This window comes from Paenibacillus cineris, assembly GCF_018333335.1.
GTDB classification, from domain to species: Bacteria; Bacillota; Bacilli; order Paenibacillales; family Paenibacillaceae; genus Paenibacillus_AQ; species Paenibacillus_AQ favisporus.
On sequence record NZ_BORU01000004.1, the window covers coordinates 346,029 to 403,699 of the forward strand.

At 55.3% G+C, this 57,671-nt stretch carries 52 protein-coding genes (1 of these 52 only partly in view); 16 read left to right on the forward strand and 36 right to left on the reverse strand.

Annotation, left to right across the window (positions count from 1 at the left end):
* Nucleotides 1-96, forward strand: the 3' portion of a protein-coding gene (gene tpx / locus KI379_RS28315; protein ID WP_212985663.1) for a thiol peroxidase. Its footprint begins 426 nt before the window's first position; the window shows 96 of its 522 coding nt (coding positions 427-522); its start codon lies beyond the left edge, outside the window; the stop codon is at nucleotides 94-96.
* A gap of 296 nt (nucleotides 97-392) precedes the next feature.
* Here tpx and KI379_RS28320 read toward each other — a convergent pair whose 3' ends face one another.
* On the reverse strand, nucleotides 393-806 hold the full coding sequence (locus KI379_RS28320; RefSeq protein ID WP_212985664.1) for a MerR family transcriptional regulator: 414 nt from the start codon (nucleotides 804-806) through the stop codon (nucleotides 393-395).
* Nucleotides 807-1,245: 439 nt separating this feature from the next.
* Here KI379_RS28320 and KI379_RS28325 point away from each other — a divergent pair, with 439 nt between their 5' ends.
* The 4 genes from KI379_RS28325 to KI379_RS28340 all read left to right on the forward strand — a co-directional run bounded on the left by KI379_RS28325 (nucleotide 1,246) and on the right by KI379_RS28340 (nucleotide 4,830).
* Nucleotides 1,246-1,908 carry a hypothetical protein gene (locus KI379_RS28325; RefSeq protein ID WP_212985665.1) on the forward strand — a complete coding sequence of 221 codons (663 nt, stop codon included), beginning with the start codon at nucleotides 1,246-1,248 and terminating at the stop codon, nucleotides 1,906-1,908.
* Nucleotides 1,909-1,989: 81 nt separating this feature from the next.
* Nucleotides 1,990-2,421, forward strand: coding sequence for a hypothetical protein (locus tag KI379_RS28330; protein WP_212985666.1), 432 nt, complete (start codon nucleotides 1,990-1,992; stop codon nucleotides 2,419-2,421).
* 99 nt (nucleotides 2,422-2,520) lie between these two features.
* Nucleotides 2,521-3,684: a winged helix DNA-binding domain-containing protein gene (locus KI379_RS28335; protein WP_244879480.1), complete on the forward strand. Its 1,164-nt coding sequence runs from the start codon at nucleotides 2,521-2,523 to the stop codon at nucleotides 3,682-3,684.
* A gap of 291 nt (nucleotides 3,685-3,975) precedes the next feature.
* The gene (locus KI379_RS28340; RefSeq protein WP_212985781.1) at nucleotides 3,976-4,830 is read left to right on the forward strand and encodes a helix-turn-helix transcriptional regulator; all 855 of its coding nucleotides are present in this window, start codon (nucleotides 3,976-3,978) and stop codon (nucleotides 4,828-4,830) included.
* 39 nt (nucleotides 4,831-4,869) lie between these two features.
* On the opposite strand, the gene KI379_RS28345 is transcribed toward KI379_RS28340, so the two are convergent.
* Entirely contained in the window at nucleotides 4,870-5,247 is a 378-nt protein-coding gene (locus tag KI379_RS28345) for a winged helix-turn-helix transcriptional regulator (RefSeq protein ID WP_076172167.1), read from the reverse strand.
* Between the two features lie 262 nt (nucleotides 5,248-5,509).
* Here KI379_RS28345 and KI379_RS28350 point away from each other — a divergent pair, with 262 nt between their 5' ends.
* Nucleotides 5,510-6,049, forward strand: coding sequence for an NAD(P)H-dependent oxidoreductase (locus tag KI379_RS28350; protein WP_212970389.1), 540 nt, complete (start codon nucleotides 5,510-5,512; stop codon nucleotides 6,047-6,049).
* Between the two features lie 116 nt (nucleotides 6,050-6,165).
* Here KI379_RS28350 and KI379_RS28355 read toward each other — a convergent pair whose 3' ends face one another.
* Complete coding sequence (locus KI379_RS28355) at nucleotides 6,166-6,813, reverse strand: FusB/FusC family EF-G-binding protein (RefSeq protein WP_116233319.1); 648 nt, start codon at nucleotides 6,811-6,813, stop codon at nucleotides 6,166-6,168.
* A gap of 701 nt (nucleotides 6,814-7,514) precedes the next feature.
* Here KI379_RS28355 and KI379_RS28360 point away from each other — a divergent pair.
* On the forward strand, nucleotides 7,515-9,050 hold the full coding sequence (locus KI379_RS28360; RefSeq protein ID WP_212985667.1) for an ABC-F family ATP-binding cassette domain-containing protein: 1,536 nt from the start codon (nucleotides 7,515-7,517) through the stop codon (nucleotides 9,048-9,050).
* Nucleotides 9,051-9,181: 131 nt separating this feature from the next.
* Here the strand turns inward: KI379_RS28360 and KI379_RS28365 are convergent, their stop codons facing one another.
* The 11 genes from KI379_RS28365 to KI379_RS28415 form a co-directional block, all read right to left on the reverse strand.
* The gene (locus KI379_RS28365) at nucleotides 9,182-11,008 is read right to left on the reverse strand and encodes an APC family permease (protein ID WP_076172174.1); all 1,827 of its coding nucleotides are present in this window, start codon (nucleotides 11,006-11,008) and stop codon (nucleotides 9,182-9,184) included.
* Nucleotides 11,009-11,203: 195 nt separating this feature from the next.
* A complete protein-coding gene (locus tag KI379_RS28370; RefSeq protein ID WP_212985668.1) occupies nucleotides 11,204-12,622 on the reverse strand; it encodes a hypothetical protein in 1,419 nt (472 codons plus the stop codon).
* Nucleotides 12,623-12,698: 76 nt separating this feature from the next.
* The gene (locus KI379_RS28375; protein ID WP_212985669.1) at nucleotides 12,699-13,673 is read right to left on the reverse strand and encodes an aldo/keto reductase; all 975 of its coding nucleotides are present in this window, start codon (nucleotides 13,671-13,673) and stop codon (nucleotides 12,699-12,701) included.
* A gap of 99 nt (nucleotides 13,674-13,772) precedes the next feature.
* Nucleotides 13,773-14,642, reverse strand: coding sequence for a DMT family transporter (locus tag KI379_RS28380; protein WP_212985670.1), 870 nt, complete (start codon nucleotides 14,640-14,642; stop codon nucleotides 13,773-13,775).
* Nucleotides 14,643-14,859: 217 nt separating this feature from the next.
* Nucleotides 14,860-16,266, reverse strand: coding sequence for a YfcC family protein (locus KI379_RS28385; RefSeq protein ID WP_212985671.1), 1,407 nt, complete (start codon nucleotides 16,264-16,266; stop codon nucleotides 14,860-14,862).
* Between the two features lie 4 nt (nucleotides 16,267-16,270).
* Nucleotides 16,271-17,467, reverse strand: coding sequence for a M20 family metallopeptidase (locus tag KI379_RS28390; RefSeq protein ID WP_212985672.1), 1,197 nt, complete (start codon nucleotides 17,465-17,467; stop codon nucleotides 16,271-16,273).
* A gap of 221 nt (nucleotides 17,468-17,688) precedes the next feature.
* Entirely contained in the window at nucleotides 17,689-18,579 is an 891-nt protein-coding gene (locus tag KI379_RS28395) for a LysR family transcriptional regulator (RefSeq protein ID WP_212985673.1), read from the reverse strand.
* A gap of 487 nt (nucleotides 18,580-19,066) precedes the next feature.
* Nucleotides 19,067-20,662: a PTS sugar transporter gene (locus KI379_RS28400; RefSeq protein ID WP_212985674.1), complete on the reverse strand. Its 1,596-nt coding sequence runs from the start codon at nucleotides 20,660-20,662 to the stop codon at nucleotides 19,067-19,069.
* A 339-nt stretch (nucleotides 20,663-21,001) separates the two neighbouring features.
* Nucleotides 21,002-22,675: a class I adenylate-forming enzyme family protein gene (locus tag KI379_RS28405; RefSeq protein ID WP_244879481.1), complete on the reverse strand. Its 1,674-nt coding sequence runs from the start codon at nucleotides 22,673-22,675 to the stop codon at nucleotides 21,002-21,004.
* 79 nt (nucleotides 22,676-22,754) lie between these two features.
* On the reverse strand, nucleotides 22,755-23,996 hold the full coding sequence (gene fabF / locus KI379_RS28410; protein WP_212985675.1) for a beta-ketoacyl-ACP synthase II: 1,242 nt from the start codon (nucleotides 23,994-23,996) through the stop codon (nucleotides 22,755-22,757).
* 56 nt (nucleotides 23,997-24,052) lie between these two features.
* Nucleotides 24,053-24,514: an acyl-CoA thioesterase gene (locus KI379_RS28415; protein ID WP_212985676.1), complete on the reverse strand. Its 462-nt coding sequence runs from the start codon at nucleotides 24,512-24,514 to the stop codon at nucleotides 24,053-24,055.
* 265 nt (nucleotides 24,515-24,779) lie between these two features.
* On the opposite strand from KI379_RS28415, the gene KI379_RS28420 reads away from it, so the two are divergent.
* Entirely contained in the window at nucleotides 24,780-26,702 is a 1,923-nt protein-coding gene (locus KI379_RS28420; protein ID WP_212985677.1) for an S-layer homology domain-containing protein, read from the forward strand.
* 36 nt (nucleotides 26,703-26,738) lie between these two features.
* On the opposite strand, the gene KI379_RS28425 is transcribed toward KI379_RS28420, so the two are convergent.
* The 6 genes from KI379_RS28425 to KI379_RS28450 all read right to left on the reverse strand — a co-directional run bounded on the left by KI379_RS28425 (nucleotide 26,739) and on the right by KI379_RS28450 (nucleotide 30,764).
* A complete protein-coding gene (locus tag KI379_RS28425; RefSeq protein WP_212985678.1) occupies nucleotides 26,739-27,524 on the reverse strand; it encodes a GNAT family N-acetyltransferase in 786 nt (261 codons plus the stop codon).
* Between the two features lie 146 nt (nucleotides 27,525-27,670).
* Nucleotides 27,671-28,039: a hypothetical protein gene (locus KI379_RS28430; protein ID WP_076172201.1), complete on the reverse strand. Its 369-nt coding sequence runs from the start codon at nucleotides 28,037-28,039 to the stop codon at nucleotides 27,671-27,673.
* Between the two features lie 17 nt (nucleotides 28,040-28,056).
* Nucleotides 28,057-28,803 carry a class I SAM-dependent methyltransferase gene (locus tag KI379_RS28435; protein WP_212985679.1) on the reverse strand — a complete coding sequence of 249 codons (747 nt, stop codon included), beginning with the start codon at nucleotides 28,801-28,803 and terminating at the stop codon, nucleotides 28,057-28,059.
* Nucleotides 28,804-28,965: 162 nt separating this feature from the next.
* On the reverse strand, nucleotides 28,966-29,319 hold the full coding sequence (locus tag KI379_RS28440) for a hypothetical protein (protein WP_244867613.1): 354 nt from the start codon (nucleotides 29,317-29,319) through the stop codon (nucleotides 28,966-28,968).
* A gap of 194 nt (nucleotides 29,320-29,513) precedes the next feature.
* Nucleotides 29,514-30,095 (reverse strand): hypothetical protein, encoded by a 582-nt coding sequence (locus KI379_RS28445; RefSeq protein WP_076172206.1) that lies wholly within the window; start codon nucleotides 30,093-30,095, stop codon nucleotides 29,514-29,516.
* Between the two features lie 9 nt (nucleotides 30,096-30,104).
* Nucleotides 30,105-30,764: a cobalamin B12-binding domain-containing protein gene (locus KI379_RS28450; RefSeq protein WP_076172208.1), complete on the reverse strand. Its 660-nt coding sequence runs from the start codon at nucleotides 30,762-30,764 to the stop codon at nucleotides 30,105-30,107.
* 250 nt (nucleotides 30,765-31,014) lie between these two features.
* Here KI379_RS28450 and KI379_RS28455 point away from each other — a divergent pair, with 250 nt between their 5' ends.
* The 4 genes from KI379_RS28455 to KI379_RS28470 all read left to right on the forward strand — a co-directional run bounded on the left by KI379_RS28455 (nucleotide 31,015) and on the right by KI379_RS28470 (nucleotide 36,708).
* Entirely contained in the window at nucleotides 31,015-31,320 is a 306-nt protein-coding gene (locus KI379_RS28455) for an antibiotic biosynthesis monooxygenase family protein (RefSeq protein ID WP_076172210.1), read from the forward strand.
* Nucleotides 31,317-31,685, forward strand: coding sequence for a hypothetical protein (locus tag KI379_RS28460; RefSeq protein ID WP_076172212.1), 369 nt, complete (start codon nucleotides 31,317-31,319; stop codon nucleotides 31,683-31,685). The genes KI379_RS28455 and KI379_RS28460 overlap by 4 nt, the downstream gene beginning before the upstream one ends.
* 38 nt (nucleotides 31,686-31,723) lie before the next feature.
* On the forward strand, nucleotides 31,724-35,347 hold the full coding sequence (locus KI379_RS28465) for a CheR family methyltransferase (RefSeq protein WP_212985680.1): 3,624 nt from the start codon (nucleotides 31,724-31,726) through the stop codon (nucleotides 35,345-35,347).
* Between the two features lie 284 nt (nucleotides 35,348-35,631).
* On the forward strand, nucleotides 35,632-36,708 hold the full coding sequence (locus tag KI379_RS28470) for a DUF4037 domain-containing protein (RefSeq protein WP_212985681.1): 1,077 nt from the start codon (nucleotides 35,632-35,634) through the stop codon (nucleotides 36,706-36,708).
* Between the two features lie 260 nt (nucleotides 36,709-36,968).
* Here KI379_RS28470 and KI379_RS28475 read toward each other — a convergent pair whose 3' ends face one another.
* Together KI379_RS28475 and KI379_RS28480 are read right to left on the reverse strand one after the other, a co-directional pair.
* Nucleotides 36,969-38,030, reverse strand: a complete 1,062-nt coding sequence (locus tag KI379_RS28475) for an LLM class flavin-dependent oxidoreductase (RefSeq protein ID WP_076172216.1) — start codon at nucleotides 38,028-38,030, stop codon at nucleotides 36,969-36,971.
* Between the two features lie 156 nt (nucleotides 38,031-38,186).
* Nucleotides 38,187-38,774: an NAD(P)H-dependent oxidoreductase gene (locus KI379_RS28480; protein WP_212985783.1), complete on the reverse strand. Its 588-nt coding sequence runs from the start codon at nucleotides 38,772-38,774 to the stop codon at nucleotides 38,187-38,189.
* 124 nt (nucleotides 38,775-38,898) lie between these two features.
* On the opposite strand from KI379_RS28480, the gene KI379_RS28485 reads away from it, so the two are divergent.
* On the forward strand, nucleotides 38,899-39,336 hold the full coding sequence (locus KI379_RS28485; RefSeq protein WP_076172220.1) for a MarR family winged helix-turn-helix transcriptional regulator: 438 nt from the start codon (nucleotides 38,899-38,901) through the stop codon (nucleotides 39,334-39,336).
* Between the two features lie 133 nt (nucleotides 39,337-39,469).
* On the opposite strand, the gene KI379_RS28490 is transcribed toward KI379_RS28485, so the two are convergent.
* From KI379_RS28490 to KI379_RS28505, 4 genes are all read right to left on the reverse strand, one after another.
* Complete coding sequence (locus KI379_RS28490; protein WP_212985682.1) at nucleotides 39,470-40,486, reverse strand: SDR family oxidoreductase; 1,017 nt, start codon at nucleotides 40,484-40,486, stop codon at nucleotides 39,470-39,472.
* 87 nt (nucleotides 40,487-40,573) lie between these two features.
* A complete protein-coding gene (locus KI379_RS28495) occupies nucleotides 40,574-41,317 on the reverse strand; it encodes a hypothetical protein (RefSeq protein WP_212985683.1) in 744 nt (247 codons plus the stop codon).
* A 117-nt stretch (nucleotides 41,318-41,434) separates the two neighbouring features.
* A complete protein-coding gene (locus KI379_RS28500; RefSeq protein WP_244867614.1) occupies nucleotides 41,435-41,758 on the reverse strand; it encodes a DUF6944 family repetitive protein in 324 nt (107 codons plus the stop codon).
* A gap of 172 nt (nucleotides 41,759-41,930) precedes the next feature.
* Nucleotides 41,931-42,881, reverse strand: coding sequence for a bile acid:sodium symporter family protein (locus KI379_RS28505; RefSeq protein WP_089549556.1), 951 nt, complete (start codon nucleotides 42,879-42,881; stop codon nucleotides 41,931-41,933).
* 129 nt (nucleotides 42,882-43,010) lie between these two features.
* Here KI379_RS28505 and KI379_RS28510 point away from each other — a divergent pair, with 129 nt between their 5' ends.
* From KI379_RS28510 to KI379_RS28520, 3 genes are all read left to right on the forward strand, one after another.
* A complete protein-coding gene (locus tag KI379_RS28510; RefSeq protein WP_244879482.1) occupies nucleotides 43,011-43,562 on the forward strand; it encodes an RNA polymerase sigma factor in 552 nt (183 codons plus the stop codon).
* On the forward strand, nucleotides 43,559-44,269 hold the full coding sequence (locus tag KI379_RS28515) for a zf-HC2 domain-containing protein (RefSeq protein WP_212985684.1): 711 nt from the start codon (nucleotides 43,559-43,561) through the stop codon (nucleotides 44,267-44,269). The genes KI379_RS28510 and KI379_RS28515 overlap by 4 nt, the downstream gene beginning before the upstream one ends.
* Before the next feature lie 164 nt (nucleotides 44,270-44,433).
* A complete protein-coding gene (locus tag KI379_RS28520; RefSeq protein WP_212985685.1) occupies nucleotides 44,434-45,471 on the forward strand; it encodes a C40 family peptidase in 1,038 nt (345 codons plus the stop codon).
* Nucleotides 45,472-45,590: 119 nt separating this feature from the next.
* Here the strand turns inward: KI379_RS28520 and KI379_RS28525 are convergent, their stop codons facing one another.
* The 10 genes from KI379_RS28525 to KI379_RS28570 all read right to left on the reverse strand — a co-directional run bounded on the left by KI379_RS28525 (nucleotide 45,591) and on the right by KI379_RS28570 (nucleotide 57,627).
* Nucleotides 45,591-46,985, reverse strand: coding sequence for a sugar porter family MFS transporter (locus tag KI379_RS28525; protein ID WP_089549555.1), 1,395 nt, complete (start codon nucleotides 46,983-46,985; stop codon nucleotides 45,591-45,593).
* Between the two features lie 279 nt (nucleotides 46,986-47,264).
* Nucleotides 47,265-48,614, reverse strand: coding sequence for an AraC family transcriptional regulator (locus KI379_RS28530; RefSeq protein ID WP_212985686.1), 1,350 nt, complete (start codon nucleotides 48,612-48,614; stop codon nucleotides 47,265-47,267).
* Nucleotides 48,589-50,073: a sensor histidine kinase gene (locus tag KI379_RS28535; RefSeq protein WP_212985687.1), complete on the reverse strand. Its 1,485-nt coding sequence runs from the start codon at nucleotides 50,071-50,073 to the stop codon at nucleotides 48,589-48,591. Before KI379_RS28535 ends, KI379_RS28530 begins: the two co-directional genes overlap by 26 nt.
* The gene (locus tag KI379_RS28540) at nucleotides 50,070-51,059 is read right to left on the reverse strand and encodes a sugar-binding protein (protein ID WP_212985688.1); all 990 of its coding nucleotides are present in this window, start codon (nucleotides 51,057-51,059) and stop codon (nucleotides 50,070-50,072) included. Before KI379_RS28540 ends, KI379_RS28535 begins: the two co-directional genes overlap by 4 nt.
* 301 nt (nucleotides 51,060-51,360) lie before the next feature.
* The gene (gene pdxA, locus KI379_RS28545) at nucleotides 51,361-52,368 is read right to left on the reverse strand and encodes a 4-hydroxythreonine-4-phosphate dehydrogenase PdxA (protein ID WP_145140082.1); all 1,008 of its coding nucleotides are present in this window, start codon (nucleotides 52,366-52,368) and stop codon (nucleotides 51,361-51,363) included.
* A gap of 2 nt (nucleotides 52,369-52,370) precedes the next feature.
* Nucleotides 52,371-53,669: a four-carbon acid sugar kinase family protein gene (locus tag KI379_RS28550; protein ID WP_212985689.1), complete on the reverse strand. Its 1,299-nt coding sequence runs from the start codon at nucleotides 53,667-53,669 to the stop codon at nucleotides 52,371-52,373.
* 39 nt (nucleotides 53,670-53,708) lie between these two features.
* Nucleotides 53,709-54,671 carry a 2-keto-3-deoxygluconate permease gene (locus KI379_RS28555; RefSeq protein WP_076172238.1) on the reverse strand — a complete coding sequence of 321 codons (963 nt, stop codon included), beginning with the start codon at nucleotides 54,669-54,671 and terminating at the stop codon, nucleotides 53,709-53,711.
* Between the two features lie 177 nt (nucleotides 54,672-54,848).
* Entirely contained in the window at nucleotides 54,849-56,543 is a 1,695-nt protein-coding gene (locus KI379_RS28560; RefSeq protein ID WP_212985690.1) for a sigma-54-dependent transcriptional regulator, read from the reverse strand.
* 237 nt (nucleotides 56,544-56,780) lie between these two features.
* Nucleotides 56,781-57,272, reverse strand: coding sequence for a GNAT family N-acetyltransferase (locus KI379_RS28565; RefSeq protein ID WP_212985691.1), 492 nt, complete (start codon nucleotides 57,270-57,272; stop codon nucleotides 56,781-56,783).
* Complete coding sequence (locus tag KI379_RS28570; protein ID WP_076172242.1) at nucleotides 57,253-57,627, reverse strand: MerR family transcriptional regulator; 375 nt, start codon at nucleotides 57,625-57,627, stop codon at nucleotides 57,253-57,255. The genes KI379_RS28565 and KI379_RS28570 overlap by 20 nt, the downstream gene beginning before the upstream one ends.
* Nucleotides 57,628-57,671 lie beyond the last annotated feature (44 nt).

Sequence of the window (57,671 nt, forward strand, 5' to 3'; positions counted from 1 at the left end):
GCTGACAATACCGTTCAATACGTTGAGTATGTGGGCGAAATGACAGAGCACCCTAACTACGAAAATGCAGTTGCTGCCGTTAAAGCTCTCGTTTAATTACAACTTCCATAAACGTCTATCGACGTACCTTCAAAGAAGACAGACCGCCTTTAAAGGTAATTTTTCTTGCAATATCAGGAGCAACGGCTCTGAAGTTTATACTTTGATATTATAAAAAGAACAGCGGAGAAGCCCGGCTTCCCCGCTGTTCTTTTTACTAAATAAATCAAAGCCTGAACACGAATGCAGCCGGTACATTTTTATGTGCTTCATATCTATCGTTCATTCATCCATCTTATACATGCAAGCCGTTTATCCATATTGTAAATCGGCCCTTCCTTAAACCCTTTTGTTCATGAAGATTGGTTTGATTGCTCGGCTGAGTTGCTCACTGTTCCTTTCAACGTTCTCCGGCGTCTCATTTGTTCAATACGCTGTTCCAATTTCTGCTGTGCTACAGTGAGCGATTGAATTTGCTGTAAGATTTCTGCATGTTTTTCCTCATAGGCACCGAGCAATTCCTCACAGAAATCATCGTTGTCGTAAGGATCATAATTCTCATGGCAATTTAATATTCCATTAATTTCCCTCGTCGACAGACCGATGTCTAAATAAATCTGTATCGTTTTGATCCGTTTAACATCAGATTCGTCGAATTCACGATAATCATTATCCATACGTTTTGCTGTCAACAGATTTTTCTTTTCGTAATATCTGATCGATCGAGTGCTGGCACCGGTCGCTTTGGATAGCTGGCCTATTTTCAAGGTATCGCCCCTTTCATTCAAGCAGATTCCCAATGTCCGTACCCATCATCTGAATGTTGGGTCGCCGTATTTTTTTTGATTAGTGACAGCTTCTGCTCAAAGGATCCCTTTTTCCACTATTTTTCCATTATACTGCATCGTTGTCTACGCAGACAGCGCCTCACCCACTGCACTGCGATATACTACAAGTCTTTTTGTTCATTGCGTGATTTCAGGTATATCGGCAATATACCAGCTTTAAAGGAACGCTGGAATTGAACTCCACAGCTTTTGCATCGCTCCCCAATAACATGTTAATGTGGAGGCATCTGCCCCAAAAATCCCAATAACTGGATATCAATAAACTGTAGAATCGCATATCAGACACTTCATTCTGACAATTCTCCATGAAAAAGAGGTGATGATGATCGCTGTATTCGTGGATAAGGAAGCAATAGCCTTGTCGCATATTCTTTGGATCGGCGGCCCTCCGGATTGCGGTAAAACGACGGTCGCAGACTTGCTTGGCTCAATATACCAGTTACAGGTATACCACTTCGACCGGTATGAAATGGATCATATCCGTCGCGCGGATCCTGAGCGGCATCCCGCATTGTTCGCGTTAGGAACCAAACTCGCGGATTTGGATGAGAAGGCGTTTCTGGAATGGTTATGGCTGTCATGCACGCCAGCGGAAATGGCTGCCAGTGGAAAATCGGTTTGGTTGGAGCGGCTTCCCATGGTTATTGAAGATTTGCATGCCATATCCGCGGATCGTCCCATCATCGCAGAGGGGCCCGGCTTTTTTCCGGAAGCGCTCCTCCCTTTATTACCAGATCCCCAACGAGCCATATGGATGGTGCCGAGCGAACCCTTCCAAAGGGATTCCCATCATCGGCGTCTCAAGGGGCAGCGGCGTGCCGAAGTTCTGGATGACCCCGAGCTTGCCCAGCAGAACCACATCGAACGTGACCTGCTGTGGGCCGAGCTTTACAGACAGTCTGTAAAGGAACGGGGACTGCCCCTCATTGAAGTAGACGGCTCCAAAGGACCGGAAGAAGTCGCTGCCGAAGTCGAAGCCTATTTTAAAAAACTTCTCCCGCCTCCAAATCAGCAGCCGTGAATGGTTCCGCATGATACACGGGGGTGGCCCAGTAAAGGGCCCGATCCCTGTGTATATTTACCTTTTCGGGGAGGGTTCCGCATGATTCGGTTTTGTTATGTATTGTGGACAGGCCTTTCTGTCGTCTGGTGCGCTTTCAGCCTGTTTGCTTTCTGGCCGCAGTATGGTCCGGGGCAAGAGTTTCCCTTGTTCCAGGATATCGTCACAGTCATGCTGTTTCTCCCTACCGTTTCGATGTTGTGTTATTCGCTGCTCCTGCAAGCCGCCTCGAGGTTAATGGGAACTTGGTGGAAGCTGCCGACTGGGGTCCTGCCGCTTGTATGGTATGTTCTGGTGTACTGCCTATTGCTGTTCTATCTGAATCATAAAAGCATATCGGCCCGGCCGACGCTGATTCTGCTTCTCTCGGTACCCGGCCTGCTGCACTATTGGATTTCCACCATGCTCCGTATTTTGGCATCCGTCCCGAAAACCCACAGCGATCCACGGGACGAGGATCACAAATTCCTTTGACCGTACTCTCCAAACCCTGACATATTGTTGTCAGCGTTGATGGCTATACTGAGGATATAAGAACGTATAGACCATGAACCTTAAGGAGGCGCTGCCGTCGTGACCGAGCCGATGCCCAAGCCAACCGATACATCCCTTTTTACGAAAAATGTTCCCAAGGTGCTCAGCCGCCGGGCCTTGAACCGGGCCCTGCTCGAACGGCAGCTCCTGCTGCGCCGGGCAGAGATGCCGGTGCTTGACGCGCTGCGGCATCTGGCCGGCATGCAGGCCCAGGCTCCGACCCCGCCGTATTACGGCCTGTTTGCCCGGTTAGCCAGCTTCCGGCCCCAGGAGCTGTCCCGGCTGATCGAGACGCGCCAGGCTGTGCGCATCGCGATCATGCGGTCGACGATCCACCTCGTGACGGCCGAGGACGCTCTGGCGCTGCGCCCGGTCCTTCAGCCCGCGTTGGACCGCGGCCTGAAGGGAGGCTACGGCAAGGAGCTCGCCGGCCTGGATACCGGCGCGGTCGCCGCAGCCGGCCGGGCCCTCGTAGAGGAGGCCCCGCTGGCCTATGGCGAGCTCGGCGCCCGCCTGCAGGAGCGCTGGCCGGACCGCAGCCCGGCCGCGCTCGCCAACACGGTGCGCACGCTCGTGCCGCTCGTGCAGGTGCCCCCAAGGGGCCTGTGGGGCGCCAGCGGCCAGGCCCTGCACACCACCGCGGAAGCGTGGCTGGGCAGCCCGCCCGCAGAAGCTTCCAGCTCCGGACTCGAGGAGCTGGTCCTGCGTTACCTGGCCGCCTTCGGGCCGGCCTCGGTCAAGGACATCCAGGTCTGGTCCGGGCTGACCCGGCTGAGCGACGTCATCCGCCGGCTCGGGCCAAGTCTGCGGACCTTCCTGGATGAAAAGGGCGTCCTGCTGTACGACCTGGCGGACGCCCCCCTGCCGGCGGAGGATACACCCGCACCTCCGCGCCTCCTCGGCGAATTCGACAACATGCTTCTCTCCTTCGCCGACCGCTCCCGGATTATGGATGAACGCTACCGCCGCCGTATCTTTACGGTGAATGGCATCATCCGGGCAGCGGTGCTCGTCGACGGCTTCGTTTGCGGCATGTGGAGCCTGGAGCGGAACAAGCAATCTGCCGAGCTTGTGATCAAGCTGTTCGAGCCTATATCGGACGCCGATCAGGAGGCATTGGCCGACGAGGGCCGCCGCCTGCTGGATTTCGCCGCAGCGGATTGCCCGAACCGGGAAGTCCGCTTCAACCTTTCAGAGCTCTAACACCGAAGACTAGCGAGTGGTTGCTATGGTGTGTCTTTTTAAAACAAAGGGGAGCGCGACGGCCCTTAATGACCGAATTGATTCACCACGTGGACACCGCCCCGCAACTATCCCGTTCGCATCCGAGTATTCCCACGTCTCCCCTATTCCAGCCCGAATGGCCTGCCCATCCCGGGCTTTTTCGCATGTTAGCAAGAACGGTCAAAACGCACCCTCTCCCATCTGCTATGCTGATATCAAAGGAGGGGCACGCAGGTGTATTCAAATCGGATTCAACACAGCATCCGGTTCATGGAGGAACAGCTTCACGAGCCGCTGACACTTGAGCAGATCGCGGCGGAGGCCGGATTCTCGCCGTTCCATTTTCACCGTCTGTTTCGCAGGGAGACCGGGCTGAGCATCGCGGAATATTTGCGAAGCCGCCGACTGTGTCTCGCCTCGCGGATGCTCCTGTACTCGGAGGAGCCGATCATCGGCATTTCACTGCAGTGCCATTTTGAGAGCCAGGAGGCGTTTACCCGCGCCTTTAAAAAAATGTACGGCATGCCGCCAGGGCGATACCGGAAGATGTTCAGTCTTCATACCCAGGCCCATGCCGCTCAAGGAGGAGAAATGAACATGATTGAGGAATCGATGATAAAAGGCTGGATGCTGAGCGGCAGCCACCCGCATCAGTATGAAATCGGCCTGGACCGTCACAACGTCCATCAAGGGAACGCCTCGGGTTATGTGAAAGCCATCACCCCGGAAGGCCCGAATGTGTTCGCCACGATGATGCAGCAATTTAAAGCCGATCGGTACCTGAAACGCAGAATGCGCTTCTCCGGCTTCGTCCGGACAGAAGGGGTGACCGAGTTCTGCGGATTGTGGATGCGGGTCGATAATCAAGCCGAGGACGTGCTTCGGTTTGACAATATGAACAACCGCCGGATTGTGGGCGACACGCATTGGAACCATTACGCCATCGTGCTTGATGTCCCGGACAATGCCGCGACGATTTCGCTCGGCGTGCTGCTGATGGGACCGGGGCAGGTATGGGTGGACAGCTTCCGGTTTGATGAAGTCGACGAGAGCGTACCTACCACGAATTTGGAGGTCGTCTACGAGCTCCGGGACGAGCCGTCTAACCTGACATTTGAAGAGTGACATCCAATATACAGTAAGGGAGGGCCCTCAGGCCCTCCCTTACATATTTCCGTCCGCTTCGGAGGCGGTATCCTCCTTGGCGGCATTCGCCTTGAATTCCATATGCTCAAAACCCCAGCTGCACATATCGTGGAGCACGGATCTTAGCGACTCCCCATGTTCCGTCAAGGAGTATTCTACCTTGGGAGGAACCTCCTGATATACCCTCCGGTGAATCAATCCATCCTGCTCAAGCTCACGCAATTGGTTGGTCAGCATGCCCTGTGTAATATGGGGAAGTTGTCTGCGCAGCTCCCCGAACCGTTTCGTCCCCTGGTGCAGCAGTATAAACAAAATGAGCGGCTTCCACTTGCCTCCGATCGCCTGCAGCGTCGTTATGATTCCTCCCGTGTTTCCCGTCCCGTGGTCCTTACTCATCTCGCTAGCCCTCCCCTTTCCTACCGAAGCGGCAGTGCTGTCTTTGCTGCCATTGTACCAGAGTACACGGAATGGTGACAGTACTCTTTTAAATCGTACATAGTATGATTTTTCGTACTACTCGGCAATACGCTGTCCTGATCCAGAGTACGGTTTGCAAGACTTAGTCTGTTTAAAATGCGTACTTTTCAAAGCGGCGGTCTTGAACAATACTGGGGGTGCATCATTCATACCGCATACCACCCGAAAGGATGATTTTGAAATGAAAACCATGGTCATTGTATCCCACCCGGATCTGTCCAAGTCCAGAGCGAACCATGCGCTTCTCGAAGCTCTGCCGAAGCATACCGATATCCACGTCCGCGATCTGTATCAGGAATATCCGGATTGGCAGATCGATGCGGACCGTGAGAAGCAGCTGCTGCTTGCTTACGACCGGATTGTTCTCCAGTTCCCTTTTTATTGGTACAGCTCACCACCACTTCTCAAAAAATGGTTTGACGATGTACTGACTCCCGGCTGGGCTTACGGCCCCGGAGGCGAGCATTTAAAGGGCAAAGAATTCATCGTCGTCACTACCGCGGGCGGCACAGATAAGTCATTTCAGGCCGGAGGAGACAACTGGTTCACGATCAGCGAGCTGTTAAAACCGATCCACCTTACGATTGCCCACTGCCACGGCACCTTCCTCCCCCCGTTCGTGGTGTACAATGCCAACCGGGCCAGTCAGGAGCAATTGAAGGCAGAAGGCATCCGGTACGCCGAGTATATCCAGACGCCTTCGCCTGTACTGGTTCACTAAACCGTCTCCTGATAGCTCAAAGGGAAAATAAAAACGGGCAAGGCCTCTCGGCCTGCCCGCTGTATTTCTCCCGGAATCAACCCGGATTCTTCTGCATTTTACGCATGGTCAGCATGTTAGTTCAACACATCCTTCATAAACCGCTCCAGTTGAGACACATCGGTAATATTCTGGTTGCACTTGGCGCTGTCGATGCACATATAATTTCCGACCCGACCGAAATGGTCCAGTGCCGATCCTTTCGCTTTCGTCTGCGCGGTCACGAAGGCCACCTCTTCATGCTTGTTGCAGAGACAGCAGACCCCCTTCTTGTTCGTCGGGGTGAATCGGCCCTCAATGCCTGTCATTTTCCCGTCCAGGTTGTAGACGATGAACAGTTTATTCGTTGAAATGTCGGTCCAGCCAATATAGGTCAGGAAGCGGAAATCGAGCTCGGCCAGCGGTGGAAGCTTCAGCTTTTTAATTTTGGGATAAAGCTTCTTCAGCTGCTGTTCCGTTACCTGCGGAAAGGCCGTGACGTATTGCTCCAGCTCGCTCAAATAAGCCTGGAATTCTTCGGCACGGTTTAGCGTCGGAATCCGGTCGAAGAACCGCTTCTGCTCCTCCGTCGCAGCAGGGAACATCTCTATGACCCGGGTCCAAGTCGTGTGCCGGATCGCGGATATGACCTTCTGGTCGGCTGTGGTCTTGATGTTATATTCAAGGCGCCCCAGCAGGCGCTTGATCAAATTATACTCGTGGTTTTCCATAAATGGCGTTAGCATGTGTTTTCCTCCTCATTTCACCAAAAAACGGAGTACCTCAAATAAGGCACTCCGCCGGTATCGAAAAAAATACGATGCGAGAAGTTCCTTGTATTAGGTCAAAAGGGCATACGTATCCCGTGAACGAACTCACGAAATTTTTGCACTTTTGCCGGCTACAAGCAAACAACTGCCACTTATGGATTCCCCTTTCGAACTTCTGCACATACATCGACATTATAAATTCTCATGTCAGCCTTGTAAAGATATCTCCGGGTAAAGGATTCTTAACCGCCTGCGGCGGGTTGGAGAACTAAGCTTTCCCAGGGCAGGTGTCCGATTGACAACTGCAGGAAGCCTCGCTTATACTGTGTGGCGTAACGATAAACTTGAATGAGGTGGAAAGGTAATGGAAATTTTGTCTACTGTTCTTAGAAGAGAATTGGCTTGATACGGGAGAAGTCTGCCCTTTTTTAGCCATCTCGAGAACAGTCGATATGATTTCCACATCTTTTCCAGCTTTGGTATGTAAGCGGGTAGGGTGTGTTCACCTTACCCGCTTTCTGTATATTAAAGCGGGACTGTAAGATACCTAATCGCCAGGTACAGACCTCTAGGGCCGGAGTATCTTGCAGTATTTACAATCGAATCGTCACGTCATTTCGCTGTCCTCCTGATGGCTTCATTTGTTCGCAATCAATGAAACCTAAGGAGAGAGAACCATGAGCATATTAAATATCACGAATCTTACGCATATGTACGGAGATCAAATCACGTTTCGCCATATTGAGTTTCGCCTGCTGCCGGGCGAGCATGCCGGACTGGTGGGCATGAACGGCGCCGGCAAGTCGACACTGTTCCGCCTGCTGACCGGAAGCCTGCTGCCGGAGGAAGGGCGGATCGAGTGGTCGCCGCGCGCCCGGGTCGGCTTCCTGGAGCAGCACATCTCGCTGCAGGAAGGAATGACGGTCCTGCGGTATTTGGAGCGGGCCTTTCAGCACTTGTTTGACATGGAACGCGAAATGAATGAAATCGCGGCCCGATTCGGTGAGGCGGGAGACGGGCTTGACGCGATGCTCAGGCGCTACGGCGAGCTGCAGGATGGGCTGGAGCAGGCCGGCTTTTATGCCATTTCCGCCAAAATTGAGGACGTGGCCCGTGGGCTGGGTCTGGCCGAGATCGGCCTGGACACCGACGTTAGCCGCTTAAGCGGCGGCCAGAAGACGAAGCTGCTGCTTGCCAAGCTGCTGCTGGAGGAGCCCGATGTGCTGCTGCTCGACGAACCGACCAACTACCTGGACGCCGTGCATATCGAGTGGCTGACCGGCTACTTGAAAAAGTATCCGCACGCCTTTATCGTTGTGTCGCATGACGAGCATTTCCTGAACGAAATCACGAACGTGATTTTTCATCTGGCCCATCAGACCTTGAAACGCTACACGGGCAGCTATGCCGCGTTCCAGAAGCAGTATGCGCTCGGCCAGAAGCAGCAGCAGGCAGCCTATGAGCGGCAGACCCGGGAGATCGAACGGCTGGAATCCTTTATTAATATCAACCGGGTCCGCAAGGCGAAGCAGGCCAAGAGCCGCGAGAAAATGCTGAGCCGGATCGAGCGGGTCGAGAAGCCGGGTGACGGCCCGGCGCCCCGCTTTGAGTTCCGGGCGGAAGGAAACCTCAGCGGCTCGGTGCTAATCGAGGCCAGACGGCTTCAAGCGGGATACGCGGTGCCGCTGTTCCGGCCGCTTGACCTTACCGTCAAGGGCGGCGACAAAATCGCCATCATCGGGGAGAACGGCGCCGGCAAGTCCACGCTGCTGAAGACTCTGCTCGGCGGCATCAACGCACTGGGCGGCGCCGTAACCGTTCAGAACACGGTCCGGACCGCCTATTACCAGCAGGAAGACACCCCGTCTTCGGACACGCCGCTGCAGTATGTCTGGTCCTTGCGTCCGGATTTGACGGAGAAGGAGATCCGCCGCACGCTGGCCATGGCCGGCCTGAGCGCCGAGCATATCCGCAAGCCACTGCGGACGCTGAGCGGAGGAGAGCAGGCTAAGGCCCGGCTCGCCGAGCTGATGCTCACCCGGAGCAATCTGCTCGTGCTGGATGAGCCGACGAACCATCTGGACGTCCGCGCGAAGGAGTCTCTGCAGAGGGCACTGGCCGCCTACCCCGGCACCGTGCTGCTGGTGTCCCACGAACCCGCCTTCTATGAAGACTGGGTCACGGACATCTGGCGGGTGCAGGATTGGAAGTAAGACCAAGAGGCAAGGCGCTCAAGGCTCAATCACAGATGCAGTAAGGTTTCGCAACTATTGATCTTCAAGGAAGAAGCTGCCGCACCGGAAGAACCCGGTCGGCAGCTTCTTTTGTGTAACGGGTAAAGCAGCTATTTTTTCAAATGGTACGGCACCGTGGTGACGATGATATTTTTCCGGTAGAGCAAAAAGGCACGGATCAGCAGACTCGACTGGTTATGCAAAATGTTGTGCCAGCTCTTCTTAGGGATAAACTGCGGGATAAGCACCGTCACCCGGTAGTGCGACTCTGAAGCTTTGTACTCCACGGTATCTACGAATTTCGTCAGCGGCTGGATAATACTGCGGTAAGGCGACAACAGCGTCACCAGCCGAATGTCGGGCTGCCACTGCTTCCACTTCTCCTCCATCTTCCGCTCCGATTCCCGGTCATAGGCTACGTAGACAGCGATGATCTGGTCGGGTGACAACGACTTGGCGTAATTGATCGAGTTCTCCACCACATGGGTAATCCCGGCGACGGGTACGATCATCACATTGCCTTCGACGGGAAGGGCCGGCTCGCAGGTCGTAATCCGCAGCTGATCCCCGACGGCCTCGTAGTGCCTTTTGACCGCATGAAATATATAAACGATCAGCGGCAGGAAAATGAGCACAGGCCACACTTGGCCAAACTTGGTAATAAAAAATATCATCATGACCGTGAAGCTGATCAGCGCACCCACAAAGTTGATGATCAGCTTGCCCAGCCAGCCTTTCGGCTTTTCACGAATCCATTTGACCAGCATCCCCGTCTGGGCCAGCGTAAACGGAATAAATACCCCCACCGCATATAGCGGGATTAAATGCTCCGTGCGTCCCTTAAAAGCGATGATCAGAATGATTGATGCCGTGGCCAGAAACATAATGCCGTTGGAATACCCGAGACGGTCCCCGCGAACGGTAAACATTCGAGCGATGTATTTATCCTTGGCCAGGTTGACGGCGAGCAGCGGAAAGGCGGAATAGCCGGTATTAGCCGCAAGGACGAGAATAAGGGCGGTTGTCGCCTGGATAAAATAATACAGGAAGTTCCTCCCAAAGGTGGTGGAGGCGATTTGGGATACGACCGTTTCTTTTTCATTCGGTACGATCCCGTAATAGTAAGCGAGAAAGACGATGCCGGCGAACAGGATCGCCAGCAGCGTGCCCATCGCCATCAAGGTTTTGGAGGCATTGTTCGGCGCCGGGTCGCGAAAGTTCGGAATGGCATTGGAGATGGCCTCCACCCCGGTGAGTGCCGAGCTCCCTGAGGCAAAAGCCCGCAGCAGTAGAAACAGGGAGATCCCGGCCACCGGCGTGCCTATTGGCGCGTGCAGGGTTGGGGGCACCTGTCCGGTTGCGATTTTGTACAAGCCCACCCCGATTAAAATAAACAGCGCCAGCACGAACAGGTAAACCGGATACGCCAGAATGGAAGCCGATTCGGTAATCCCGCGCAGGTTCAGAATGGTAATCAGAACGACCAGCGCACAGGCGATGACCACATTATACGGGTGAAGGCCGGGAAACGCCGACGTAATAGCATCCGTCCCGGACGACACACTGACCGCCACCGTCAAAATATAATCGACCAACAGCGAGCCGCCGGCAATCAGTCCCGGATTGATCCCCAGGTTCTTCTTGGAAACGACATACGCTCCACCGCCGTGGGGATAAGCAAAGATGATCTGCCTATACGATAAAATGAGGGCCAGCAGCAAAATCAGAATGCCGATACCGATCGGGATCGTGTACCAGAAGGCTACCGCACTGACCGTTACCAGCACGAGCAAAATTTGCTCGGGACCATAGGCAACAGAGGACAGCGCATCGGAGGACAGGATGGCCAGCGCCTTGGTTTTATTCAGTTTTTGCTCACCCAATTGGCCGGACTTCAGCGGGCGGCCGATCAGAAATCTTTTGACGGCTGACAACATGAATAACACCTCGATCTCTGTCGATAGTATGGTTTCCTTAGGGTATCCCTTTCCCAGCCAAACGACTCCGGGTATATCTAGGAATCCCCTCCCCAAACATTTAAACCGCCGCAGGGCATGAAACAACAAAAAAGCCTTCCGTTTTAGGAAGGCCTTGTGTGAATGGATCGAGAGGCAGGAATTATCGAAGCCCGGCTACACCAAAAAGATCGCCACGGCCGTAGTCACCGCCAGCCCGATCAGCACGGGCTTCAAGTTCCGTCTCGCCAGCTCGAACGGGCTGACGCCGCAAATGGCCGCGGCGGGAATCAGCGCCCAGGGGATCAGCGTACCGCCGCCGACCCAGATCGCCGCCACCTGGCCGAGGGCCGTCAGCGTGGCTGCATCGGCATGCGTGGCGGCCGCGAACAGCTGGGCGATCGAGCCGGCGAGCGAAATGCCGGAGAAACCGGATCCGTCGAGTCCGGTGATGGCCCCGGTGATCGTCAGCGTGACGGCACCCACCGCTCCGTTCAGCGGCACCACATGCGCCAGTGCGGCGCCCAGATCGTTGACGATGCCGTTCGAGGATTCCGGCAGCACCTTGCCGAAGAGGTCGGTAAACGCCGCATCGCCGAGGTAGAAAAAGGCGGCGATCGGAATGACCGGACCGAATACTTTAAACCCGAAGGTGAAGCCGTCGATCAGGTAAGAGGTGACCTTCTCGAGACCTTGGTTCCGGTGCGAAAGCAGCGTTACCGCGATCAGAATCAGTACGGCCGTGCCGCCTACGAGCGCTGTGGCGTCTCCGCCCTGCAGCTTCAGCACAAACATGGCGGCTACGTCGATCAGGAACAACACCGGGATGATGACGGCCAGCCACACCCTCACGCGTGCAGTAAGCGGCGCTGCCGATTCTTCCGCTCCCCCGCCTTCGCCCGTAAGGGTACCCGCCCCTCCGGACCCGGTGACGAGACCATCCCGCCATGTGCCGTTCTTCATGTCCCTTCGCATCATCCAGTAGGCCGTCACGGTTGTCACCAGGCCCATCACGATGACGAGCGGAACGCTCGCCTCCATGACCTGCGATACGTGAAGTCCCGCCGCGTCGGCGGTCAGCTTGGGCGCACCCTGAATAATATAGTCCCCGGAGAGCGCGATGCCGTGCCCGAACAGGTTCATCGCGATGGCCGCGCCCAGGGCGGGCAGACCAACGCGGGCCGCGACCGGAAGCAGCACCGCCCCGATCAGCGCGACCGCCGGCGACGGCCAGAAAAACAAGGACGTGACCAGCATGATGAGTCCGATTCCCCAGAAGGCGACCGCCGGCGTCCGGATGAACCGCGTCAGCGGTGCAACCATCGTCTCGTTAATGCCGGTGCGGATCAACACCCGGCTCATCGCCACGATGATCGAAATGATCATGATGGTGCCCATCAGCTCTTTGGTCGCATAAATAAAAGAATTAAAGATGCCCGACACCGAGCCGCTCAGCGTCTCGGTCGCCAGCCACCCGAGCACGAAGATGCCTGCCACACAGATCATCGTCGTGTCCCGCCGCTTGATCAGCAGCGCCATAATGAACACAATAAACGCCAAGTACACATAGTGTAAGGCCGTTAAATGAATGACCATACCGGTCACACCCTTCCCCTGCTGCAATTGTGCTATATGCTATGCGGGGGCCTGGGCATGTGTTCATGTCTATGGCTCAGGACAAACGGTAAGTGGCGAACGGCTCACCATTTCGGAACGGCTCGCTGATGCGGTCCAGTTCTTGAATCGTCTCCGCGCTCAGGGTCATTTCTACGCTGTGCAGGTTGTCCTCCAGCTGGCTCGTGCGCGTCGCCCCGACGATGACGGTCGAAACCGCCGGGCGTCCCATCAGCCAGGCCAGTGACAAGCTGCTTGGCGCTAATTCCAGATCGGCAGCCTGCCGTCCAACCTCTTGGCCAAGCCGGATGTTGCGGTCAATGACAAACCGGCTGAAGTTCGGATCGGTATCGGCCCGGGATTGCTCGGGCGCCCTGTTCTCCAGCGAATATTTTCCGGTGAGGATGCCTCCGGCCAGCGGAAAATAAGGGATGATGCCGACGCCTTGATCCAGGCACATCGGGACCAGCTCCCGCTCCGGCGTCCGGTCTGCAAGCGAGTAGCTGACTTGTGTGGACACGAACCGGTTCAGCCCTTTGGCTTCGCTGATGCCGATCGCCTTCATCAGCTCCCAGGCGGCATAATTGGACGCGCCGATGTAGCGGACTTTGCCGGATCGGACCATATCGTCCAGCGTCCGAAGCGTTTCTTCCAGCGGGGTATGCGGGTCAAACGTATGAATCTGGTACAGGTCGACGTAATCCGTGCGCAGCCGTCTCAGGCTGTTCTCCAGCTCCTGCATCAGATGGTACCGGGAAGAACCGCGGCCGTTAGGGCCCTGCCCCATGACCAGCCCGGCCTTGGTGGCAAGCACCGCCTCCTGCCGTCTGCCTTCCAGCGCCAGGCCGATGATGCGCTCCGACTCGGTTCCGGCATAAATATTGGCGGTGTCGATAAAGTTCACCCCGCGATCCAGCGCGTGGTGGATGATCCGGATGGAGGTATCCTGATCCGCCCGCTTTCCGAAGGCGTTCGTGCCTAGTCCCAGGACGGATACTTCCAGTCCGGTATGGCCGAGATAACGGTATTTCATCAGTTCATTTCCCCTTTACGATAAAGTGAGTGTTCAGCAGGACGTTTTGAGTCTTGAGACATTGTGCAGCCCAGGTTCATATTCTTTGCTCCCCGAACCCTAGCTTTCCGCCGATGTTTCCGCCTTCGGCTTCCCGCCCCCGTTGACGAGCCAGATCCCCAGCAGCACAAGCCCAATGCCAACCGCCACGACGGGGTTCAGGCTTTCCTTCAGGAACAGGCATCCGCAGATGACCCCGACGACCGGCACCAGCAGCAGCGAAATCGAGGCTTTGCTGGCCTCCACCTTGGACAAAATGTACGACCACATCACAAACGCCAGCGCCGAGCCGACGACACCCGAGAACACGACGTACACGGCCGGCATAACGCCCCAATGGCTCGTCCCGTGCTCGAAAATCGCCGAGTACAGCAGCAGTCCCGCTGCGCCGGCCACCATCTGCCACGTCGTAAACTGGAGCATGTCGCTGCCCGCAAGCTTGCGTTTGATGAGAAGGTTGGACAACGCCCAAGACAGGCCTGAGGACACTGCCAGCAGCAGCGCTCCGGTGCTGCCTCCCCAGTGGGCATCCATGGCGATGAAGAGCCCGATGATGCCGATCATAATACCGGCGAGTTTGCGCAAACGCAGCTTTTCTCCCGGAAGCCAAAAATGGGCCATCAGCGTCAGCCAGAGCGGCATGCTGTACGTGAGGACCGACGTCAGACCGGCGCTTAGATCCTCCAGCGATATCTGGATCGCCAGGTTAAAATACATCGTCTGCAAAATGCCGCATACGATATACCACTTCAAATCCTTCCAGCGGGGCAGCGGCACCTTGCGGAAATAACAAACCGCCAGGAGTACGAGCGCCCCAAGCGCAAAGCGGTAGCCGGCAAAAAGCACGGGCGGAAACACGCCGTTGGCCAGCTTCATAAAAACCCAATTGAAGCCCCATATTAAACAGAGAAGACCGATCAAACCATTCATGTTCACACCCCGGATGTCTGAGATTGAAAACCCCCGGCCGCAGGGTGCCGTCCGGTGAACCCTGCCTGCGGCAGTTTCAGCTATCTTTCATGTTAGTCCAATTCCGGACCCATGGGAAGAAAGAAAAATCGCACCTCCATGCGGTTGGCACGGCGGTACGATTGGATTCCTTGCGGATTTTGCCCTGGCACAGACACGGCGATCCGCTTCTGTAAGGCTAGTATTTGATGATGTTAGCGATCACGATCAGAATCGCCCCAATAGCGATCCACATGCACATCAGGGGCCAGAAAAATTTCACCCACTTTTGATATGCGATGCCGGATACGGCCAGGCTTCCCATCAGCGCCGAGGACGTTGGCAGAATCATGTTCGTGATTCCGTCCCCAAGCTGGAAGGCGAGCACCGTCGTTTGGCGGGTAACGCCCAGAATATCCGACAGCGGCACCATGATCGGCATCGTCGTCACTGCCATCCCGGTTCCGGACGTAATAAAGACGTTCATTACGTTCTGGAACACGTACATGCCGAGCACTTGAACGGATCCCGGCAGCTCGCCGACCACAACGGCCAACCCGTTTACGATCGAATCGATGACGTCGCCTTGGTCCAGCACGACCATAATTCCCCGGGCAAAACCGATGATCAGTGCGCCATACGTAATCGACTTGGCGCCTTTAACGAATTCCGAGGCGATCCGGCTCGGACCGTAACCGGCGCAGAAGCCGGACACGATGCCCATGGTGAGAAACAACGCGGCGAGCTCCTCCATCCACCAGTCCTTTTTCGATACGCCCCAAATCAGGGAAGCAAACCCGATCACAACGGTGGCGATGCTCAAATAATGCTTAAGCTGCATGGGAGGCAGCTTGGAGAAGTCGAGCTCCTGCTTGTCCGCATCCTTCTCCAAATCCTGGACAAGGCTGCGCTCCGGATTTTTCCTCACTTTACCGGCGTACCGGACAATATACAGACTGGTAACCGTAATCAGGCACACGAGCAGGATGATCCGCAGCCAAGCGCCCGAAAACATCGGCACCTGGGCGATGGCCTGCGCCAAGCCCACATTGAACGGGTTCAGAATCCCTGCGGTGAACCCGCATGAGGCGCCGAGGGAGATCATTGCGGTTCCCGTCAGGGCATCAAACCCGAGCGCCCGGGCGATGGCGATGCCGATCGGCACGAAAACCATGACCTCGGTCGACATCCCCATCGTGAAGCCGGCGACCGAGAAGAGCGTAATAAAGATCGGGATGACCCAGCGGCCCTTGTTTGAAAACTTTTTGGCGACCCGGCCGGTAATGGCTTCGATCGTCCCCGTGGAGGAAATAATTTCGAAGGTGCCACCGATAATCAGGATAAAGAAAACGACGTCCGCCGAGTCGATCAGCCCGTGCACAATCGCCTTCGGTATGCTGACGATGCTGACCGGACTGGCCTCCACCTGGTGGTAGGAACCGGGAACGACCAGGGATTTGCCTGTCGCCTTGTCCTCGGCCCGGTCGAACTCCCCGGCCGGAATGACGTAGGTGAGCGCCGTGGCCACCAGCACCAGGAAAATCAAAATGACATACGTATGAGGCATTTTTAACCATTTGCGGGATGCAGTATTAGTGGTGTTCATCGGTCTATCCCTCGTTTCTCTGCGCTTTCCATTGCTCAAATTCGCTGCGGACCTCGCGCAGCGCTTCCTTGTCGGTACACAAATCGTAAGCCGTCAGCGCCAGCGCCTTGGCCGCACGGTTCAATTCGATCATGCCTTCCTCCGAACCGGCCAGCGCAGCGAATTCCGGCGTATGCGTCGTAGCGTCACCAAGCCGGATATACGGGTGGATTGCGGCAGTCATCTGGCTGACGTTGCCGATGTCCGACGATCCGACTCCGCCTTTCTCCGGCGGGTCGTTCACTTCAATGCCGAGGTCCTCCAGATTGCTGGCGAACAGCCCGGCCAGCGCCTTGTTGTTGTTGCGCTCCGCATAAATCAGCCCCTCGGCGATGTCCACGGTAGCGCCGACGCCTTCGGCCGCGCATCGGACGGCGCGGTATACTTTTTCCCTGACCGTCTCCAGCTCCTGAACGGTGGATGCCCTGAGGATGAACACCGCCTCGGTCAGTTCCGGCACGACGTTGGGCGCGTCCCCGCCTTTCGTAATGATGCCGTGTATCCGCACGTCCTCTTTCATAAACTGCCGCAGCGAGTTGATCGCCACATACGCGTTAACCAGCGCATCCAGCGCGCTGATGCCCTTTTCCGGCGAGGAGGAGGCATGCGCCTGCTTCCCGTGGAAGGTAAAGGTCGCATCCACGCAGGCGAGCGCTCCGCGCAGCACCATCGTTTTGTTCTGCGGATGAACCATCATGGCCGCGTCAACGTCATCAAAGACACCGTCCTGGCACATGATGATCTTGCCGCCGCCCTCCTCTTCGGCCGGGGTGCCCAGCACCACGATTTTGCCCGGGAGCTCCGGGCATGTATCCTTCAGCGCCAGAGCCGCTCCAACGGCAGCCGTTCCGATCAGATTATGCCCGCAGGCGTGGCCGATGCCCGGCAGCGCGTCATATTCGGCGAGCAGAGCGATCGTCGGTCCGCCCGGTGTTCCTTCCCAGGTTGCGCGAAAGGAGGTCTCCAGTCCGGAGATGCCTTTTTCTACGGTAAATCCCGCTTCGGCCAGCGGCTCGGTCAACCACTGCTGCGCCTGATGCTCATGGAAGCTCAGCTCCGGATTGGCATGGATTTTCAGCGAAATCTCCCGCAGCATGGCGTCACGCGCGTCAACTGCCTGAATCAGCTGCTGTTTTGGTTCTTTTTCTTGCTGTGCACTCATGGCTATCCCACCCTGTCGATATAAATGTTCATGAAGCCGTCATTGGTTCCGGCATTGTTTCGTATATTTATGCATTAATATGTATTAAATAATAAGGGCAGCCGCAGGAAGATGTACAATCAAGATTTTTTCGCGCTGGACCTAAAGAATTTTTATGTAGCGTTTCGTTTCATTCAGATTGGATAAAAAGAAGCCCCGCCCGATACCCAGGCAGGACTTCGTTAAGACGGATGTTCCGTTTTCATAAAATCGACGAACCGGTCCACGATGGCCAGCTCGAGCGAAGGCTCCCGGTACAGCATCCAGGTGTTGCGCCGGATCCGCTCCCCGTTCTTCAGCTTAAGCTCCAGCGTGTACAAGCCGTCCTCCGGCGAGACGAACACGCCCGGCACGATGGAATAGCCCAGCCCGTGCTTGACCATTTCCTTGCATGTCTCATACGCATCCACCTGCATGGCGATGGTGGGCGGCGTGTCGTAATGCTCGTGCCACCAGGCCCGAATCGTCTGCCCAAAATGGGAGGATACCTGGCGGGCGGCCTTGGCCTTCGGCTCGCTGTAGTGGATATGCGGCAGCTCCGGCAGGATGGCCAGATCGATCGGCTCCTTGGAGATCAGGCAAATCGGCTCATCATGCAGCAGGAAACGGGATTCCACCCATGGATAATCGCCGCGGACGATGCCCACATGAATCTCCTGCTCCATCAGCGAGTCGACAATTTCGGGGCTGAGCGCACAGGTGACGCTGAAATGCACCTCGGGATACAGGTCCCTGAACTTCTTGAGCAGCGGCGGGAGCTTGTAGAGGCCGTAATAACTGGCGACCCCGAGCCGGAGCGTCCCCTTCACCCGGCTGCGCATATTCAGGAGATAATCCTTCATATGGTTCAGCTCGTCCTGCGTCTTCTTCGCGTAAGCCGCCAGCGCTTCGCCTTCCGGCGTCAGGTACGTCCCTTTGGCGTGTTTGACGATCAGAGGAACGCCAAACTCCCGCTCTAGCAGCTGAATCCGGTAGGTCAGTGCCGGCTGCGTCATGTACAGGCGTTCCGCCGCTTTGGTCAAGCTTTGCTCTTCGACGAGATGCTGCAAGATGGCAGTGTCCTTTTCGTTCATGTGAGTGTCCTCCTTTCCACGGGTCGGTTGTTATTTTGTTTATCATACCATACCGGCTGCGGCGGACCGGCCCCATGTTACCTTGGAAAAAATGGATGTCGGACCGATCTATGTGTAATCTACAGAGTATAGGGTGATGGTTGAGTCTATTGGTGCTCGACCGGGTGAAGAGTGAAGTTGTTTATTAAATTAACAAGGGAGATGATATGACTTGCGAAAGAGACTGGCACTTATCATTCTGCTCATCGTAGTTGTTTTAATCATTGGATACCTTGTCGACCGTTAACCTGTCTTGTCCCAAAGAAGCGAAGGAGATACAAAGGATAACAGGAAAGCCCTAATCTCCTTGTTGAAGGGATTAGGGCTTCTTTCTGCTCAGTGTACTGATTACCTGCTTTACCTTCCTTGGAAAATTGCCTTCTCCGTGTTAAACCTTCCTCGATGAACCACAATTGAAATGATAACGCTGTTCCATCCTCGGCCAATGTTAGGCTGACGCCTCGATTTCCGGCTTCTGTTCGGACTTTCGGCCCGTTCTCCATGCCTTGTTCGCCACCAGCGTCACCAGCATGGCCAGAATCAGCGCCACGAGCATAGCCGCGGCAAAGCCGACCACGTTGTTGGACAGAAACGGCCCCATAAAGGACGGAACATACGCCGTTCCGCGCACATTAAACAGTCCCACCAGTCCCCCGCCGACGCCGGCCGCCCCGATGGCGCCCGCGAAGACGACCTTGTTCGAGAACATAAACGGATACGCCGCTTCAACAAAGGTGCCGAAGCCCATGTTGATCAGAAAGCCTGGCGCGGCCACTGCCGCCTCTCCCCGGTCCCGCGGAGCGATGATGTTGGCCAAAGTGATTCCCGCAGAGACCATCACGAGTCCGACCATGTCGATGGCCCCCAGGAAGCTGTTGCCGGTCTTCTCCATTTCCAGCAGGACGATCGGCAGAATCGCCGCGTGATACACGCCGCCGATAATCGCCGGCCAGATCAGAAGGCCTGCGACCACGCCCGCGATGATCGGATTAAACGAAATCGCCTGATTGATGATGTATTTAATGAACTCGCCGAGCTGCAGGGCAAACGGGGCGATCAAATAATACATGATCAGGCCGGAAATAAGGCCCGCCAATCCCCCGGCCACGATGTTGACCGTCGTCATCGGAAACTTCCACTGCACGCATTTGACAAATAAATACTGCACCAGCAGGCCGGCGCCAATCCCGCCGATAATACCCCCGATAATGCCGCCGTTCACCGACAGCACCCCGGCGATGACGCCTGCGACAATCGACACCTCGTCCATGTCGGAAATCTGCTTGGCCGCCACGACCGCCAGCACGACCGGCAGCGCCTTGAGCATCAGGTCGAACACCTCGCTGAGCCCCTTCAGCGCCGGGATCTGGCTGATCGCCAGCACGATCGCCATGGCAATGAAGCCCGGCAGCGAGGACTGCATGATGCCCTTCAAGTTGATCCGCCGCAGCGGGTTCCCCGCAGGTGCGGCGGACTTGTCCCCGGCGCTTCCGAGCACTGGGATGTATTTGATCCCCCAGTATTTGCACAGGGACGTCATAAACGAAACAGCCCGCGTCCGGTTCGTTGTTCCAGTCGTGCCCGACGTAGCGATGACGTTCGCTCCCTTGGAGCTGATCATTGCCATGGATGTTCCGCCGGTTCCCACGACGGGAATGCCCGCCTCAGCCGCGGCCTGCACCGCCTGCCGGTTGGACCCTTGCGGATCGGCGCTCATCACGATCAGCCCGTCGATGCCGCCGGACCGGATCCGGTCTGCCAGCTCCGCATCCGCTTCCGCCGCCGTCTCATTCGTATCTTTCAGCGTCCCTTCGTACCGCTTCGCCAGACGCTGCTCATCCTCATTCCATCCGTACAGCACGGCGGCGGTGTGGTCCTTGGCGACGTCCATCGATTCGGATGCGGCAATGAACTGCACGAGGCCGATGTCCACGCCTGCGCTCTGACACTGCGCCTTGATCTCCCCGATCAGTTTCTCGGGATTTTTGCCGCCGAGGTTAAACAGGTTGCCTCCGCTGCTGCCTGCAATCGCTATTCGCTTCATCTCGTTCTCCTTGTTGTGTGGCTTTCATTCTTTATCTGATTACCGTATTACCATATTATAAGAGTAAAAGGTTGGGCCGACAACCGTTTTACCTTCAGAAAGTAGGCCTCTCTCTGCGTCACTGCTGGCACCCGTAGTTAAGCTGTATGTGTGGTTCCCCAGTTCGGTTCGACGTTCGGCGGCATTTCCAACCGCCACCCACCTTCTCCTTCACCCAAGCAGGTTCGCCTTTCCCCTATGGCTGGCCGAAGGCAGCAAAAAAAGGACACCCTGAAGGGTGCCCTTTCACCAAGGCTTATTTTTTAATAACGAACCGTTAACAGCGTTTTCTGCCCATCTTTATTGTCTCTCAAACAATCCATTCTTCTGGTCTTCTACCGCCATCTGCTTCACGACAAAATGCTTCTTCTTGCCGGTTGCGGTATACGGCAGCTCGTCAATGAACCGGTAGAAGCGCGGTTTCTTGTAATTGGCCAGCATCGGATGATCGCTGCAGTACTTGTTCAGTTCTTTGGCTGTCAACTCCGGATCCTCCTTGATCACGTAAGCGACGATCGATTCGCCGCGCAGCTCGTCCGGCGCACCGACGACGACCGACTCCTTCACTTTCGGGTGTTGGTTCAGAATTTCCTCGATCTGCACCGGATGGATATTTTCGCCAGAGGAGACGATCATGTCATTTTTACGGCCGACCACGGTCACGAACTCATTCTCGTCCCAGGTTCCCATGTCCCCGATGTACACCCAGCCTTTATAAAAGACCCGCTCACTTTCATTCGGGTTGTTCACATAGGCATACGTGGATTTGCCTGGCGACTTGACGATGATCTCGCCGACTTCGCTGCCATCGCGCGCCACGACCTCATCCGGTTCCGCCCGTCTGTCCGGATAGACCTTAACGACCGCGACATCGTCGTCGGTGCAGGATCGTCCGGCCGATCCCGCCATTTCCGGAAGATCGTAAGGACGGAGGAACGTGTTCCAGAATGCTTCCGACGTGCCGTAGCCATTGAAAATATTCGGCGTCAGCGTCTCCTGGAATTTGATGCAGTCCTCGCGCTCCAGCGGCGCACCCATCGTCACGATGCCTTTTAATTTGGACAGGTCCACAGGGTGTTTCTTCTGGGCGTCATAGAGCATTTTGAGCATAGGCGGCGCCCCGATCAGGAAGGTCAAGTTGTATTTCTCGGCGAGTTCCAGGCATGTTTTCGGATGGAAGTATCGAAGAATAACGATTTCGGCCCCCACATACAGGGATGGAGTCGGTCCTCCGGAATGAATGCCTCCGCGGTGAAACCAAGGGCTCATATTCATCGTCTTGTCGGTAGGGTTGAGAGGAAAATGCATCGCCACGTCGTGGGCGGACAGGATGTCGTTGATGTTGTTGATTGGAACCCCTTTCGGCTGGCCGGTGGTTCCCGAGGTATACAGGCGTGTAATTTCATCGTAGATATGGGATGGCCGCTCGATGTCCGGGTTATGCTCCGGCTTGTCCTGCACATAATCGCTGTAGGAGATGTGATCCGCAGGTGCCTCTTGATTGCCGTTCATATCGACCATCACGATCCGGCGGGGGCGGTGTTTGGCCATGGCCAGCGCCTGCTCGGCGGTTTCCTTGATTTCCGCATCGTAGATGTAGACGGCAGGCTTGCTGTCATCGAGGATGAACGCGGTTTCTCCGGGGGAGAGCTTGAAGTTGATCGGGCAGTTGATCGCGCCGATTTTCTGCGGAGCCAGGTAGCTGAATACGAATTCGGCCGAGTTGAGCAGCTGATACACAATGACCTCATTTTTGCCGACTCCGTCTCCGAGCAGGGCATGCGCAAGGCGGTTTACCTCCCCGTTCAGCTGGGCATAAGTCCAAGTGCGCTCCCGCACCGGATCGGTCAAGGCCGGACGACCGGCAAACCGGTGCACGTTCCGCATAAATCCGTTGATATACGTAAACTCATTTTCAAATGTATCTTTAAACATCCGAACATCATAGGTAAATTGTTGTTCCATGGTACCCATCTAACTTCCTTCCTTCATATTTAAAATCAAACCTTTGTGAGACTTCGAAAAGCGGAACCGGGCCCTTTGCCCGTCCGCTTCATGAATTGGTTCCTTCGTATTTCCCGACGATCAGGGACGTGTTTTGTCCGCCAAAGCCAAAAGAATTGGACATCGCGATACGGACCTTCGCCGCTCTCGCCTCATTCGGCACATAATCCAGATCGCATTCCGGATCCGGCTGCTCGTGATTGAGCGTCGGCGGAACGATCCCTTCGCGGATCGCCTGAATGCAGGCAATCAGCTCCGTGACGCCGCCCGCCCCCATCAAGTGGCCGGTTGCCCCCTTGGTCGAGCTGACCGGGATTCGGCCCGCCCCTTCGCCGAACACGGCTTTCAGAGATTTGGTTTCGATCCGGTCGCCTAGCGGTGTAGACGTTCCGTGCGCGTTAATATAATCCACGTCGGACGGTGCCAGCCCGGCCTGTTCCAGGGCCTGTTCCATGCACCGCACTTCCCCGGCTCCTTCAGGCTCCGGCGAAGTCACGTGGTAGGCGTCCGAGCAGTTGGCGTGGGCGAGCAGCTCGGCCTTAATGCCGGCTCCCCGGCTCTCGGCCGATTCGAGCCTTTCCAGAATGACCGCGCCGGCTCCCTCGCCCATCACGAACCCGTCGCGATCGAGGTCAAACGGCCGGCTCGCCTTGGCCGGATCGTCATTCCGGGTCGACAGCGCCCGGGCCGACGCCAGGCCGGCGTCCATCAGTCCGCACAGGATGGATTCCGCTCCGACGGCCACGACCGCATCCGCTTGTCCGGACTGCAGGAGCATGGAAGCCATGCCGATGGCGTCCGCACCGGAAGAGCAGGCGGTGTTGACCGTATAGCTCGGGCCTTTGAAGCCATATGCGATCGAAATTTGGGCTGCAGCAATGTTGCCGAGGATTTTGGGAACCAAATACGGGCTCACGCGGGCGCTTCCCGTTCCGGTCATCTGCTCCTGCGCCGCCGCTGCCGTCGTAATGCCTCCCAGCGCCGTTCCCAGCACGATGGCCACCCGGTCGGGCTTCGCATCCAGCTTACTGTCCGCCAGCGCTTCCTGAGCTGCCACCAGGGCAAACTGCATGAAAATATCTGTCTGTCCAGCTAACTTTTTCGGTATGTAGTCCGTAGGGTTAAACGCTTTGACTTCCGCTGCGATCTTGACCGGCAGCTCTGAGGCATCAAACCGCGTAATACTTCCGATCCCGCTGCTTCCTTTCAAGAGATTGCCCCAGTAGGCCGGCACGCCGATGCCGATCGGGGTTACGGCCCCCATACCTGTAATCACTACGCGCTCCTTCACTCCGAAAGCACCTCCCCTCTATTTTTGCCGCAAAATATATCGTCCTTGCTTGTAGATTATGCTTGGGCCGATGGCTTGCCTGCCAACGCGCCGCTCCATGTGCTGCTGATCTGCTTCCACAACTCCGGGAAACGCTTCTCCACGTTAAAAGGAAGCCCCTGGTTATCCACATACGTATGGGACGTCGTCCCCTCGCACGCCAGCTTTCCATCCTGCTTCAGCACCTGATAGGTGAACGTCATCCGGCTCCGTGACAGAGCTGTCAGCGACGTGCGGACCGTAACGGGCTCCTCCGGGCGGAGCATTTTTTTATAATCACAATCCGCTTTCAGGCAAACCAGCGAAATGCCGTTACCATGAAAGGTTTCCATGTAAGGAAATCCGTATACGTGCATGAATCTCATGCGCCCGTTCGTGAACCAATCAAAAGCTTTGGCGTAATAGGAGATTCCCGCCGCATCGCAGTCCCCCCAGGTCACAACCATCTCCATGTCATTGCTGGGAAAAGAATCTGCCAATCTCGCTCCCTCCTTTCGCTCGTGCTATTTTTCACACTGAACATTATACTCCGATTATCAAAAATAAAAAGTAATTTGCTAACTTTTATAAGGTGGCCCACTCTTTACCTGTGATTCCAATCCACAAATCAATCCGTTGTCCATTCAAGGATTGCCCTGCCGGTATGTTTTCAAACCGCGAAAATTTTGATTGAAATACGCCTGATAATCACTACAATTCAGATTAGGCTTATTGGTTATTATTTCATATTCAATTGGGGGAAATATGTTGAGAAATACGTTGATGAAAGTCCTCTCGTCCGCGGCGCTGCTCAGCGCCATCGCCGTACCCGCCGTTAGTGCGGAAACCGCCACCACCCCGTTCTCGGATATCGCCGGATCCTACGCCAAGGATGCCATTAACGAGTTAGTCGAAAAGGGCATCGTTAACGGAAAGGGCAACGGCAAGTTCGACCCTAGCGGAAAAATTGAAAGACAGGATTTTGCCATCATCCTTGCCAAGGCATTAGGTCTGGACGTTTCCAGTACACCAACGTCGCCGACTTTCTCGGACGTACCTTCAGACAGCTATGCCTATGCTTCTGTCGAGGCCGCCGTCAAGGCGGGGCTGATCAAAGGGCAGGGAAACGGAACTTTTGGCACCGGCTCCAATTTGTCGCGCCAGGATATGGCGGTCCTGTTCGTTCGCGCTCTGGGCGTCGATGCACAGGGGAAAGGCTCCATTTTAAAATTTTCCGACGCGAGCTCCATTTCTGACTATGCCAAGGATGCCGTCGCCGTAGCGGTTGGGTTCGGATTGTTCAATGGAGGCACCGACGGCAAATTTGATCCAAAAGGCGGTGCGGCAAGAGAAGAAGTGGCGCTGGTGGCGAGCCGTTTTTTTGACGCCAAGGAGATTATAGACAGCCAAACGCCGCCTTCGCAGCCGGATCCAGCTCCAACCACGCCGCCGGAACCGGCCAAGCCAGCCACTCCGACACCTCCGGCTACCTCTGTGCCATCTTCATCGGGCGGGAGCAGCAATAGCGGGGGCGGCTCTAATGGGAATAATGGCGGCAGCACGCCTAGCCAGCCGGAAACGTCAGCACCGGCGGTTGAATTGGTCTCTTCGTCTCCATTAAATATTGGAGATCCGATTAAATTGATCAGCAGCAAAGTAGGCAAAGTGTATGTGGTGCCGTATGCAGCAACTCCAACAAGCAAAGCGGATCTAGATTCACTGGATGATCGGTTTAAGAGTTCAGTTCTTTACGCGAATGACGTGACGGAAATGCAAACATCTTCGTTGACAGCCGGAGAATACAAAGTATATTTCGTAGATCAAGACGGGCGTATGTCGGCGCCGTCTGATAAAATCGTACTTCAAGTTAAGGATGAAAAAGGCCTTACGATAGCCCGTGTGAATCAGGGTAGTTCGATCCTTCTGGGAGAAAGCGGGTTTGTTTTAAGAGATACCATTAGTCAAGAGCTTGGACAAGAGATTGATCAAGAGCCTAATCAAGAATTAGACTTGCTTGAAAGCCGGGACATTAACGATCTAATCCAGGTAAAGCAGAACGGCGATACACTTCACATCAGCTATAATACCGACAGCCGCCGCTTTGAAGTCATTGCGAATGGTATTCCGCTCGCCGAAATTGAGATTCAGCCGACACCAGAATCCTCTGTATCGGTTAATCCAACCGAGGACGGCATCCAGATCTCTCCAGGGGGTGGAACTACTGAAAGTACAGAAGCGTCCCTGCGATTTACGCTGTATTCATATACTGAAGAGGGAGAACAGGGGAAGGAACTTGGCAAGGTTGATCTGCCAATCCGTTTTGACTTTACAGCCCCGACGGTTACTGGCGTGACTTACCAAGACGGCGTTATCACGGTGACAACAGATCAACAAATGGGTGCTCTCCCACTCGTAAACAGCATCACCTATTCTCCTAGCGGCGCGTTCAATGGCGACGAACATTTTCTTTTAGACAATGTACCCGTAATTGCGTTAAGTGAAGATTTCAAGCAATTGACTATAGATATAACTGAGTTACTACTTAACGAACTGCCCTTGAACGAAAACGGAAAATTCCGCTTGGTGATCTCAGATCTTAGAGACGTGGCGGGCAACCTGTCCGACAAGGAAACCCTTGACGTGAACATATCAAATGTAGACCCAAACCCCATTGCAGAAGGCGAATAACGCACAAAAAAAACGGCCAACATCCTTGGCCGTTTTTCATTTACCTTCCTGCCCCACAACTTTCATCCTCAGCAGCCGGGTCCGGGTCACCATCCCTGCGCTTTCCAGCGTCCTCTTGGACGCCTCGTTGTAATACCAGCAGCCGCTTAGCGGCCGGATTCCCTGTGCGTGGCACCAAGCTTTCAGCCACAAAATAATGCTTCGGCCTACTCCTTGATGGCGATACGACTCATTCGTAAACATGCCGATACTGGCCGTGCCGTCGATCAAGGCCGAGCGCTCCACAATGCCGACTCCCAGCAGCTCACTGCCCCGATAACAGGTAAAGAGCTCTCCCTTTTGGATGCGTAATGCGACAGAACCCAGAAAGTCTCCGCATACCCGCTGGATGTCCTCCAGATCGGCAAGCTCTGCGGGACGTAACATGCCCGGGTCCGAACCTGGATCACTCGTCAGGTCTAACCCGCTGTCCTGAAAGAAATAGGCCTGCTTGGCGATAGCCATATCATGGTCCAGTGCCAAGCTGAGCAGCAGCTCATCTCCCGTCGACACGAACACCTCACTCACCTGATGCTCTTCCAGCACCCGCCGCAGCAGGACCTGCGCATGCCTCTGATGAGGCCGCCGCAGGTAAAACTGCGTCAGCAGACTGTGATCATGAATGGCGTAATATCCGATCGACGCGTTTTCAGACAGGATGATATAAAATTGCGAGGCCAGAATATACTGCTCGTGAAAGCTATCAAACGGTGAAGACAGACCTTTTATGTATTCCTGCAGAAGTTCTCGTATTTCTTCGATCCCACACGCTCTGGTGTCCATGCACGAAACACCCCTTCCAACCATCTTTTTCCTTCATTTTACATCGGCTTCCCACTGGGCGAAACTACAAAAAAAAAGCCATTCCCACACGGAATGGCCTTGTGTTCCACAGAACTCCTGAAAGTATCTCGTGCGGCTCGCCCCCGCTAGATTTTAAATGCCCCCATCAAGGGCATAATCATCTGCAGCATATTCATGCCCACCCGAATATTCGGGATAATCTGGCCGAACATGCCCATGATTCCTCCGGGTTGACCATCCGCCTGGCGCTGCGCATTTCCCTGACGGCCGCCGCCAAACAAAGCGCTCAAGATGCCGGATACCTGCACTTCTTTATCCCGTGTCGGCGGGCCTGTCATCTTCGACCGTCCTCTGGCCGCGGACAGTACAACCTGCCCGTTCTCAATACCCGTTACGTAGCCCACATACTGCGTACCATCCTTGAGCACTACCCAAACCGGCTGCCCCAGCAAGTGGGCCGCTTGTTTAGGATCGACAACATACTCCTGCTTCATGAATCTCACCTCGCTTCTCAGCTATCTGATCCGCCCGCCAATCCCTTGCCTCCGATCCATACCGCATAAGACAATACATCGCCGAACTCTTCATAGAACTGATGATTCCTTTGCAGCAGCTGCAGCGCTGCCGGATCGTCCAGCCACTCCATATCGAACATTTGGTATGGATCAAAGGATATGCTCACTCCCTGCTCCTGCAGCGAAGCCAAACGGTCCGAAGGAAGCCGCGCCTCCAGACTGCGGAAACCCGCCTGCTTCAATAGCTGCTCCCATTCTTCCAAGGAAGGAATGTCCAGGGCACCGTATAGCTCCTGCGACGCTTCCTTCAGCCCCGGATGGTCCTGCTTCCGGACCATTTCCCGGTCGTATAACAATCCGCCGTCCTTGAGCACGCGGTGATATTCCTTCAAGGCAGCCGGAATGTCCACAAATAAGGTAACCGATTCGACAAAAACGACATCGAACCCGCCGGCTTCAAACGGAAGTGAGGCGGCATCCGCAATCCGGAAGTCGACCTCCACCTCCATAGCCTCGGAACGCCGGCGGGCTTTTTCGATCATGCCATGATGCACATCTACAGCGGTTACCCGGTAGCCCATTTTCGCCAAGTGACAGGCCGTTCTCCCGGTTCCGCAGCCTACCTCCAGAATATTCGCCCCGGCCGGTATGGCATCACGCTCAAGGAGTGCCAAGGTGCTGTCAAAGCCGCCTGGATGAGCAGCCCCCTCACCCAGCGCAGCCAACATATCAAAGTACTTCAACGTTTTTCGCCTCCATCAGGCACTCCGTCCGGTCTTCGGCCCGCCATGGCGGACGGACAGGTCTCCCGTTTTCCATTTAAAAAAAGACCCCTGCATTCCCTATCGTCTGCAGAGATCAGTTCACATCCAGTGAAGCGCCAGTATATATATCGTCTATTCTATTTAGATGAAGAGGAACGGTATCAGGAATAATAAAGCAATGGAAGTCCAGGCCAAAGCCCCGTATCCCGGCGGGTAACCGTAACCGTAGCGGCCGCCATAGCCGCCGTAAGGACCGTATCCCGGGTAGCTGGATGTCTTGGCTTTTTGCTGCAGCTCGCTTAGCTGCTTGCTGGCTTTTCCGGGGTTCGTGGACAGAATGGTCGCACGGGGAGCAGCGTCGCCGAGCTCCAGTCCATGATCCGAAACTCCCTTAATCGTGCCATACACTTGCGTACCATCCTTAAGAACCGCACAAACGTGCTTACCGACATACGATCTGCACGTCTCGGCCGATGGTGATTGGATCAGCATCATGCCTATTCCTCCTTCCCACTTCATTCCTTTATCCTATTCACCTGCATCCGAAGTCGAAAGGGGAATATGACCATTTATAGGGAGCCCTCACCAGAAAGGCCTTGAAGCCCATATTCATGTCATCCATGTTCCGGTTATAAAAAAGAAACCCGCGTCTCCTAAAGAAGGGGTTTCTCGTCAGCTCCTGTGCCCGTTCATCTGCCGGGTGAGCGTTTGCCGGCCTGCGGATAACCTGCCGCCGCATCCTGCAGCGCCCGGTCGATCTGCTGCTTGATAATGTCCGCATAGACGGTTTGGTTCATCTCCAGCAGGCTGGGGTACAGCAGATCCACCAGCTCGCGGATCGTCGTTAGCGCAGCAGAAAGTTCGCGGATCCGCATCGTCACGGCTCCCCCGCCAGAAGGGACCTTCACCGCCGAATGTTTCCGCTCGGGCTCCTTTAAATCCTCGTGCAGCCTTTGGAGCTGCTCCGTCACCATCTGGAACTCCCGGCTCTGACAAATACAGACGATATGTCCTGTCCCTACTTCGTCCCAGGACTGATAGACGTCAACCAAAGCAAGCGGGGCGGAACGGGTCTTCATAATCAGCTCCACCTTCACGTTAGCATGGGAAGGAGCAATGTAGGCCGTCGCTTTGCCCACCGAGCCCTCGTCGATCAGATCGAGCAAGGAGCCGGCTTCAGCGAATATTGCTTCGGCCTGACCGGAGGCGGTTAAAATATGATAATCCCGGTCAATGCAAAAATAAGGGACCGGTATTTGCGTCATGTCCATGGACGGTCATTACCTCACGATCTGCTGGTTCGTATCAGCGAATAAATAGGAATCGATCCAATCGTTTAATTCGAGTAACGTTGGCACAAACACGGCCTGATCGGCCAAGCGCTGATCCATTCCGTACGGTTCGATCACACGGCCCCCAATAATGACCGCAGGACTGCCAGGCAGGCTCCCGAGCGCGTTAACATACTGCTTTAACTTGGGTAAATGATACACGATGGAGACCGAAAGGCCGATCACATCGGGCTTCCAGTGCATGGCGCCAAGAAGGGCCTCCTTCAGGGGCAGATTCGGGCCGTAAAACCGGGCGGCGAACCCGCGCTCTTCGAAGAGGGCCGATACCATTTTCAGACCGAAATAGTGCGCTTCTTCTTCTACACACAGAAACATGCCTCTTTTTCCATTGGGCTGTTCCGGCTTCACTAGTGCGGCATACCGGGTCATCAATATATCGCAGACGCCTGAGGCCAGATGCTCATCAGCCACCGTGATTAAATTTTGCTCCCACAGCGAACCGACGTATCGCATGGCCGGCGCCAGCCACTGCTCGTAGATATACAGGCTGTTCCTGCCGGACTCAACTTGCTCCACAAGGCTGTCCCAGCATTCTTCTGTCCTTCCGCCAATCATTTGTTCAGCGAGCTGTTCCATGCCCATATTCATGCAGCGGCAGCCTCCTTTTCCATCGGTTATAGATATAACAATGTATATATCAATCTTACATACTATCATCCATACGAACAGAAGGGAATGTAGATTCAACACAGGTTTTGTCGAATTTGACGACCTTGGGCCTGTTCCTCTACGATGAACACAAATAAAAAATGAAAGACTTGAAAACTTTGGGAGATTATACCCATGATCTTTATTATAATATAATTAGCCCTCATTCGAGAGGCAAGGAGGAACATGCATGTATATCGTTCACTCAACTGTCGTTGTCCCCGCCGATAAGGCCGACGAAGTTATCCATATTTACAACCACAGATCCAAGTTGGTGGATCGGGCCCCAGGCTTTCACTCTTTCATGCTGCTGCAGAATGAACGCAAGCCTCATGAGCTGACGGTACAAATCACTTGGGAAACCAAGGAGGACTACCTCCGCTGGGCCAGGGGGGAAGATTTCAAGCGGGTCCATGAGCTGGAGAAGCAGTACCCGGATCAGGAGCTGGCAGCGATCATCCCACAGGTCAGCAAGTACAAGGTGGTCGCCCAATGAAACAAGCCGGCACTTACGAACGATTAATCGATCGGGTGACCCAGTTGATTTACGAAGCCGACCCTTCACTCATGGACCGGTACGGCGAGAAAGGAGTGCAGAAATGCAAGGATGATAATGCGCACCACATGCGTCATCTGGAAACGGCACTCGAACTTGGCGATTCACGGGTATTTAGCGATTATGCCGTTTGGCTGAATGGTATTCTGAACACTTACGGCATGCAAACGCGTACGCTGACGGATAACTTTCGATACCTTCAGCAATCTCTTTCCACAGTGGATGAATTGGACGAGCCCACCAAGCGGGCATTCGGCCAGTACCTAACCGATGCGATAAATCGGCTTGAAGCAGATCAAGATTGATTGCCTTTCAAGAATGATAACGGAAGGGGTAGACGCGGATGAACGGGAATGGACGTAATGAACTGCAAGCTGCAGCACCGGTATCGACACAAGAACTGACGCTCGTCAATAAGGATACACAGGAATTGGACCCCAGCTTTGTAGTGGGTCTGGGTGCATCAGCCGGGGGACTGGAAGCATTGGAGACTTTCTTTGACCAAATGCCGACAGACACGGGGATGGCCTTCATTGTCGTTCAGCACCTTTCTCCGGATTACAAAAGCCTGATGGACGAGATTTTGCGCAAATACACTTCCATGCCCATTCGCGAAGCCAAGCACGGCATGAAAATCAACGCGAATCATATTTATTTGACCCCTCCACGTAAAATCCTCACCGTTATGGAAGGACGACTGCAGCTGACCGATTCCATTCCGCCTGCAGCCCTGCACCTGCCGATCGATATGTTTTTCCGCTCACTTGCCATGGCCTACGGCACCAAAGCCGTAGCCGTGATTATGTCCGGGACCGGTACCGACGGTTCACGGGGAATACATGACATTAAGGAAGCCGGGGGACTCGTCATTGTTCAAGACAGTCAATCGGCTAAATTTGACGGAATGCCCAGCAGCGCGAGGCTGTCCGGTAACGCTGACGTCGTGCTGGCCCCGAAAGAAATGACCGAAAGGCTGATGCAGCACGTGCATGGCGCAGAGTACGAGAGCATGACAACGGTCCGGGAAACCATTACGACCGAGCAATACATTCAGCTCATTTTTGAGAAAATCCGCCAGGACTGCGGCGTGGATTTTACCTATTACAAACGAAACAGCGTGCTGCGGCGGATCGAGCGGCGGATGGCCATTCATAACGCCCCATCCATGGCGGTTTACATGACCTATCTTGAGGAACACCGTGAGGAGCTGCAGGCGCTGCGAAAGGATCTCCTGATCGGCGTTACCAATTTTTTCAGAGATCCCGAAGCGTTCCAGACCATTTATGACAAGGTACTCCCGGAGATTTTCGAGCGCAAAAGCCTCTCCAAGGAAATCCGGGTGTGGGTGGCGGGGTGCTCGACGGGGGAGGAAGCCTATTCGATCGCAATGCTGCTGCGCAAATATGCGGATACGCTGGATGAGCCCTATCTGATTAAAATTTTCGCCACCGACCTGGACAAGGAATCGATTGAATACGCCAGCCAGGGCATTTATACGCAGAGCAACATCAGCCATCTTTCGGAAGAAGACCAGGAGCGCTTCTTTATTAAGGACGACGATATGTTCCAGGTGAGCAAAGACATCCGCAAGATGGTTGTGTTCGCTCCGCAGAACATCATCAAGGACCCTCCGTTCCGGAATCTCGACTTGATCACCTGCCGGAACATGCTGATTTACCTACAGCCGGAAATGCAGCAGAAAGTTCTGTCCCTATTTCATTTTGCGCTGAATCCGGAAGGCTTCCTGTTCCTTGGGCCCAGCGAAACGATCGGGCGCTTTGCGGGGCAGTTCGATTTTGTGGATCGGCGCTGGAACATTTTCTCCCACAAGAACGGAAAAGCCGAAATGGAATCGCGGCTGTTTTCACTCGAAGGACGGATTTCACAGACCCAGTCCTACCGCAAAACCACGCCACCTCCGGCTGCTGTCCGCGACCCCGCAACGCCTAAACGTCTGGACGATCTGCAGGGGGCACTGGTTGAGGAGCATATTCCGCCCGGCATGATCGTGGACCAGAACAACGATGTCATTCACCTGAATGGAGCGATCAACGATTATCTCATGCTTGCCCAAGGCAAGCCCAGCTGGAATTTGTACAAAATGATCGACCCGAACGTATCCGTCGCGGTATCGGCCGCCGTCCAGAAGGTCCGGCAGGAGCGGCGGGGCGTCGTCTATCACTCGCTCGGCATCGCTACCAACGCAGGCGAAACGGTAGTGGATCTGCACATTCGGCCGTTTTCGCTAAAGAATAAAGCGTTCGATAAATACGTGCTTATCCTGTTCATGGACCCCGAGGAGCCGGAGGCCGCGGCGCAAATGGTCCTGGAGCCGTTTGAAATCGACCGCAACGTCAGCTCCCGGATCATTGAGCTGGAGCAGGCGCTCCTCATGGCGGAGGAATCCCTTCAAGCCACCGTCGAGGAGCTCGAGACGTCCAACGAGGAGCTGCAGGCGACAAACGAAGAGTTGGTGGCCGCGAACGAAGAGCTGCAGAGCGCCAACGAAGAGCTGCAGTCGGTGAATGAGGAGCTGGTGACGGTCAACACGGAATACCAGTTTAAAATCCAGGAGCTCACCGACGTGAACAACGACATGAACAATTTTCTGGTCAGCACGCGCATCGGCACCATTTTTCTGGACAAACGGATGTGCATCCGCCGCTTTACTCCGGCCATCACGAAGGAGATCAACCTGCTGGAGGTCGATTACGGCAGGCCGATCGAGCACATCTCCCACCATTTTAAATACGATACGCTGGTGGCCGATGCGAAGCAGGTGCTGCAAACGCTCGTTCCTTTTGAGAAAGAAATCCAAAGCCAGGACGGCACCTGGTACAGCATGCGCATCCTGCCGTACCGTACGGAGCAGAATTTCATCAGCGGGGTCGTGCTGACGTTCGTGAACATCACGGATCTCAAGGCGGTAAATGAAGAGCTGACCAAGCTCAGCTACGCCGTCGAGCAAAGCCCGAGCATCACTGTCATTACCGACGTCGGCGGATCGATTGAGTACGTGAATCCGAAATTCACCGAGATTACCGGATTCAGCCTGTCCGAGTCGCGGGGAAACAGTCTGAAGGCTTTTTGCAAGACGTCTGAGGGAAGTCCCACGGTCGATCTGATCATGGAAACGGCCAAAAACTGCGGTATCTGGAAAGGCGAGCTGAACAGCACCAAGAAGAACGGGGAATTGTACTGGGAATCGGTGAAGCTCATTCCGATTAAGAACAAGAAGGGCGAGATCATCCACTTCGTCAAACTGTCCGAGGATATCAGCGAGCGCAAGCAGGCGGAGGAGATGCTCCGCAAGACCGAAATGCTGTCGGCCGTCGGCCAGCTGGCTGCAGGCATCGCCCACGAAATCCGCAATCCGCTGACCGCGCTGAAGGGCTTCACGAAGCTGATGTCCAACAAGGGGACGGGCAACGAATCCTATATAGGGATCATGCTGAACGAGCTGAACCGCATTGAGCAGATCGTCAGTGAGCTGTTGGTGCTGGCGAAGCCGCAGGCGGTCGATTTTGTCCAAATGGATCTGGAGCCGATCCTGCATGACGTCATCATGCTGCTGGAATCGCAGGCCAACATGAACAACGTAGAGATGAACATCGACCTGAAGCCGGGCATGAGGGTGGTCTGCGTCGAGAACCAGCTCAAGCAGGTATTCATCAACGTGCTGAAAAATGCGATTGAAGCGATGCCGCGCGGCGGCGAGGTGAACATCCAGGCCAGCTTGAGCGACAACCACAACATCATCGTGCGGTTTGCCGACAACGGCTCCGGCATTCCGGAGAGCAAGCTGGCGAAGCTGGGCGAGCCGTTCTATTCGACGAAGGATAAGGGAACGGGCCTCGGCCTGATGGTCAGCTACAAAATCATCGAAAATCACCAGGGATCGATCCGTTTTGAAAGCGTTGAAGGCGAAGGAACGACGGTCACCATCACGATTCCGGGCGTAGCGTAAAAGGAGCGCGGAGTTGGCAGCTTGACGGTGCCTGAAATAATGTGCGGTCTGATCTTGCCGGGGTCCGGCAGGATCAGCCTCTATTAGCTTTCCAATAGATGAATACCGCAGCGTTCTTAATGATATCCGTAGCGACAAGGCGGATTGAAGTCCGAATAATTTTTTAAAGGAGGCGTTGTCTATGGTAAGTCCCTTGAATAACCGGGCAGAACAACGAAAGGGGATAGCGCATCACTAGCCCGACAACCTGCGTGTTTCCCCGCTAATCAGGAGGATGGGAAACCTTGAATTTATTTATTCCCGGATTAAAATTATCTCAGTTGTTTTATCAAGAAGTTGTCAGCAAGCTGATCCAATGCCCGCACGCAGCGGCTTTAATCGGCGAGGGCTCCGAGGTGCTGGGGTATGACCAGCCGCGCTCCACCGATCACAGTTGGGGACCGAGGCTGCACATTTTCGTTTCAAGGGCCGAGGTCGAAATGGTGAGCATGCGCGTCGACAGCGGGCTGCCGGACAGCTTTAAGGGATATCCCGTGCGGTTCTTTTCATGGCAGAACGGGACGATTCAGCACCATGTCCACGTGACGACCCTGGAGGACTGGCTGGCATCGCAGCTCCGCATCCATGGACCGGACCCGCTCACTCCGCAGCAGTGGCTGTCCCTCCCGCAGCAGCATCTGCTGCAGTTTACGGCAGGCGCCGTGTTCCATGACGATGCCGGTGAGCTGACCCGAATGCGCGAGCGGCTCGCGTGGTATCCGCAGGATATTTGGCTCTGGATGCTGGCGTCCCAGTGGCATTTGATCGGCAATATGCAGCCGCTTATAGGCAGGACAGCCGAAGCAGGCGACTTTCGTGGCTCCGCTTTGATCGCCTGCACCCTGGTCCGCCGAATGATGGAGATGTGCTTTCTGCAGGAGCGGACGTACTGGCCTTACCCCAAATGGTTCGGAACAGCCTTCTCGCGGCTTGCGGCTGCCCCCAAGGTGGGTCCGGTTCTTGACGGTATCCTGGCCGCTGCCGACACGGAGACCCGGGGGCAAGCCGTCAATCAGGCGCTGATCCAGCTGGCCGAGCGGCATAATGCGCTTGGGATCACCCCGGAAATCGCCCCGCAGATTGGGGATTTTCAGGTCGGTATTAACGGTGCTGTCCGGCCGTATCCCGTCTTGAATGCGGGAATCTATGTCGAGGCGTGCCGGAAGGCGATCGCTGATTCCGCCATGGCCCGCCTTGTCCCGACCGGGGCGATCGATCAGCTTACGCACGCGGATGACGCGCTGATTAACTTCACTTCCTGGCCGGAGCGCTTGAATGATGGCTACGCGCAGGAATTGAACAGCCCTGCCGGCTCGGAGTAAAGTGCTGCCTGGCAAAAGTGCATCTCTTTCACCCGTACGCCGGCAAGCAAAGGCTTGAACGTACAAAAAAGAGGGGGACTTATCCCCCTCTTTTTATTTTAGTTATTGAAATTTGTAACGCAGCGTTAAGCCGTTTGCTCAGGGCACCCGTGTGCCCACTGCTTGCTAACCCTCCTGAGCACACTTGCCCGCTAACCAGGCTAGCCAACCGCATTATCTCTTCCGCTGTTTGTATACCCGCGAGGTCCCGGCCGAATGCCTTACTCCTTCGGCTCTCCCGCGGCTTCCCATTTCGCAATCTCCTCGCGCACGAGCGGCGCCACCTCGGTTCCAAGCAGCTCAATGGCGCGCATCACGAGATGATGCGGCATCGAACCGACCGGCACGTGCAGCATAAAGCGCGTAACGCCCACGTTTTTGCGGAGATGGATGATCTTCCGGGCGACCGTCTCCGGATCGCCGACGTACAGGGCGCCTTCGAAGCTGCGGGCGTTGTCGAAGCTGTTGCGGTCATAATGGCCCCAGCCCCGCTCCCGTCCCAGCACATTCATGCTGTACTGGGTGGAAGGGAAGAACAGGTCGGCGGCCTTCTCCGTATCCTCGGCGATAAAGCCGTGCGAATGGGAGCCCACCGCCAGCTTCGACACGTCGTGGCCCGCGTGGGCAGCCGCCCGCTTGTACAGTTCCACCAGCGGCGCAAACTGCGTCGGTCTGCCTCCGATAATGGCCAGCACCAGCGGCAGGCCCAGGAGGCCGGCACGGATGACCGACTCCTGGTTGCCCCCGCTGCCGATCCAGACGGGCAGCGGATCCTGAACCGGGCGCGGATACACGCCCAGGTTGTGAATCGCCGGGCGGTGGCGGCCCTCCCAGGTCACCTTTTCCGAAGACCGGATTTTGAGCAGCAGCTCCAGCTTCTCGTCAAACAGCTCGTCGTAATCGTTCAGATCGTAACCGAACAGCGGGAACGATTCGATAAAGGACCCCCGGCCCGCCATAATTTCGGCGCGTCCGTTTGAAATTCCGTCGACCGTAGCAAAATCCTGAAAGACCCTCACCGGGTCGGCCGATGACAGCACCGTGACCGCGCTGCTGAGCCGGATTCGCCGGGTCTGCGGCGCAGCCGCCGCCAGCACGAGCGCCGGCGAGGACGCGGCATAGTCCTTCCGGTGATGCTCACCTACTCCGAATACGTCCAGCCCCACCTGATCGGCAAGCACAATTTCCTCCACTACTTCGCGCAGACGCTGCGCGTGGCTGATGACCTCACCCGTCTCTACGTCCGGTGTCGTTTCCACAAAGGTACTGATGCCTATTTCCATGGGATCCCCCTAGTTCAATAGATTGGTATACTCTAACCGACCGCCGCAGCGGCCCATTTTTTTCTTAATTGCGTATATCTTTATATTGAACTATTTTCGGGTCCATTTCAAGCCTTCCCGCAAAAATCCCCATTCGCCTTCCTGCTCCATCCCCGATCAACGCGCGCCGGTTCTAAAATACCGATACACCCGGTCCAGCTTCGCCTCATGCTTGCCCTTGGGACTTTCCATATTCCCAAACTCAAAAAATTTGACCCGCTTGATGCCTACGAACCGGAACAGCGCCTTCCGCATCAGCACTTTGTGTGCGTTATTCAGCCAAAACAGAGGATATAGCGCCGGCCCTTTCATGGAGGAGATGCATACGACCGATCTGCCCTTCAGCAGCCCTTCCGGCAGCAACCCTCCCTTGTCCCTGTATGCGAAGCCCGAAGCAAACATCTGGTCGATGAATCCGAGCAGCATGGCCGGCGGCCGGCCCCACCAAATCGGGTAGACCAGGACGATTTTATCCGCCCACAGCAGCATCTCCCGATACTTCTCCAGCGCTGGGTCCTTGTGCATATCCCGTCTCCGTTTGGTCTCATTAAAGATCAGAACCGGATTAAAGCCCTCTTCATAGAGGTCGAGCGTCCGGATTTGCGAAACCGCCGGATTCTCACGGCTGCCTTCCAATACTTTCTGCAGAAACGAGTAACTTAAGCTTTGATGATTCGGATGCGTGTAAATGACCAGTACCTTCATCATGCCACCCCATTTACTTATCATTTGATAACCAAATCCTACCACGCAGTCCTTTTGGTTGTCAAATGATAATTGTTTATTGATAATAATTTTGATATGTTCGTGAGGAAGAGGTGGTGACATCATGGATGAAAATAAGCTTTTTGACAAGTTTATTGCCTTTACGGCAGCCGTGCATCAGGTCAAGCACGAAATGACTCAAGGCATCAAACCCGAAGGTATTACGCCGGTCCAGTACAGCATGCTCGAATACATCGCCGTAAGCCAGCCGGTGACCTTGAGCCAAATCAGTGACTGCCAGCAGATGTCCATGCCGAATACGAGCCGGGAAATCAAGAAGCTGTGCGACAAGCAGTTATGTGAAAAATACGATGACCCCAGTGACCGGCGCAAACAGTATGTCCGCCTGTCCGGTGAAGGGGAGCGTGTGATGAAAGAGGCCTTCGGCCACATCGGCGCGCGGTTCCTCACCCGGCTGCAGGACGCTTCCGAGAAGGATCTGCAAGAGATCGTTCATGCGATGGACGTGCTGCACTCCCGGGTATTTTATACAGATAAATGATGATATGAAACGGCCGTATGATCTCAGGATCATGAAGACAGGGTCCTTTCCATGCAAGCGAAAAAGGCGCCTGTCTCCAGGCACCTTTTCATAAACGAAGTATATATTCTCGGCAAGTCTGCCGCCTCCTGCCTTACCCTTTAATCCGCTCAGCCGCTTCCTGCAGGGCTTGAACCACTTTATCGCACCAGCTGTCGAACTCAGGATCCTCGGTCTGGTGCTCGGGATGGGCCAGTATATACTGCACCGTCTCCTTAATCCCCTGATCCACCCGTGTGGTCGCCACAAAATCGGGAACGAGCCGCTTCAATTTGGCATTGTTAAAGACAACCGTGTTGGCCTTGTCTCCCAGCAGGCTGCCCCTGAAATCCTCCTTGCTGCAGGCATCGAGGAACTCGGATGCGACATGAACCGCATTCAGCTTCACGCCCAGAGCGTCGGCGATGATCTCGTAAATCTGGTTCCAAGTGACCGATTCATCCGATGTAATGTGCACGGACTCGCCGATCGCATGGATGTTGCCCATCAGGCCGATAAAGCCTTTGGCAAAATCCCGGTTATGTGTCATCGTCCACAGCGACGTACCGTCTCCGTGAATAATGACGGGCTTGTTCTCCAGCATCCGTTTCGCCACCTGCCAGCTGCCCTTGCTTCCGTGTACGCCAAGCGGTATCGAGCGCTCGTCGTACGTATGGCTTGGCCTTACGATGGTGACCGGAAAGCCCTGCTCGCGGTACTGCTTCATCAGGTAATCCTCGCAGGCGATCTTGTTCCGGGAATACTCCCAGTATGGATTGGATAGCGGAGTTCCTTCGGTGATGAGGTAATCGGATAAAGGCGACTGGTATGCCGAAGCCGAACTGATGAACATAAACTGCTTCGTGCGGTCCTTGAACAGGCGGTAATCCCGCTCCAAATGCTCCGGCACAAAGGCGATAAAGTCGGCCACCACGTCAAACCGGAGATCGGCGATCAGACCGGCCACCTGCTCCTCGTCGTGAATATCGGCCTGGATGATATGAGCCCCTTCCGGCAAGGCATCATTCCGGTGTCCGCGGTTCAGCAGGTACAGCTCGCAGCCCTGCGCCAGCAGCTGCTTCGTAATGGCGGCACTGATCGTTCCCGTTCCTCCAATAAATAGCGCTTTCATAAAAAGACACCTCCATCAAGATGGTCTAGAAACTTTTGGATTCCTTAAGCCCATCCTAACGATAACACGGGAAGGCCCGCCAGACAATCAAGAGAAGTAACGATGCAGGCTCTTTTTCATCTCCGCTTTCTGGGCGGCAAACTGTTTGTGCCGATGGCCGTTGGCCCCCGTAGGATGGGGAAAGCCCCATAGGCACTGCCCGGCGTCCAGCACCCCCTGCTCGGCCAGAAGCCGGAGGATGCCTTCCACGGCTATTCCAAGCGGAATGATGAAGGGGAGATCCGGAAAAACACTCAGCTCTTCGGTGATGCTGGCTACCGCCGTGTCCCTTAGACTTGGAGTCCCCAGCAGACCCGGGCGGCTGCCGTTGTAATTGGCCCGGTTGACGAAGACGGGATAGCGGAGAACCGAGCTGGTATGCAGCAGCTCCCGCTCTGTACCAAATAAAGTCTCACTCGTATGGATCCCCAAATACTCCGGCATCCCCAGCTCGTCCAGCATGGAGATCAGGTTCGCGCGCAGACTGCCGGCAAAGCTGGCCGCATCCTTCGCCTTCCGGCACACCGCCTCATCGCCCAATCCTTGATCCATGGCATGCCGCGCCGCTTCATAAGCGATTCTCATCTGTGTAAAGCCCGGGGTCAAGCCCACGATAAATAGGCTCGCGGATGAATGAACATAATCATTATGCGGAGCGTAAAATGTCTCTACAAGGCCGTCTGACGATAGACGCAGTTCCGGAATCAGAAGCTCCTCCCGGGTGAGCCGTCCATCTGCCGGCAGCGACCGAATGGCGCGTCGGAACGTGCTCAAGGCGCTTGATAACAGCAATATCATCCCTCCAGTTATGCCAGAACGCGGGGATATGTTCGCCTGCTGTGCATACCTGATCCCGAACATTCTCGGAAGCGGCTCCCCCGCTTATTATCCTTATCCTTGCCCCGCCGGTTAGGACCCATCCCCTGCAATCACCTCCAGCGAGTTCCCCAGGGACTGCAGCAGGTTGCCGGCGACCATCATGTCGTTCACTTTCTTGCTCGATGCAGAGCTTCTCAATCTGGCGGTTAGTTCTGCCTGTGCGGCATTGGCAATCGCCTGCATCGCATTGCCGATAAGCTGCAGCTTCTCTCCTTCCTGCTGCTTCTTTTTGTTGGATGAGAGCACTTTCGTCTGGCCAATGGCCGCAACGTTGGTCCCCCATGCCTGAAGCCAAGCAAACGCCGCAATCTGCTCCTGAATCCTCCTTTGCTTTGACCGCATCTTTGACCGCATCGTATCCCTTCTTTCAATCTACAATCTATGAGAAGTATCTACTGCTATAACATACGCTTCTCTAGCACGGCCCGCCGATGGCGTATGACCTCCCCGATGCGGCGCCTGTCCGATTGCTAAGGAAAAAGAGGCTTGTCACATGGACAAGCCTCCTGCAAGTTCTAATATTGTCTTACCGATTCTTACCCATCTCCGCCTGCTCATAGCGCCGGGCGAACCAGGTGGCCAGGAGCGAGCCGGAAATGTTGTGCCACACGCTGAATATCGCGCTCGGCACGGCGGCGACGGGGTTGAAATGAGCCGCGGCGAGCGTCGCCCCCAGGCCCGAATTCTGCATACCGGTCTCAAACAAGACCGCTTTGCGTTTGCTCAGGTTCATGCGGAAGAGCTTGGCAAACAAATAGCCAAGAGCATACCCGAGCAGGTTGTGAAGAATGACGACCGCAAAAATCAGCAAACCGCTCTCGATGATTTTGGTGCGGCTGCCGGCCACGACGATCGCCACAATCAGCACAATGGCCAGGGTGGAGACGAGCGGGAGTGCCTGAGCGCTGGCTTCGGCCTGCTTTTTAAACAAGGACTTAACGATAACCCCGAGCACGATCGGCAGAATGACCACCATCAGAATGTCCTTGATGAGCGCACCGGCATCGACCGGCATCCAGCGGCCGGCCAGCAGGCTGATCAGCGCGGGCGTAGCCAGCGGTGCGATAATGGTAGACACGGAAGCGATGGATACCCCCAGCGCTACATCCCCTTTCGCCAGCAGCGTCATTACGTTGGACGAGGTACCGCTCGGGCAGCATCCGACGAGGATAACGCCTACGGCGATATCCGGTGGCAGGTTTAGCACGAGCGCCAAAACATAAGCCAGCAGCGGCATAATGATGAAATGGCCAACCACGCCGATCAGCACTTCGAGCGGCCTGCGGAAAACTTCGCGAAAGTCAGCGGAGGATAAGGTCAGCCCCATGCCGAACATGACGATTCCCAAAAAGATCGAAATGTAGCCCTTTAACGGGATAAAGACATCAGGTAAAAAAAAGCCCAGACAAGCAAACAGAATGACCCAAACCGAAAACGTGCCACCGACAACCTTGCTTACTTTTGCAACAGCATTCATCTCTCCGAACCTCACTTCTTGTGTAATAAAAATCATTCTACGACAAAAGCTGTGAATCGTCTACGAATTCCGGAGAATTGGAGAGGGTTACTGTTGCAGGAATGTACTGGGCAAAGGCGCCTTCGTTTTTTGGTACAGCGTGTAACGAATCCTGTTGATCGGGGTCTTATAACTGACAAGGAGGTGAATCGCCTGAAGGATCTTCAACAAATCTACGATCAATATTTTCAAGAGGTATACCGGTTTGTACTCTCGCTCAGTCGGGATGAACATATTGCCGAAGAGATCACCCAAGAGACGTTCTATAAAGCGCTCAAGCGGATCGACACCTTTCGAGGAAACTGCAAGATCAGCGTTTGGCTGTGCCAAATCGCGAAGAATACATATTTCTCGTACTGGGAAGGGCAAAAGAAGTATCCGCGTGCTGAACCGGAGACAGATCCCGTGAGCCAGCTGAATGTGGAACACAAGGTTATCCTGGATTCGGAAGCGCTGCGGATTCACCGCATTTTGCACGAACTCGGGGAGCCCTATAAAGAAGTATTTACGCTAAGAGTATTTGGCGAATTACCCTTTGCGGACATATGCAGCATATTCGGCAAGACGGAGAGTTGGGCACGAGTGACTTTTCACCGGGCTAAACAGAAAATTCAAGATCGCTATCAAGAGGAGGAACAATGAACAAACCTTTTATATCATGCCAAGTCATTCAAGACTTGCTGCCGTTGTATCACGACGATGTGTGCAGTCCGGATACCCGCGAGCTGGTCGAAGGCCATATTGAGCTTTGCCCGGATTGCCGGTCCGTATTAGAAAAAATGAAGGAAAATCTGATGCTGGGTCCGGAGGTCGCCCGTGAACAACAAACCCAGGCCAGCAGCCTACGCCGGATCGCCGCATACTGGAACCGCTCCAAGGCTGTCGCTTTTATCAAAGGACTATCCATTGCTACCGTCGTTTGCGGGCTGCTGATCGGAGGCTACCTGTTATTAACCGGTTGGAATATCCGGAGTGTACCCACTAAAGTCATCGAGGTTACCGACGTTGGCCAGATGAAAAACGGAACCATCGCGTATCACGTCAAAATGACCGATGGCTATAACGTGAAGCAAGTCAGCTATCATCTCGATGAGAACGGAAATTTTTATATGACTCCCCTTCGCCCTGTCATCAAATCGAAGGCTTTTGCCGATATCGGCCTGGCGAATACGTATTACTGGATCAATCTCGACGAGCAAAAAGCGAATCATGACCCTGACGGCACCGGAGCTGGGATCCAAGCGGTTTATTTGGGAACCCCGGAGGATCATATCCTCATTTGGAAAAGGGGCATGACAATGCCACCCGCCAGCGAGACGGCAGAGGAACAGCTCGCTCCGATCGAATGATCCCGTTTCATATATTTACCAATGCTGAAGAACAAAACCAATCGCCCTCCCTCTCGTCCAACTATACAGGGACTTCTTGGTAAAGATACCCGCCGGGAGTTCCCGTTCCTATGCGGTTCATCATCCACGAACCGTCAATCCAGTTGAAGCAAGGTGATGAGAACATGATGAGAAAAAAAGGGGCGGTTCTTGCCGGCCTGGCTGCCGCCATGATCGCAGGCACGTCGGTCTATGCGGATGCCGCTCCAGCATCCAACAAGCCGATCGCCGTCTATTTGGACGGTCAGCAGCTGCAGACCGAAGTGCAGCCGCTGAATGTCGGCGGTACGGTACTTGTGCCGATGCGCGGCCTGTTTGAGCGCCAAGGGGCCAAGCTGGCCTGGGATAACGCCACAAAGACGCTGAAGGCCACCAAGGAAGGCACCACGCTGACCTACCGGATCGGCGAGCATACCGCGAACCTGAACGGGCAAGCCCTCGATGTGACGGTGCCCGGCCAAATCTCCGGCGGATATTCCCTCGTGCCGCTGCGCTTTGTGAGCGAAGCGCTGGGCAGCGAGGTCGCTTGGCAGCCGGATGCGCACACGGTGCGGATTACGTCCAAGGTTTCGCTTGAGACTTCTATCCGCTGGGGCGTGAACCTGCGGAGCAAGCCGGATTCAGCGAGCGATGCGACGTCACTCGGCATGCTTGCCGCCGGACAGAAGGTGCATGTCATCCGCGAGGTGAACGCCCTCTGGCTGCAAGTGGAGACGGAAAACCACCAAACGGGATACATATCGGCCAAGCCGAAATATACCGACTATGCCAGCGTCTCGCTTGCCGACATGCAGGCGGACGAGCTGATCGCTTACGGTAAGAAGTTCCTCGGGACCCCTTACGAATTCGGGGCTTCTCCGGACCAGACGAAGACATTCGACTGCTCTTCCTTTGTCAAGCGGGTTTACGAGGATGTGCTGTCGGTCGAGCTGCCTCGCGTGTCCTACGATCAGGCGAAGGCCGGCAAGGAAGTGTCCTTAAGCGATCTGCGCAAAGGGGACCTGCTGTTCTTCAGCGCCCGCGGGCTGGATATCGGCCACGTTGGCATCTATATGGGCAATAATCAAATTCTGCACACGTACTCCAAAGAGCTCGGCGTTCACGTCGAAGCCTTTGACGGCCAGTGGAAAAAACGGTTCGTCACAGCACGCCGGATTCTGTAACCCGGATCGTCGGCTGAAACCGGTGGATGTCGGTAGTCCATACCGATTGTTCCAACACACAAAAAAAGGGGAGTTTCCCAGGTTCATCGACCCGGGGAACTCCCCTTTGTATATGCGTATTATTTTCCTTGCGCCCACATGGATTCCATTTCCTCCAGGGACTTTCCTTTGGTTTCCGGTACCGCGCGCCAAGTAAACACGAGGCAAATCAGCGACATGACGCCGAAGATCCAGAAGGTAGCCGCCGGACCTGCCGAAGACAGCATCGGCGGGAAGGCTTGGGATACGACGTAATCGGCGATCCACAAAGCCATCGAAGCAATGGCCGTCGCAATGCCGCGGACCCGGTTCGGGAAGATCTCCGAAATGAGGACCCACACCACCGGTCCGAGCGAGATTGCAAAGGCAGCAACGTAAATCAGAATAAAGATCAGGACCAGCGGGCCGGAGGAATGTCCGGTCTGGAACGCCGTTCCGATGACGGCCAGACAGATCAGCATCGCAGCCGATCCGACCAGCATCAACGCTTTCCGCCCTACTTTATCGATCAGCCAAACGGCTAGGATCGTAAACAGGAGATTGATCACGCCGACAAAGATCGTCTGAATGAGCGCGGCGTTCGTGCCGGCACCAGTCTCTTTAAAGATCTCCGGCGCATAATACATGACCGCATTGATGCCGGTCACCTGCTGCAGAACCGCCAGTCCGACACCCACGATCAGCGCCATGCGCAGCCCCGGGCTGAACAGCTGGCGGAACGATCCTTTTTCCTGACTAAACGACTCCTTGATATCCCGCACTTCCTGCTTCGCCAGCTCTTCGCCGTGAATCTTGAGCAGGATCGGCAGCGCTGCGGCTGCCCGGCCTTGCTTGATCAGCCATCTTGGGCTTTCCGGCACGAAGAACAGCAGCACGAGGAACAGTGCGCCGGGAATGACACCGAAGCCAAACATCCAGCGCCAGGCACTCGACACGTCCCATGCGTCGTCACCCATGCCGGCGATCCACAGATTGATGAAGTATACGAGCGAAATGCCTGTAACCGTTGCCAGTTGGTTTAGTGCGACGAGGCGGCCGCGGTATTTGGCCGGGGCGATCTCCGCATTATACAACGGACACAAGGTGGATGTAATGCCGATGCCAACGCCGCCGATCATCCGGGCGATGATAAACCCGCTGAACGTATTCGGTATGGCCGAGCCAATGGATCCGATGATAAAAAGAAGCGCTGCCGCAATGATGACTTTTTTCCGGCCGAACTTGTCGCTCAGCATGCCGGAGAACAGGGCTCCAGGGATACAGCCGATGATCAAGCTGGAAACCGCCCAGCCTGTCTGGAAATCGTTCAGGTTAAAGCGCTTTTCCATGAAACCGATGGCGCCCGATACCACGGCTGTATCAAAACCAAACAGCAAACCGCCTAAAGCAGCTACGATGGATACCAGCGTCACGAACTTCATGCTGATCTTCTGATTATCCTGATCGCTGCTATGTTCCAATGTAATAGAGCTCATATATTATCCCTTCCATGTCATTTATTTGGATAGAATGAACTACAGTTCAATGCAAACTTCTTAGTTCAATCTATTGGATGAAATCCAAGAAATCATCACTAAAAGCCTACATCCATTGTAACATGGGGGACCTTTGCATCCGCTTTCGAATCCCTTCACTTATTTGCGGTAGATCAGCATAAAATCGCTCCGTCATTCGCCTGATAAGCCTGGACTAGCACAAATTCGGCTCGCATCACAAATAAGTCCATGCCCGCATTCGGCATGGACTTTTGTCTCTCATTGGTGCTGTACTCTGTAGTCGGATGGCGTGAGGCCCGTCACTTTTTTGAATACCCGGCTGAAATAGTTCGGATCCTTATACCCCACCTGGTAACAGACCTCCTTCATGCTGTACCGGCCGTCTTTCATCAGCTCCTTGGCTTTGTCGATCCGCAGCCGGGTCACGTAGTCGATAAAGGTTTCCCCGGTCTGCTGTTTGAATACTTTGCTGAAATAGTAAGGATTCAAGTGGACATGCTCCGCCACATCCTCGAGCGACAGCTCCTCCTGAAATCGGCCCCGGATATACAGCACCGCCCGGTCCAGCATATTGGTGGTTCGCTGCTCCCGTTCTTCACGGATTTGGCGGATCGCCAATTCAACATAGGCGCTCTCTCCGGCATCGCCGGATCCGTTGATCAGCTTCTCTGCATGCGTTCCGCCGGCGCCCGAAGTCTGCACCAGGTCTTCAAAGCGGCAGATGCCGCCCCCTTCCTGATCATACCTGGAGGCGAAAACAGCCTCGTAATAAGACCGCTTGATTCCTTCCGCCCGATTCTGGACGGTTCCGATGCCGACCGGGACGGCCATCCCGCACTGCTCCCTCAGCACATCAGCCAACCGTGTGCCGAGCTCGCGGGCGCCTTCAACTAACGCCGAGTCGCCAGTCTGCCTCGTTCCCAGCAGGAACAGGGCCATATGGCTGTGAATGAGCGAGCTGACGACCGTGCCGTAGCCGTCTTTCGGGGCTGCGTGCGCCGCAGTTTTTACGGCGTCGTACACTTTTTTCTTGGCGTCCCCCACTTCGGACAGTCCCAGCACCAAAGAACAGCCTTTGTCGACCGGGAGCTGTAAAATATCCGCCAGATGGCCTGTCTCCGTCTCATTGACATGGCCCGACATCAGATGCAGCGCGATTTCCGTCTCGGCCAGCGGCAGCAGCTGAAAGAACTGCTCGCGCACCGCGAGCTCCTCATCGCGCTTGTGCTGCTCCTCCTCCAGCTCCTGCACCAGCCGGCTTAGCACGGCAACGATCTGCTCCCTTTTGGCCGGCTTGACCAGATACTCGTGCACGCCGAGGGTGATCGCCTGCTTGGCGTATTCAAAATTTTCATAAGCGGTGATGAGTACCATTTTGGCCTGCGGATTTTGGGCTTTAATTTCTTTTAATGCCTCCAGCCCCTGAATGCCCGGCATTCTCACGTCCATCATGACGATGTGCGGGCGGTGCTCTTCCGCCTTCTGTATGGCCATCCGGCCGTTCTCCGCATGGATCGTTTCAAACGTATCCGGCATCATCCGGTTCACAATCCATTCGATACCTTCCCGCTCCAGCGCTTCATCATCGGCGATCAGCAGACGATACATGGCCGTCCTCCTTTCGTGTTTCGGCAGGGATGTTCAAAAAGACCGTCGTCCCCTTCCCGGGCTCGCTGACAATGTCAATCAAATCCTTCCTGTCATAAAACAGCTCCAGGCGCTTAAACACGTTGCGGGTTCCGAGGCCCGTCGAGTGCCCTGCGGGGTGCCGGGCTTCTCCGCCTCCCGGATCCCGCAGCCGCGGTGCGTCAGTATCCAGCAGCGACCGCCGGACCTCCTCGCTCATCCCGATCCCGTTATCGGAAATGGCAATCCGTGTTCCGCCCGGCACGGCAGAAACTGCAAGCCGAACCTCGGCCCCCTCTTCCATACCTTCGATGCCGTGCACGAACACGTTCTCCAGCAGCGGCTGAAGCGTGAGCACCGGCACAAGTACATCCAGAGCCTTCTCGTCGATGTCCGTGACGAACCGGATGCGGTCGCGAAAGCGGGCCTGCTGAATCGTAAAATACTCCTTCGCATGCTCCACCTCATCGCGGAGCGGCACTGGCCGGTCCAGCTGGCGTAGATTGTAACGCAGCAGATTGGACATCGTGACCGTGAGATCGCTCGTCTTCTCGGCCCCTTCGATCAGCGCCAGCTTGGACAGCACGTTCAGGGAATTGAACAGGAAGTGAGGATTGATCTGGTTTTGCAGCACCTCAAGCTCCAACTCCTTGACGAGCCGGTCCTTTTCCAGCCCTTCTTTTTCCTTGCGGATCAGTGATTTCAAATTGTCCTGCATCTGCACGAAAGCCTCGGACAGAATCCGAAACTCGTCGCGGCTCTTCATCACCGGCGGTTTCACCTGCAGGTTGCCGTCCGAAATTTGCCGGGCAGTCCGGACCAGCTGCCGGATCGGTCTGGTGATGCGGAGGGAGATCCAGTAAGCCAGCAGGACGCTGATCAGCGTGCTGAATATAAACAAGGCGACGCCCCATTGGTTCATCCGGTCGGTCTGCGCCAGAATGCTCCGGTAGAGGGGCTGATAATAGCTCAGCTCCTGGTCGATCAGCCGGTACGCCTCTTCCTGGATGAAACCGGCCGTCTTCTCCGCCGCCGCATAGGAGTTGGCGTACGCCAGCGGGGTCTTGCCGCTTAACGCCTGCAGGATGCCGGATTCCTGCGCAAGAAACGTCTCCAGCAGGTTGCGGTAGCTCCGTACGCTCAGCTCCGTGGTCGGAATGGCGTCCTGGGCGTTCAGTTCCGCCTGCAGCTTAAGGAGCTGACTCTGATGCTCCTGATAAATTTGCCGGCTCCGCTCGCTCCGGTCCGTCAGATACACATTGACCGCGCTTAAATTGCTGCGGGTCTCCGCATCGATTTGTTTGTATAGTAATACCCGGTCCAGCATCATATTATAGCTCTGCTGGACGGTTCGCCCGCTTTGAAAAATAAAAAACGATACGGCGTTCGTCAGGACAAATAAAGCGGGGATCACTATGAGCAGCATCCGGCGCATGTTCATGGGCCGGCCACCTCCAGCTTCAGCGCCGCCTTGTCCAAGACACTCGTCGGAATAAAATGCTCGGCCGCAAAGGACTTGCCGTGAAAGTGCTCGTTCAGGAGGCCGATCGACCGGGCCCCCATTTCTTTCGGCGACTGCACAATGGACGCCGCGATTTCGCCCTGCTCGATCCCCTGCCGGGTCATGGCCAGGTCGTCAAAGCCGTATACGCGGATTCCCGTCCTGCCCGCAGCTTGGATGCCCTCGACGATTCCGGCCGCGTCCAGGGAGCTGAAGCCGACGATCGTCTGGATGTCCGGATGCTGCTTCAGCATCGCCTCGGCCTGCTTGGCGGCGCCGATCCGCGAAATGTTGGACGCGCGGACATCCACGATGGCGAAGCCGGGAGCTGCAGAAATCACCGAGCGAAATCCCGCCAGGCGCAGCTGCATATTTTCGGCCCGCTCGCTTCCGATCATGACGCCGATTTTCCCTTTGCCGGCCGCTTCCTTCAGCACCAATTCGCCCATTCGTTTTCCCGCCCCCAGATTGTCGGTTCCGACATAGGCCAGGCGGGAGCTGCCCGGTTCGTCTGCATCCACAGTGATCACCGGGATCCCTTGCCCTGTGGCTCTTTGGATCAGCGCATCGTAGTTCGGATCCACGATTCCCTGCACGAGGATGCCGTCGGGTCCGGATGCGATCGCCCTTTCCAGCAGCCTCATCTGCTCGGCGGGATTGATGCGGATCGGGCCGGTATAATCAATCCGCATCCCCAGCTTGTCCGCCGCTTCCTCCGCCCCTTGCTCCATTTCCCGCCAGAACGGGTTGTCGAGCTCCTGGGCGATCAGCACGACATGCTTAACGGACGGATCGTCGGCCCGCTGAAGCCGGATCTGTCCGACCAAATCACCGATGGTCATGGACGCGAGGAAAAACCGGACCAGAATATACGCAAAAATGAGAACAAGTACAATCAGCCCGAAGGGCCAGATTCGTTTGAGCATGAGCATCTTCCTCCTTAGCCCAAATGAGATATATCTGTAGTGATCGGCATTTTACCGTAAATGCTCCCTGTTATAACGGCCTAATATATGGCCCTCTAACATTTTGATTTAGTATGCGGAAAACCAGCCGCCCCTATCATGGTTAAGGCATAAGTCCCGGGTGTTCCCATTACAACAGTATAGCATTTGAATGAAAAGCCGCTGAATGGTTTCCGAATATTTTCTGAACGATAAAGGAAAGAAACTTGGAAATAAAAAAGATGGCTCCCATCTAAGGAGCCATCTACCTCTCAATCGCGAATTATGGTTTCTTCGGTGCCAGCTCAACCGCCTGGCGGATCGCTTCCATCATGCTCTTCTCTTCCACGATCCCTTTGCCCGCAATGTCAAAGGCGGTGCCGTGGTCTACGCTTGTGCGGATAATCGGCAGGCCGACGGTGATGTTCACGCCTGCGTCGAGGCCGAGCACCTTGACCGGTCCGTGGCCTTGGTCATGATACATGGCAACGACAATGTCGAAGTCGCCGCGGACGGTGCGGAAGAACAGCGTGTCCGCAGGCAGAGGTCCGACCACGTTGATGCCCTCGTCCTGGGCGCGCTGCACGGCGGGTACGACTTTCTCCTCTTCCTCGCCGTAGCCGAACAGGCCGTTCTCGCCCGCATGCGGATTGATGCCGCAGACGGCGATACGCGGCTGAGCGATGCCGGACTTCGTCAGCGTCTCATGCGCCAATTGGATGACGCGGTATACGCGCTCCGGATTGATCATTTTCACCGCATCAATCAAGCCGACGTGAGTGGTGACGTGAATGACCTTGAGGTTCGGCGCCGAAAGCATCATGGAAAACTCGCTCGTTCCCGTCAGATCGGCCAAAATTTCCGTATGCCCCGGGTATTTGTGGCCGCCTTTATGCAGGGCTTCCTTGTTGAGCGGAGCGGTGCAGATCGCGTCGATCTGCTGCTTTTTCGCCAAATCGATCGCTTTAGCTAGATATTCGAACGCCGCGTGGCCGGCTTCAGCCGATACCTGTCCAAGCGGAAGGTCCTCGCTAAGCAGATTCAGATCAAGGCAGTAGACGGTGCCGTGCTCATAGTTCAGACTGCTGAGCTGGTCCTCAGTCACCGCTTCAACGTTCAGGCTGCTGTTCACATAAGCCTTGGCCCGATTCATAATTTTCGCATCCCCGATCACCAGCGGATGGCACAGGTCGTAAATCTCCTGGTTCTGCAGGCTCTTCAGAATAATTTCGGGACCAACTCCGGCTCCGTCCCCCATCGTAATACCAATGACAGCTTTGGTTTCGCTCATTTTCATTCATCCTCTCCACTCATATAGATCAACGCATTCATCAAAGAACGCTCATTACCAAATCCTCCGGCCTTCGTTACGGCCCAGTACTCTCTTGTATCCGCTCCGCCGCGCAGCTTCCCGAGCGGAAGCCCGGCCTCCACTTCGGTGCAGAGCTGCATCTGGTTCATGTTCAGCTGATTGCACACCGCCTTGGCGGTATCGCCGCCGGTCAGAACCAGGCCGTTAATGTCCTCATATGTGCCTAAAACCTCCCGGGCGATCGCCCCGAGCTCTCTGGAAATCGTCTCGCCGATTTCGGTTTTTCCGATGGAGAGCTCGGCTTCCAGCCGCTTCGTCGCTTCTCTATTGTTGACCGACGAATCGACAAACAATACAAAATGCTTCTTGTCCGCTTCCTTGGCCAAGGAAGCCATAACGTCCGGCAGAGCGTACGTGCGCTTGATCAGCTCCACCGGATCCAGTTCTACAAAATACGTGTCCGGCATCGACCGCACGTTCTCCAGCTGCTGCTTGGTCACCTGCGACAAGCTGGCGGACACGGTCAGCGTCTTGGCGACCCGGAGCCGGTCCTCCGGACGGTCAGCGGTTCGCTCCAGCTGAAGCGCCTCCGGCAGGTGCTCGATCAGGCCGGCCGAACCGGCCCATACCGTCTTTTTACCCGCCCGGGCAAAAACCTCGGCAATCTTTTGCAGATCTTCATCCGTCGCTGCGTCGCATATAAACCAGGTCCGCCCCAGTGCGGTATGTTCCTCGATCGTCTGCATCAGCCGTTCCGCCGGTCCATGCAGCTGCGCAAGGTCGATCAAGACGATGCTCTGCTGACCCGCATACGGCCGGAACAGATTCGCGATGAAGCTGTCCTTGACCGGCGTTTTGGGATCGCGACCGAATTCGGTCTCCGAGACGCGCTGCCCGTGGACATGCTGATAACCGTCAAGGGTTTGACGGTTCATCTTCGGATATGCCGGGGCAATCACGACCACTTCCGGCTGATGAACGGAAACGACGGCTGCCAGCTCGGCAGCCACGTTCCCCCGTAAGGTCGAGTCCATTTTTTTATATACTTGATGATACCCTTGCTGATAAAACAAAGTGCTTGCTTTAGAAACGTTGTCGTGTGCTTCCTGTTCGCCTGCCGCCCGGGTGTCCGTATCGATAATGGCAACATCCCCGTTCGGCTTGGCCGGAGCAGATTGGGAATCGAGATACACGGTTGACGTGATCCCGATCTTGGACAGCTGCACGCCGGCATCGTTAGCTCCCGTCAAATCATCTGCGATAATGTACATATGCTGCATGTTGAACGACTCCCTTACTTGATTCCTTGTCCGTGCCACTTACGCCTGTGAACTCCGCCGCTGCGCCCTTCTTGCGAACCAGGTCGTCAGAAGCGGGGTCAGAATCGCCGTCACAATGACGCATGCCGTTACCTGGAGCGTTGCATCCGCAGCAATGCTGCTGTAGCCGGAGTATACCGCAGCAACCGCCATCGGAACTGCCGAAGCGTTACCCGCTGTAGACGATGCCGCAATCCCGGCCACGCCGTCGCCGCCGGTCAGACGGTCGATCAGGAACAGGACGATGCCCGTGATCACGACAACACCAATCCCCAGAATGACACCAGAGAATCCGGCTTTGACCACGTTGGTCAGGTTAATGCCGGCGCCGATCGCCAGCGAAAAGAGCGGAATGATGACATCCTGTCCCTTGCTCAGGAACTCCCGCATCTTCTCATCGAGGTTTCCGAGGATCATGCCGAGCAGAAGCGGCAGAATCGCAAAGACAAACGCCATAATTGGGAAGCTGGCCAGGCCGGCAACACCGAGAATGAGCATCGTAAAGAACGGGCCGGATTCCAGCGACATGATCGAATACGCGGCGACGTCTTCCTTTTTCTTGCCGAGCTGACCCATCAGCGCCATGTACAGGCCGCCGTTGGTGTCGGAGAATGCCGCGACGATGGCCAGAGCCGACAGCCCCAGGAACAGATTGTTCTGATCCGGGAAAATCGCTTTGATCAGCAGGGCGATCAGGAAGGTCGTACCGATTTTACCTACCCAAAGGCTGACGCCCTTCTTCAAAATGTAACCGGTTGCCTGAAACCGAATCGTCGATCCTAAGCAAATATAAAAGGCGGCAAGCAGCGCGGATGTACCGGTCAATAGACCGCCTGTAAACGAGCTCTTGAATTCCGGCATATCGAATACTTGCGGAAAGAACGTCCGAATCAGGGCGCCGATCAGCAATGGGATCAACATCATCCCGCCGGGGACTTTGTCAATGGCTGCCTTTATTTTCATGGCTGTGTCATCTCCTGTGTTGTAAATTTAAACAGTTCGTTTTGTAAAAGCGATTACATAAAACGATTACATCGATTATGATAAACGTTTACAAAAAATAATGCAACACTTTTTAGCTAAATAAAATTCATTTAACCAAAAGTGTTGCATATTTAAACAATAATGAAGAATCCACTATCAGTCCTTAAGCTTTCTCCACAATGTCGACCGGTTGATGTTCAGGCGCTTCGCCGCTTTGGTCTGGTTAAAGCCCTCCTGCTCCAGCACCTTCTCAATGATCGCCTTCTCAATCTGTTCCAGCGTACCGTTCAGCAGTTCTCCGCTGATCGTTCCGGCAGCTTCGCCTTTTCGCTGCAGCAGCTGTTCGACCAAGGCGTGCTCGATGACGTATCCTTTTTCCAAAAGCACCGCCTCCTGAAGCAGCGCCCGCAGTTCCGATACGTTGCCCGGCCAGCTGTAGTCCATCAACAGGGCCAGCCCTTTGTCCGTCATTTTAATGGCCGAGGTGCCCTGCGTTTGGTTAAAATACAGCAAAAACGAGGTGACCAGCTCCCGGATATCCTCTTTTCGCTCCGCCAGCGCAGGAACATGAATCCGGACAATTCCGTCCTCATAGGCTCCCCATAAATGCTGCTCTTCAACCATCGAGAAGATGAGGGTGATTCCCTTTCCCTGAAAAGCGTCCATTCTCCGCCACAGCTCGGCCCTGAGGCTGTTATCCATCATATCGAGCGCGTGGATATGCAGCGTCTTGATCTCTGCGTCGACTTCGTCGGGCTCCAGGGCCAGCATATCGGCAGCCTGGACGGAGGCGAGCAGGCCCTCCCCGCTGAACTTGCGGTCATGAATATAACGCGCGATCAACTCCTTGCCGGCCCCCCTCGGCCCGATCAGGACGAACCGGGATGCAGAAAGGCACCGGTCGATCATCGACAAACAAGTATCCATCGCTTCGCTCTGATGAATGATCAGCGGCGGCGTGCCCGTCTTCACCTGCAGAACCGCCTCGGCCGGCGAATTCATATGGACGCGCGAAAATTCGCACACCAAATAAGCCCCATTTTCCACCGCGACCCGGGTTTTGACGATCTTCAGCGGCCTGCCTTCCGCATCGCTCGCATGGCTGGTCTCCCGGACCGCCGCCGTCTCCCGGAAAGCGTGGTGATCCAAGCCGACATGCGGAACGGGACGGGAATCGAAATGCTTCCACTGCTCGTATACGACCTGCCCGTTCTCCGACAGAACCATCACATCCCCTGCCGTGACCTGCAGCACAGCTTTGAGCCTTTCGATTTCCAGCCGGTTCTTCATCATCCACCGGGAGACGGTCTTCGCCTCCTGAAAGGCATCGAAAATCGCTTCGCGCCCGGACTGGATCAGAATACCCACAAGCCCCAGCCGGGACGCCGTTTCGAAGGTCACCACATCCCCCATAATCAGCTGGTAGCCTTCCTCCTTGAGCTTTCTGAGCAGGCTCTCCGTCTCGTCCTCGTCATGAATCGTGAAGATATCGATCGGAATTTCCAGCAAATCGATGATGGCCTTAGCGCCGAGGGTGATGGCGGGAAAGCCGACAATCGCCTTTTTCCGTGGAAAATCGTTCGCCAGCGTCAATACCCGCAGCATGTCATAGCCGGATACATGCACGTCGACGACGGGAATATCGACGGCTTCCCCGATCAGCTTGGCCGTTCCGCCGCGGCTGATGATGACGTCGACCCCTTCAGCCTCCGCCTGCTTGGCGATGGCAACCCCTTCTTGAAGATTTCCGACCCGGATCTGAAGGTCCAGATCCTTCTCTTCCGCACGGCACGTCTCGATCAAGTTTTCCATGGCTGCATATGGAGCTATAAACAGGGCTTTTATTCTCATCTGATCCCACACCTATATTCCTTTAAGATTGTAGTTCAGTCATAGCATATAATCGGGTGGTATGCAATTTTAGTCTTGTCTGCGGGTAGTTTGGTGAAGGCGACGCCAAGAAAAGGCCATTTGATGGAGGACGGAATTCAGAGCCAGCAGCTGCAGCCGCGCTTGAAAAATACGGCGCAAGCCAATGGATCAGCCTGCGCCGCAAAGTATTTTCTTCCTTTTATCTCTTTACTCTCGCTATGATATCCCGAGTACCAGAATGTGCTGCGGACCTGCCGGCCCGATCCGGGTCCGTCCCTCATCACGGAAACCCGCTTTGAGATAGACATGACGCGCGGCAGCGTTTCTCATATTAACAGCAAGGACCACTTCATCGGCCGTCGGGAAATGCTGTTTGACAAACTCCTTCAGGCCGAGCAGAGACTGCGTCGCGTACCCTTGTCCCTGATGCCTGTGATCGATGGAGAAAGCCCGCAGCAGCAGGGCATTGGGGTTGTCCGAGTATTCGCTCCGGTCTTCCCCTGCATCCAGAATGAAGAAGCCGACTGGCTCCTCATCCCCCAAAATGACGATCGGATGCCGCTCCTTCCGCTCCAGCGCGTTCTGTATGACTTCAAACGGCAATGCGGTGAATTCATGCTGCTCCTCCGGCAGCGTAAAAGCTCCAAGTCCGGCCTCGTGATCCCGGTGATATAAGGCGAGCCGGACGTTATTCATGGTGTTTTTCATCGGAGTCTCCTTGGGCCATGTCTTCATAAAGGCCGATTTTGCGATTCAGCATAGCCTCATATTTTTTAAACCGGGCCATTTGCTCCTGGACGTTGTGCCGTTGTTCCCGAAGCCGCACCAGCCGCTCCTGAATGGTGGTCGCGTGGTTGACGAATTGTTTAATGTCAGCGATGCCCATCCCCGTTTCCCGCAGGCAGCAGATAAACTCCAGCGCTTCGATATCCTTCGCTTCGTACAGGCGGATGCCGCTTTCGTTGCGCTGAACGCCCGGCATGATGCCTTCTTTTTCATAATACCGCAGCGTATGGATCGACAAACCTGTTTGGGCCGACACTTCCCCGATCGAGTAACTCATGCCTCCTAATCCCTCCCTAAGCGAAAAAGCCCACCTGACGACAG

Coding starts and splice junctions, on each gene's coding strand:
- KI379_RS28330 (WP_212985666.1), top strand. CDS start 1,990: ATGATTCGGTTTTGTTATGTATTGTGGACAGGCCTTTCTGTCGTCTGG.
- KI379_RS28340 (WP_212985781.1), top strand. CDS start 3,976: ATGGAGGAACAGCTTCACGAGCCGCTGACACTTGAGCAGATCGCGGCG.
- KI379_RS28345 (WP_076172167.1), bottom strand. CDS start 5,247: ATGAGTAAGGACCACGGGACGGGAAACACGGGAGGAATCATAACGACG.
- KI379_RS28350 (WP_212970389.1), top strand. CDS start 5,510: ATGAAAACCATGGTCATTGTATCCCACCCGGATCTGTCCAAGTCCAGA.
- KI379_RS28355 (WP_116233319.1), bottom strand. CDS start 6,813: ATGCTAACGCCATTTATGGAAAACCACGAGTATAATTTGATCAAGCGC.
- KI379_RS28360 (WP_212985667.1), top strand. CDS start 7,515: ATGAGCATATTAAATATCACGAATCTTACGCATATGTACGGAGATCAA.
- KI379_RS28365 (WP_076172174.1), bottom strand. CDS start 11,008: ATGTTGTCAGCCGTCAAAAGATTTCTGATCGGCCGCCCGCTGAAGTCC.
- KI379_RS28370 (WP_212985668.1), bottom strand. CDS start 12,622: ATGGTCATTCATTTAACGGCCTTACACTATGTGTACTTGGCGTTTATT.
- KI379_RS28375 (WP_212985669.1), bottom strand. CDS start 13,673: ATGAAATACCGTTATCTCGGCCATACCGGACTGGAAGTATCCGTCCTG.
- KI379_RS28380 (WP_212985670.1), bottom strand. CDS start 14,642: ATGAATGGTTTGATCGGTCTTCTCTGTTTAATATGGGGCTTCAATTGG.
- KI379_RS28385 (WP_212985671.1), bottom strand. CDS start 16,266: ATGAACACCACTAATACTGCATCCCGCAAATGGTTAAAAATGCCTCAT.
- KI379_RS28390 (WP_212985672.1), bottom strand. CDS start 17,467: ATGAGTGCACAGCAAGAAAAAGAACCAAAACAGCAGCTGATTCAGGCA.
- KI379_RS28395 (WP_212985673.1), bottom strand. CDS start 18,579: ATGAACGAAAAGGACACTGCCATCTTGCAGCATCTCGTCGAAGAGCAA.
- KI379_RS28400 (WP_212985674.1), bottom strand. CDS start 20,662: ATGAAGCGAATAGCGATTGCAGGCAGCAGCGGAGGCAACCTGTTTAAC.
- KI379_RS28405 (WP_244879481.1), bottom strand. CDS start 22,675: ATGGGTACCATGGAACAACAATTTACCTATGATGTTCGGATGTTTAAA.
- KI379_RS28420 (WP_212985677.1), top strand. CDS start 24,780: ATGTTGAGAAATACGTTGATGAAAGTCCTCTCGTCCGCGGCGCTGCTC.
- KI379_RS28425 (WP_212985678.1), bottom strand. CDS start 27,524: ATGGACACCAGAGCGTGTGGGATCGAAGAAATACGAGAACTTCTGCAG.
- KI379_RS28430 (WP_076172201.1), bottom strand. CDS start 28,039: ATGAAGCAGGAGTATGTTGTCGATCCTAAACAAGCGGCCCACTTGCTG.
- KI379_RS28440 (WP_244867613.1), bottom strand. CDS start 29,319: ATGATGCTGATCCAATCACCATCGGCCGAGACGTGCAGATCGTATGTC.
- KI379_RS28445 (WP_076172206.1), bottom strand. CDS start 30,095: ATGGACATGACGCAAATACCGGTCCCTTATTTTTGCATTGACCGGGAT.
- KI379_RS28450 (WP_076172208.1), bottom strand. CDS start 30,764: ATGAATATGGGCATGGAACAGCTCGCTGAACAAATGATTGGCGGAAGG.
- KI379_RS28455 (WP_076172210.1), top strand. CDS start 31,015: ATGTATATCGTTCACTCAACTGTCGTTGTCCCCGCCGATAAGGCCGAC.
- KI379_RS28460 (WP_076172212.1), top strand. CDS start 31,317: ATGAAACAAGCCGGCACTTACGAACGATTAATCGATCGGGTGACCCAG.
- KI379_RS28465 (WP_212985680.1), top strand. CDS start 31,724: ATGAACGGGAATGGACGTAATGAACTGCAAGCTGCAGCACCGGTATCG.
- KI379_RS28475 (WP_076172216.1), bottom strand. CDS start 38,030: ATGGAAATAGGCATCAGTACCTTTGTGGAAACGACACCGGACGTAGAG.
- KI379_RS28480 (WP_212985783.1), bottom strand. CDS start 38,774: ATGAAGGTACTGGTCATTTACACGCATCCGAATCATCAAAGCTTAAGT.
- KI379_RS28485 (WP_076172220.1), top strand. CDS start 38,899: ATGGATGAAAATAAGCTTTTTGACAAGTTTATTGCCTTTACGGCAGCC.
- KI379_RS28490 (WP_212985682.1), bottom strand. CDS start 40,486: ATGAAAGCGCTATTTATTGGAGGAACGGGAACGATCAGTGCCGCCATT.
- KI379_RS28500 (WP_244867614.1), bottom strand. CDS start 41,758: ATGCGGTCAAAGATGCGGTCAAAGCAAAGGAGGATTCAGGAGCAGATT.
- KI379_RS28505 (WP_089549556.1), bottom strand. CDS start 42,881: ATGAATGCTGTTGCAAAAGTAAGCAAGGTTGTCGGTGGCACGTTTTCG.
- KI379_RS28515 (WP_212985684.1), top strand. CDS start 43,559: ATGAACAAACCTTTTATATCATGCCAAGTCATTCAAGACTTGCTGCCG.
- KI379_RS28520 (WP_212985685.1), top strand. CDS start 44,434: ATGATGAGAAAAAAAGGGGCGGTTCTTGCCGGCCTGGCTGCCGCCATG.
- KI379_RS28525 (WP_089549555.1), bottom strand. CDS start 46,985: ATGAGCTCTATTACATTGGAACATAGCAGCGATCAGGATAATCAGAAG.
- KI379_RS28530 (WP_212985686.1), bottom strand. CDS start 48,614: ATGTATCGTCTGCTGATCGCCGATGATGAAGCGCTGGAGCGGGAAGGT.
- KI379_RS28535 (WP_212985687.1), bottom strand. CDS start 50,073: ATGAACATGCGCCGGATGCTGCTCATAGTGATCCCCGCTTTATTTGTC.
- KI379_RS28540 (WP_212985688.1), bottom strand. CDS start 51,059: ATGCTCAAACGAATCTGGCCCTTCGGGCTGATTGTACTTGTTCTCATT.
- pdxA (WP_145140082.1), bottom strand. CDS start 52,368: ATGAGCGAAACCAAAGCTGTCATTGGTATTACGATGGGGGACGGAGCC.
- KI379_RS28550 (WP_212985689.1), bottom strand. CDS start 53,669: ATGCAGCATATGTACATTATCGCAGATGATTTGACGGGAGCTAACGAT.
- KI379_RS28555 (WP_076172238.1), bottom strand. CDS start 54,671: ATGAAAATAAAGGCAGCCATTGACAAAGTCCCCGGCGGGATGATGTTG.
- KI379_RS28560 (WP_212985690.1), bottom strand. CDS start 56,543: ATGAGAATAAAAGCCCTGTTTATAGCTCCATATGCAGCCATGGAAAAC.
- KI379_RS28565 (WP_212985691.1), bottom strand. CDS start 57,272: ATGAAAAACACCATGAATAACGTCCGGCTCGCCTTATATCACCGGGAT.
- KI379_RS28570 (WP_076172242.1), bottom strand. CDS start 57,627: ATGAGTTACTCGATCGGGGAAGTGTCGGCCCAAACAGGTTTGTCGATC.